This is a genomic window from Arthrobacter sp. UYCo732 (assembly GCF_040547265.1).
GTDB lineage: Bacteria > Actinomycetota > Actinomycetes > Actinomycetales > Micrococcaceae > Arthrobacter.
The window spans coordinates 171,977-228,934 of record NZ_JBEPPJ010000001.1 but is presented as its reverse complement, the minus strand read 5'-3'; the positions used below and the strand labels follow the sequence as shown (position 1 = coordinate 228,934).

The window sequence follows — 56,958 nt, the reverse complement described above, 5'->3', positions numbered from 1 at the left end:
GGCGATGGAGCCGGCAATCGCTCCGGAGCCCGTGCCCAGGTCCACAATCCGCGGATGGGCCATGCCCTTGACGTGGTCGATGACCAGTTGGACAACGGATTCCGTTTCGGGACGCGGGATAAACACTCCGGGCCCCACGGCGAGCTCGAGATACCTGAAGTGGGCCACGCCCGTGATGTGCTGCAGCGGGATCCGCTGTGCCCGTTCGGCCACAAGTTCGGCGTATCCCTCCGGCACGGGGGAATCACCCAGCATCATGGCCCGGAGCCGGCCGAGCCCCACCCCCAGCAGGTGGTCCGCCAACAGCTCGGCATCGACGCGGGGACTGGGGACGCCGGCGTCCCGAAGGACCGCGGTGGCCGCCCTGACGGCAGCAGCCAGGGACTCTTCCGGTCTTGGTGTCATGGCTGTGTTGTTTCCAGCAACAGGCTATTCGCCGATGGCGTCCAGGCGTGCCTGTTCGTCCATCTCGATGGCGGACTGGATGACCGGCTCCAGGTCGCCGTTCATGACCTGGTCCAGGTTGTACGCCTTATATCCGGTGCGGTGGTCGGCGATCCGGTTTTCCGGGTAGTTGTACGTGCGGATGCGCTCGGAACGGTCCATGGTACGGATCTGGGACTTACGCTGGGCCGAATTCTCGGCGTCGATGATCTCCTGCTGGTGCGCCAGGATGCGGGCGCGGAGTACGCGCATGCCTGCTTCGCGGTTCTGCAGCTGCGATTTCTCGTTCTGCATGGCCACCACAATGCCGGTGGGAAGGTGCGTGATGCGGACAGCGGAGTCAGTGGTGTTCACGGACTGGCCGCCGGGGCCGGAGGAGCGGTACACGTCGATCTTCAGGTCGTTCTGGTTGATGTCCAGCTCTTCGGGCTCGTCCACCTCGGGAAGAACCAGGACGCCGGCAGCGGAGGTATGGATCCGGCCCTGGGATTCGGTGACGGGCACCCGCTGCACACGGTGGACCCCACCTTCGAACTTGAGCCGCGCGTAGACGCCCTCGGCAGGATCGTTGGAGCTTCCCTTGACGGCCATCTGGACGTCTTTGTAACCGCCCAGGTCAGACTCGGTGGCCGAGATAAGCTCGGTCTTCCAGCCGCGTGATTCCGCGTACCGGGTGTACATCCGCAGGAGGTCGCCGGCGAACAGCGCAGCTTCGTCGCCGCCTTCGCCGCCCTTGACCTCCAGGATCACGTTGCGGGCATCGTCAGGGTCGCGCGGGATGAGCAGGCGCCGCAGCTTGGCTGAAGTAGCCTCCATGGCCGCCTCCAACTCAGGCACCTCGGCAGCGAACTCAGGGTCTTCGGCTGCCATCTCCTTGGCAGCCGAAAGGTCATCCCGAAGCCCTTCCCACTTGTGGTAGGCCTCAACAATGCCGTTAAGTTGGGCCGAGCGCCGCCCCAACTTCCGGGCCAGCCGCTGATCAGCATAAACAGCAGGATCCCCCAGCTGTGCCTGGATAGCATCATGCTCGTCAAGCAGGCCCTGTACGGACTCAAACATTTCAAAACCTCTTTCGACTCTCACAAGTCTAGTAATGCCGCGCGTTGGGTGGGACGAACGCAGGTCGGTCGGTTTTTTGCCGCCCCGGGAGTGGCTTCGGGCCTGCCGGAGCGTGGTGGCCCAGTCCGTCAGGAGGAGGCCGCCACGCGTAAGTGCTGGGGCGGCAAAAAACCGAACGACAAAGGGGTGGGGCCGACGAAACAACCGACGGCCCCACCCCTGGTTAATCTACTTGTCGTTATCCGACTTTGCACCAAGCGTCGTCTTCTGGACCTGCATCAGGAACTCAACGTTGCTCTGGGTCTCCCGGATCTTGTTGGTCAGCAGCTCAAGGCTCTGCTGCGTTTCGAGTCCGGAGAGGACGCGGCGCAGCTTCCACATGATCTTGACTTCCTCGGGGGAAAGCAGGTTCTCCTCACGGCGGGTGCCGGACGCGTTGACGTCCACCGCCGGGAAGATGCGCTTGTCAGCCAACTGGCGGGAGAGGCGGAGCTCCATGTTGCCGGTGCCCTTGAACTCTTCGAAGATGACCTCGTCCATCTTGGAACCGGTCTCCACGAGGGCCGTTGCCAGGATGGTGAGTGAGCCACCGTTTTCGATGTTGCGGGCTGCACCGAAGAAGCGCTTCGGCGGGTACAGCGCGGCGGAGTCCACACCACCGGACAGGATACGGCCGGAGGCCGGTGCTGCCAGGTTGTAGGCGCGGCCCAGTCGGGTCATGGAGTCGAGGAGAACCACTACGTCCATGCCCATCTCCACGAGGCGCTTGGCGCGTTCGATGGAGAGTTCGGCCACGGTGGTGTGGTCGTCTGCGGGACGGTCGAAGGTGGAGGCAATGACCTCGCCCTTGACGGTGCGCTGCATGTCCGTAACTTCTTCGGGACGTTCGTCAACGAGCACCATCATGAGGTGGACCTCAGGATTGTTGGTGGTGATGGCGTTGGCGATGGACTGCAGGATGAGCGTCTTGCCGGCCTTCGGCGGGGAGACGATCAGGCCGCGCTGGCCCTTGCCGATCGGGGCAACCAGGTCGATGACGCGGGGCCCGATCTTCTTGGGGTCGGTCTCCAGGCGCAGGCGCTCGGACGGGTAGAGCGGGACCAGCTTGGCGAATTCGACGCGGTCCTTGAGTTCTTCCGGCGTTTTTCCGTTGACGGAGGTGACGCGGACCAGGGCATTGAACTTCTGGCGGGCGGACTGCTGGCTGCGGTCTTCGCCTTCACGCGGTGCACGGATGGCGCCAACGACGGCGTCGCCCTTGCGCAGGTTGTACTTCTTGACCTGGGCGAGGGACACGTAGACATCGTTCGGGCCCGGCAGGTAACCGGAGGTGCGGATGAACGCGTAGTTCTCCAGGACGTCCAGGATGCCGGCAACCGGCAGCAGGACGTCGTCCTCGGTGACCTCGACGTCGTCGACGTCCGGTCCCTGGGCGCGTCCCCGACGGCGGTCGTTGCGGTCGCGGAAACGCTCGTTGCGGGAGTTGTCCCGGCTGTCCTGGCCGCCGGAGCGGTCATTGCGGTCGTTGCGGTCACGCCGGTTCCGGCGGTTCCGGCGGCTGCCGCCGTCGGAATCGTCGTTGTCGCGGGAATCGTCACGGCGGGTGCCTTCACGCTGGCCTGCGTCGCGGCTGCCGGCGTTGTCGCGGCCGCCATCGGCGTTCTCCCGGACATTCGTGTCGCGGGCGGTGCTGTCGCGGGCGGTGCTGTCACGGGTGCCGGAGTCACGGGCGTTGCTGTCACGGGTGCCGGAGTCACGGGCGTTGCTGTCACGGCCGCCGCGGGTGCGGCCGCTTTCGCGACGGTCGGCACGCTGGCCTTCGCCGGATTCAGCACTTTGGCCTTCGGTGCGCGGGGTTTCGGTGCGCTGGGTCTCGGCGCGGTCTGCCTGCCGTTGTTCAGCGGCAGGCTGCTCGGACGGCGCTTCGGTAGCCTCGCCGGCCTGCGGGGACATGGCTGCTGCTTCGCCGCGGCGGCGGTTGCGGGTCCGCGGCTGGCGGCGTTCGCCGGCACCTTCGGCTGCTTCGCCGGACCCGGCGGGGGCGGCTGCCGGAGCTTCAGCGGGAGCGGCAGCCGGGGCTTCGGTGGCTGCGGCGGGAGCCGCCACAACGCCGTCGCTGACAGCGCGCCGGCTGCGGCCACGGCCACGGGCGCGGGTTCCCTCGGCGGCAGGGGCCTCCGAGGTGTCTCCGGCAGCAGCAACCGGAGCAGCAGCAGCAGCTACGTGGTTGTCAGTGGCCTTGTCGGTAGCCTTGGCCGGGGCCTTGCTGGCCGATGTGCCTGAGCGGTGGGCGGAAATGGCGTTAACCAGGTCCCCCTTGCGCATGCGGGAACCACCGGAGATTCCCAGCTGGCTGGCAAGTGCCTGCAGCTGGGCGAGCTTCAGGCCGGCGAGGCCACTGCTCTTGGCGGGTGCGGCCGTTGACGATCCGGCTGCAGAAGTTGATGTGTCCACAGCTGAAGACAGCTCAGTGGTTTCGGTCACGAAGGATCCTTCCCCCTCGACGGCGTCCAGACTGGGAGCTGGACGCGATGATTTGATCTGGGCTGCAGTTCAGATCTGCAGCCGGGAGTTTCGGCCTTGCCGGTTGGATTTCGGCCAGCAGGGCCGGATACTGATTCACCTCACGCACCGATTAATGGCGGAACGCTGGGCTGTCGGTTCAGGGGCAGACACTTCTTGCTGCAGATTCCTGCGACAGACCAAGCAGGCGGCACCGGAAAATATTGCGCAGTAGGAGATCTATGAGCAACTGAATGAGCCGCAGATCAGATAGGCGGAATTAACGCCGGTGCATGTCCACCTTAGCACCTTCGACGTCCACTGCCAGCTTCAGCACGCGCCAGCCGATACCCGGCGTGTTGGCCGCCGTAAACGACTCAATCAGCGCAAGCACTTCAGTGGCTTCGGCTTCGCCGTTGGCGAGGACCAGCACGGTGGGTCCGGCACCGGAAACGACGGCTGCGTGACCTGCAATGCGCAGCGCCGTGATGAGCAAAGCGCTGGGTCGCATAGCTTCGGCCCGGTAGCTCTGGTGGAGGTAGTCCTCCGTTCCGGCGAGCAGGAATTCCGGCTTCCGGGTAAGCGCATGGATGAGCAGCGCTGCCCGGCCGGAGTTCATCGCAGCGGCGTGGTGGCCAACCGACGCGGGCAGCAGTGCCCGCGCGGCCTCGGTGGACAATTCAAAGTCAGGAACTGCCACAATGGGGATCACGGAACCAACCACTGTGGCGCACGTGCTCCTGTACTGGTCACTGTCCTGCCATGACAGCGCCAATCCGCCAAAAATCGCGGGTGCCACGTTGTCCGGATGGCCTTCCATCTCGCTGGTCAGTTGCAGGATCCAGTCGCGCCCTCGTTGTCCCGCGGCGGGCACCATGGCGTTGGCGGCGGACACTGCCGCCACCACGGCCGATGCCGACGACCCCAGGCCGCGGCCATGGGGATTCACATTTGTGGCCGTAATCCTGAGCCCGCCATGCCGGAAGCCAAGCCGGGAAAAGGCAGCTTCCATGGCCCTGACCACCAGGTGGCTGGGGTCGCGCGGAAGACTGTCCGCCCCCTCGCCGCTGAGCTCGAACAGCAGCTCATCGGTTTCGAGGCTTTCCACCGTCAAAGTGTCGTGCAGTGCCAGGGCAAGGCCGAGGCTGTCATATCCCGGACCAAGGTTGGCGCTGGTGGCCGGGACCCTGATGGTGACGCGCTGTCCTGCCTCGATGAGGGGAAGGAGAACGGCGGTGGGCGTGGTGGTTTCCAAGGCTACTTTTCTTCCAGTCCCAGTTCAGCTGCAACGGTGACGACGTCGTTGGAGACCTTGACGGGCTGCACTTCACTGCCGTCCTCGGTACGCAGGGCCCACTGGGGGTCCTTGAGGCCGTGGCCCGTGACGGTGATAACGATGGTTTTACCTGCCGGAACTTCCCCGGCGGCGTGCTTCTTGAGCAGTCCGGCCACACCCGCGGCGGAGCCTGGCTCGACGAAAACGCCTTCGCGGGCGGACAGCCAGCGGTGGGCCTCAAGGATCTGCTCGTCAGTCACGGCATCGATAAACCCGCCGGACTCATCACGGGCAGCGATGGCACCGTCCCAGGAAGCCGGGTTCCCGATCCGGATGGCCGTGGCGATCGTGTCAGGTTCGGTGATGGGGTGGCCCGCCACGAACGGGGCAGCACCGGCGGCCTGGAAGCCCCACATCTGCGGGGTCTTGGTGGAGACGGCGGGAAGGGTGCCGGCCGTTGCGGACTCGAACGGTGCCGAATACTCCTTGTAGCCCTTCCAGTACGCCGTGATGTTGCCCGCGTTCCCGACGGGCAGGACATGGATGTCCGGGGCATCGCCCAGCGCGTCCACAATCTCAAATGCGCCGGTCTTCTGGCCCTGGATACGGGCGGGGTTGACGGAGTTGACCAGGAACACCGGGTAGGACTCCCCCAACTTCCGGGCGATGTCCAGGCAGTTGTCGAAGTTGCCGTCCACCTGCAGCAGCGTGGCGCCGTGCGCGATGGCCTGGCTCAGCTTGCCCATGGAGATCTTGCCTTCAGGAACCAGCACGGCGCACTTCAAACCGGCGGCAGTAGCGTAGGCGGCAGCGGAGGCGGACGTATTGCCGGTGGAGGCGCAGACAACGGCCTTCGCCCCGGACGCCACGGCCGCCGTCATGGCCATGGTCATGCCGCGGTCCTTGAACGAGCCGGTGGGGTTCATCCCCTCGACCTTCAGGTACACGGTGGAACCCGTCAGTTCAGAGAGCTTCTGGGCGTGGACCAGCGGGGTGCCGCCCTCGCCCAGGGTGATCACCCTGGTGGATTCCGTCACGGGCAGACGGTCAGCGTATTCGCGGATAACGCCGCGCCATTGGTGAGCCACTTAGACTCCTTCTACCCGCAGAACGGATGTAACTGAATTGATGACGTCCAGGCCCTTCACGGCCTCGACGGTGGCTGCAAGGGCAGCCTCGGATGCACGGTGCGTGACGATCCGCAGTTCTGCTGACTCCCCCTTGGAGTCGGCGTCCCGGTGGATGGTCTGCCGCATGGTTTCGATGGACACGCCGTGCTCAGCGAAGAGCTGGGCGATGCGTGCCAGGACACCGGGCTGGTCCGCGACATCCAGTCCGATGTAGTAGCTCGTGGTTGCCGCGTCGATGGGAAGTGCGGGCACGTGACCGGTGGTGGTTTCGGTCCGCTGGGGTCCACCCAGCACCAGCCGGCGGGCCGCGGAGACGAGGTCACCCAGGACGGCAGACGCCGTCGGGGTGCCGCCGGCTCCCTGGCCGTAGAACATCAGTTCGCCGGCGTTTTCCGCCTCGATGAACACGGCGTTGAACGCGCCGCGGACGGCAGCAAGCGGGTGCTCACGGGGCAACAGCGTGGGGTGTACGCGCACCGAAACGCCTTCGACGCCGTCGGAATCGGTGAGCTTTTCGGCGATGGCGAGGAGTTTGATGACGAAGCCCGCGTCCTTGGCCGCCGCAATGTCCGCCGCGGTGACAGAGGTGATGCCCTCGCAGTGCACGTTTTCGAGGGCGAACCGGGTGTGGAAGGACAGCGTGGCCAGGATGGCGGCCTTGGCGGCAGCGTCGTGGCCTTCAACGTCGGCGGTGGGGTCAGCTTCCGCGTAGCCGAGGCGCTGGGCTTCGGCGAGGGCGTCGGCGAACTGGGCGCCGGTGGAATCCATCTGGTCCAGGATGAAATTGGTGGTGCCGTTGACAATGCCCAGCACCCGGGTGATGTGGTCGCCGGAGAGGCTGTCGCGGATGGGGCGCAGGATGGGGATGGCGCCGGCTACGGCTGCTTCGTAGGACAGCTGCACGCCGGCTTTGTCAGCCTCTTCGTAGAGGGTGGGCCCGTCCTGGGCGAGCAGCGCCTTGTTGCCGGTGACCACGCAGGCGCCGTTGCTCAGCGCTGACAGGATCAGCGTGCGGGCCGGCTCAATGCCGCCCATCAGCTCGATGACCAGGTCTGCATCCTTGACGAGGGTCTCGGCGTCGGTGGTGAAGAGTTCCTGCGGAAGCTCCACGTCCCGTTTGGAGTTCACGTTGCGCACGGCGATGCCGCTGAGCTGCAGGCGTGCACCGGTGCGGGCGGCCAGGGCGTCGGCGTCCTCAATGAGAATCCGCGCAACCTGGGCCCCAACGTTGCCACAGCCCAGGAGGGCTACTTTCAGGGTTCGCAATTCGGTCATTCAGACTCCCATGTCGCGGTTGAGCAGATCTTCTTCGGTTTCCCCGCGGACAATCAGCCGGGCAGATCCGTCGCGCACCGCGACAACGCCCGGCCGGGCCAGATAGTTGTAGTTGCTTGACAGGGCCCAGCAGTAGGCGCCGGTCCCCGGTACAGCAAGCAGATCACCGGCTGCCACGTCCTCGGGCAGATATACATCTCTAACAACTATGTCGCCGCTCTCGCAATGTTTGCCCACCACTCGGGACAGCCGAGGGGCAGCGTTGGAGGCGCGCGAGGCCAGAATCGCCGAATAATCCGCGTCGTAGAGCACCGGACGGGCGTTGTCGCTCATCCCGCCGTCAACTGACACATAGCGCCGGGGGTGCGTAACGTTTTCGTCCGCATTTTCGCTGGTTTCGCCGGTTCCGGCTGCCCCGGCTGAGGGTGCGTCGACGCGCACGGTCTTCAGCGTTCCCACCTCATACAGCGTGAAGGTGGTGCTGCCGACGATGGCACGCCCCGGTTCGATGGAGATCCGGGGAGACTTGATGCCCAGGTCCGCGCAGGTGGAACGCACGACGGCGGCCATAGCCTGTGCGATCTCCGCTGCTGGGCGCGGGGTGTCCACCGAGGTGTAGGCGATGCCGTAGCCGCCACCCAAATCCAGTTCCGGCATCACGATGGAGTACTTTTCCTGCATGGCAGCAAGGAAGCGCAGGAGCTTCTCGGCAGCCAGCGCGAAACCGTCCGGTTCGAAAATCTGGGAACCAATATGGCAGTGCAGTCCGAGCAGGTCGATGCTCGCGTGGCCCGTGGCCGCCGCTACGGCCTCTTCCGCTGCTGAAAGGCCGGCCTGTTCGGTGGTGTCCTCCGCCATGGACAGCCCGAACTTCTGGTCCTCGTGGGCGGTGGCGATGAACTCGTGGGTGTGGGCGTGCACCCCTGGGGTCAGCCGCAGCATGACCTTGGCCAGCTCGCCGCGGCTGGCGGCAATTTTGGCCACTCGCTCCAGCTCGTCCAGGCTGTCCACCACTATCCGGCCAAGTCCCATGTCCAGGGCCCGGTTGATCTCGGCGTCCGATTTGTTGTTGCCGTGCAGCGCCACGCGCGCGCCCTCGATGCCCGCGCGTGCTGCCACCGCCAGTTCACCGCCGGATGCGGTGTCCAAGCGCAGGCCTTCTTCCTCCACCCACTTCACCACCGCCGTGCACAAGAAGGACTTGCCGGCATAGTAGACGTCCACTCCCCCGCAGATGTCCTGGAAAGCAGCGTCGAAAGAGTCCTTGAACGCCCGGGCCCGGGCCCGGAAATCAGCCTCATCCATGACGAACAGCGGTGTGCCGAACTTTGCCTTGAGGTCGCTGACGGGGATGCCCCCGACGGCGAGCTCGCCGCCATCGTTACGCTGGACGCTTCCTGCCCACATAGGTTCGTGGAGGGCGTTGAGGTCGGCGGGCACCGCCAGCCACTCTGGTGCCAGGGGGGACCCGCTGTTTCCGGCCTGCACAGTCAGTGCGCTCACATCCGCTCCGGCGCGGAAACGCCAAGGAGGCCCAGCCCGTTGGCCAGCACCTGGCTGGTGGCATCGTTGAGCCATAAGCGGGTCCGGTTGACGTCGGTGACAGCTTCCTCGCCCTGCGGGGCAACGCGGCAGGCGTCGTACCAGCGGTGGTAGGCGCCGGCAATGACCTCGAGGTGGCGGGCCACGCGGTGCGGCTCGCGGAGCTCGGCGGCTTTGGCCACAATCGAGGGGTAGCTGCCGAGGTAGGAGAGCAGCTCGTTTTCCGTGGCGTGGTCCAGCAGCGAAGCGTCAAACGCGCTCCGGTCGACCCCTGCGGCCACAGCATTGCGGGCGGTGCCGCGGGAGCGTGCGTGGGCGTACTGGACGTAGAACACCGGGTTCTCGTTGCTGTGCTTCTTGAGCAGGTCAGGGTCAAGTGTGAGCGGGGAATCCGCCGGGAACCGGGCCAGGGAGTAGCGCACAGCGTCCTTGCCGAGCCAGGAGATGAGGTCCTTGAGCTCAATGATGTTGCCCGCACGTTTGGACAGCTTGGCACCGTTGACGGAGACCAGCTGGCCGATCAGCACCTCGATGTTAACCTCGGGATCATCGCCCGCGCACGCAGCGATGGCCTTGAGCCGGTTGATGTAGCCGTGGTGGTCCGCGCCCAGGAGGTAGATCTTTTCGGTGAAGCCGCGGTCCTTCTTGGACAGGTAGTAGGCAGCATCAGCGGCGAAGTAGGTGGGCTCGCCGTTGGCCCGGATCATGACGCGGTCCTTGTCATCGCCAAAGTCGGTGGTGCGCAGCCAGACCGCACCGCCGTCGTCGAATACGTGGCCCTGCTCCCGAAGGCGGGCAACGGCACTTTCGATCGCACCGGCGTCGTGCAGTTCCTGCTCCGAGAAGTAGACGTCAAACGCCACGCCGAAGTCAGCAAGCGTGTCCTGGATGTCCTTCATCTGGGCCTTGTAGGCGGCCGAGCGGATGACCGGAAGCGCGGCGATTTCGGTGAGTTCGCGGATGTCCGGATGTTCGGTGAGGACGTCATGGCCGAGGTCCGCGATGTACTGGCCCGGGTAGCCGCCGTCGGGCACGGGGCGGCCGTGGAGCCGGGAGTAGACGGAGTTCGCGAAGACGTTCATCTGCGAGCCGGCGTCGTTGATGTAGTACTCGGCGGTGACCTCTGCACCGGAGGCACGGAGCACGCGGGCTATGGCGTCGCCCAGGGCGGCCCACCGCGTGTGGCCGATGTGCAGCGGGCCGGTGGGGTTCGCCGAAACGAATTCCATGTTGACCACGTGGCCTGCGAGCGCGGTGTTGGTGCCGTATTCCACGCCAGACTCCACGATGGCCCTGGCCAGGGCACCTGCAGCGGCGGCATCCACGGTGATGTTCAGGAAGCCGGGGCCGGCGATGTCCACGGCCGAGACGCCGTCGATGGTCTTCAGCCGGGCGCTAAGGATCGTGGCGAATTCACGCGGGTTGGTGCCGGCCTGCTTGGCCAGCTGAAGGGCGATGTTGGTGGCCCAGTCGCCGTGATCCCGGTTCTTCGGTCGCTCCACGCGGACGTCTTCAGGAACAGCTGACGCGGACAGCCCGATTTCGCCGGCAGCGACGGCGGCTTTCAGGCAGGCGGATATGGCGAGGGAGAGTTCTTCGGGAGTCACCCCTCTAGCCTACCGGCGGCCGCCACGTGGACGAATTTGAGCTCCCCGCGTGACCGGCCGGGTCCTGATGGCGTACAGGCGTGAACGCGCACAGCGGTGATCGCGTACAGCGGTGATCGCGTACAGCGGACGTACGGCTGTTGCACAGGGTGAACCATTACGCTGAATCCGACGTTGAGTAAACCGTAAGCACCAGCCCACGAAACGAGCCCCGCTATGAGACCGTCAGTCCGCACGAGTGTTTTCGCCGGAATCGCGGGCCTGTCCCTCGTTGGGACGGTGGCTGGCTGCGCGCCGTCTGCCTCGCAGGGCGCCCCGGCCCCAGCCGCCGACACCAGCTCCACCGGGCCCACCACACCGTCGGGCAGCTCATCCTCGCTGGCCGGCAGCGGTTCCCTATATCAGGACGGAACGTACAGCGCCGATGGCACGTATGTCTCGCCGAACGGCACCGAAACCGTAGGCGTGGAACTGACGCTCGCCTCGGGAACAGTCACTGCCGTCAACATCACACAGCACCCCTCCAATCCGAACACCCGCAAGTTCCAGGGCGAATTTGCCGGCGGGATCGCGGCGCAAGTGGTGGGCAAGAGCATCGACGAGCTCACAGTGTCCAAGGTTGCGGGCTCCTCCCTCACCAGCGGCGGCTTCAACCAGGCGGTAGAAAAGATCAAGTCGGAGGCCCAGTAGGCCGTGCCGCAGGCTGACCGGGAGGCCTTCCGCTTCGACGGGATCGGTACCCGTTGGGAAATTTCCACACCCAGACCGCTCGCGGCCAGCCTCCGCGCCCGGCTGCTTGAGGTAGTTGAACAGTACGACGGCGTGTGGTCCCGTTTCCGGCCGGATTCCACTGTCAGTGCCCTGGGCCGTAAGCCGGGGCGGTATGAACTTCCTGCGGAAGCTGCGGCACTTGGCCGGCTGTACCGCTCGTTGTACGACATTACGGCGGGTGCCATGACTCCCCTGATCGGCGGCAGCCTCGACCGGCTTGGGTACGACGCTGCCTACTCGCTGCAGCCTTCAGGGTCGCCGGTGGCTCCACCCCGTTGGGAAGATGCCCTGGACTGGGACGGCGCCGTAGTGACCACTTCTGTGCCGTTTGTCCTCGACACCGGAGCCGCTGGGAAGGGCCAACTGGTGGATCTCCTTGCGGCCGAATTGCGGTCCGGCGGCGCAGACAGCTTCCTTATTGATGCCAGCGGGGACCTCTTCCACTGCGGGGGGGCCCCCGTCACTGTGGCCCTGGAGCACCCGTACGACCCCACGAAAGCAATCGGCACGGTATCAGTCTCCGACGGCGCCTTGTGCGCCAGCGCCTCCAACCGACGTGTGTGGGGCGACGGCCTGCATCACGTCCTGGACGGCACCACCGGGCGTCCGGTCACCACGGCCGTGGCAACCTGGACCATGGCGGCGAGCACCATGCTGGCCGACGCACTGGCAACGGCCCTGTTCTTCGTCCCCGGCGCAAAGCTGGAGCAGACATTCGATTTTTCCTGGCTGACCATGTTTTCAGACGGTAGTGCCGCGTATTCGGCCGGGTTTGAAGGGACACTGTTCACATGAGCCCCGTTGAAACTCCGAAGGCTGCTGTACCGGCAGGACTGCTGGACACCCTGCTGGGAAAGTACACTATGTACCGGCTGATCCTGCTGATCCTGGCCGCCCTGGCCGCGTTCAGCCTCCTCCTGAACGCGCTCGGCTGGCTGACGTTTGGCATCCCGCAGATGCTGACGCACCTGGCCCTCTGCCTTGGCCTGACGTATGCCTCCAACCGCGCGCTGGCTGCGCTGTTCCATGTGCGGCCGCATTCCGAATCGTCGCTGATCACTGGCCTGCTGCTGTATTTCCTGTTTTGGCCGTCATTCATGCCCATGGACGTGGCTGGCGTTGCGCTCGCCTGCGTACTGGCTTCTGCCTCCAAATATGCGCTCGCTTGGCGGGGCCGGCACCTCTTCAACCCTGCCGCGGCCGGCGCATTTGTGACCGGGCTGACCGGGCTGAATGTCGCCACGTGGTGGGCGGCCACCCCTGCGATGTTGTGGTTGCTCGTACCCGGCATCCTGCTGGTGCTGTACCGCACGCGGAAATTCCTGATGGCGGCCGTCTTCCTGGTGGTGTCCACGTCAATCGTGACTTCGGAACTCCTGCAGGCGGGGACGCCCCTCGGCGGCTCGCTGTGGCAGGCCCTGGCGCAGCGGCCGCTGCTCTTTTTCGTCGGCTTTATGCTGGCCGAGCCGCTGACCCTGCCGCCGCGCCGCTGGCAGCAGCTCGCGCTTGCTGCGGTTGTTGGGGTGGTGTTTGCCGTGCCGTACAACTTTGGCTTCATCGCGAACTCCCCCGAACTGGCCTTGCTCGTGGGGAACCTGCTGGCCTTCTTAGTGGGCCAGCGGGGTGGGGTAAATCTGACGTTCGCGGGCTCCCGGGCTTTGACGCCCAGCACGACTGAGTTCGCCTTCGAACCGTCCCGCCCAGTCCGGTTTGTGCCCGGACAATACATGGAGCTGGACCTGCCGCACGCCAATTCGGACGGAAACGGCCGACGACGGGTGTTCAGCCTGACCAGCGCTCCGGGTTCTGGGACGGTGAAGTTCGGCGTCCGGATGTCCGAACCCCTGTCCGCCGCAAAGAAAGCACTCCTTGCCCTGCAACCGGGTGACCGCGTGACAGGGACGTCCGTGGGCGGTGACTTTGTGCTCCCCCGCGATCCCCGGACCCCGGTACTGCTCATCGCCGCCGGCATCGGAATCACCCCGTACCTTGCGCATTTGGCCGCCGGCGCGGGCCGGGACCGGGACACCGTTCTTCTGCTGCTGGCGCGGAACGCGGAAGAAATTGCCTACGCGAGCGAGCTGGAGGCGTCCGGGGCACGGATCCTTGCCCGCGTCGCCGACGGTTCCGCCCCGCCGTCGTTCATGACTGACGCCGGGCCCACGGTTGCGGGTGACGGCAACGCATTTTCGGGTGGGACTGCCGCGTGCGCCCGGCTGGACGGGGCGACCCTGAAAGCTATAGTTCCGGACATTGGCGGCCGCACCGTCTACATCTCCGGGTCTCCTGCCAGCGTCGCTTCGCTGCGGCAGGCGGCGATGAACGCGGGCGCACGCAGCGTTCATATGGACTCATTTTCCGGCTACTGAGGTTTCTGCGCACTGATGGATCTGCATACCGGAGCGGCTCGCGGAGCCACGTTTTTCGTTGCAGGCCACCTTCCTGCTAAGCTCTAGGACGTCCCGCCAGCAACGGCAGGATCCCTGAATTGCCCTCGTAGCTCAGGGGATAGAGCGTCTGCCTCCGGAGCAGAAGGTCGTTGGTTCGATTCCAATCGAGGGCACAGAAGGAAACCCCCGCTGCTCGGGAAAGCAGCGGGGGTTTCTTGCGTCTTGGGTCCGGCCTACTGCGGGACCTACGGGACGGATGCCGCTCCGGGGCAACCTTGGCCCCTAGGGTTTTGGTTGCAGTCATCAGCGTAGTTGCGGGTGATGGACCGCCAGACGCTGATGGTTTGGGGCGGTGCGGTGAACTGCCCCTGGCCGGGGATGGGTAGTGGCGGCCCGGTGTTGACTGAGTAGGTCCCCTGGAAGGACGCAGTGAGCACCACTTGGAAATCGCCGGTTTCGGGGAAGGCGTGGCTCGTGCGCGTCTTTGCGCCCCAGCGCTCCTGCGGGAGGGGACCGCCCCTGGACTGTTGAGGTCCCAGGATGGTCCCGTCGCCATAATTCCACGTGTACTGGACCGGCGTGGCGACTACATGGACCTGCTGGCCGAACATCGTGATATCGAACTGCTGCTCGGCTGAGTCCGCGAAGAAGTTCGTTTCCGCACCGCGAAGAGTGTGCGGGCTGGGCTGGGCTACGACTGTCCCGGCATTGATGGGGAGATTTTCGAACTCCCGCTGAATGTCTGCTGCGATTCTCGGCAGCAGATCCTCGGGCTGAGCGTCGTAGAGGCACGTTGGGCCGGAGTGGATTGCCCAGACGGCACCCGGGACTCCGCGGGGCATTGAGTACCACATGACAGGAATGCCGTCATTCCCATCCGGCCGATTTCGGCAATCCAACTGCCTGCCAAGGCAAGGCGTATCGAAGTCACCGCCGCCCAGGTGGCACTGTAGTTCGTACTTGTAGATATTTGGGTCTGTAAAGTTTTGGCCCAGTGGGATAGGTACAAGCTCGCCCGACTCTCTATCAACGGTCCAGGCGTCCGTCGCCACGGTCAAGCCCTTTTCTTCGTACCCAAACACGATGGGCGGGTCATCGGCCCTCGCAATTGAAGAGCCGACGGAAATGAAAAGCAAAGTTAAGCAAAAACCATTAAGACCCCCAAGTGCTTTGCCCATTGCTACCTGATAAGTCCGAGGTCAGCAATAAGCCAGCCAGTTTCCCCGAAGGTGGCTCCTGCACGACTTCCGACGTTGGTTGCCGCAGCCGGGTCTTGATAAAGACTTCCGTCGGGCTTCCTTATCTCCATCGCCTGCTGAAGGACCTGAACCACTGCCGACGCGGACAATCCAGGATTGACTTCGGCGGTGATAGCGGGTGTCTCGATCTTTCCTCCGTTCACCCAGCGGCCGTCCCTCCACGCGGTCGTGATGCCCTCCCTCAGCCCGGAACAGAAAACGCAGTTTGGCCCGCTGATGGTCGCAAGATTCCTGGTGTCCCCAGTCTCGTATGCATAGCTAAGTGTTGAGTACCAGTAGGCAGTGAATGCCTCCAGGCCTTCCTTCGTCTCCGTCTTCGCCACCTCAGGCAGCATCGGCACCGGGACGTTCTCAGCGGGTCCACTCGCTGACGCTGGTTTGTAGGCCGCAGTTGCAGTGGGCGCCGGCGTAGGGCTGGGGACGACCGACTCGGTAGCCGCCGGGGATGGCGAGGCAGTTTGGTTCGGCTCCCCACCGGCGTTACATCCAGATAACGCCAGTGCTCCTACCACTGCGAAAGTGAGCGCGAGCGCCCGCCAACGTTGGGACATATAGAAGTTCTGCGAGGTCATGGGCCGCTATTCTCCCAATAGTTTCAAGACGGCAAGCTCCGGGCAATGCCTTAAGGGTAGACCAGATCACATTTCTACGATCAAAGTTATCCACAGATATCGGTACTACCATTGGCCGATTCAGTTGCATAACGAGTGCCTGGCGACAGCAGCCAAGAACAATACAAATGGGGTCCGTTCCCGAACGTTCACGCCCAATGGCGAAATACCGAGTAGCGACAACCCAACCGTTTCAACCCCAGACGCGCCGTCACGGCTACACGCGCTCGGGCACGCTCAATGCATGGCCACGGCTGCTGCGGGATTCCCAGTTGACATCGTGTCGGAAGGTCGCTTTCTGCGCGCTATCATTCCAAGGGCACCGGCGTGCTTTGGCGTGTTTGCCCCAGCAGGGTTGGCAAGCCTGGCCATTGCGGCGGCCAGGTGGGTGGTTCCCAGTCGGGTTGTTCGCTTTGGTAGTGCCGCCCGGCGGGTGAGATCCAGCCAGGTGGTTCGTTTTTGGTGGGTTCGGTGGGTTTCCAGGCGGTGGTGTGTCTGAGCCGGTGATGGCGGGGGCACGGCTGTCCGAGGTTAGCGATCCCGGTGGTCCCGCCGAGAGCCCAGGCCAGGACGTGGTCCGCTTCGTTGTCCAGGGAATGGTTGCTGCAGCCGGGGAACGGGCACTTTCCGTCCCGCAGGCGCAGCCACTGGCGTTGGGCTGTGGTGACCCGGTAGCTGGTCCGCCCAATCTCCAGCGGCGCCCCGTCGCGCGGGTCTATCAGGACGCGGTGGAAAGACTCGGCGCCGTTAGCGATCAGTTGCCGGGCCATCGACGGCGGGATCGGCCCGTACCCGTCGAGCATGGCCGGTTCCTCCGTTACGCCCAGGAGCGCCAAGACCGGGACGGTGACCAAAACCTGCGCCCTCGGCGACAGGACATCCGCAGTATCACCCGTGGAGGCGCAGGAGGAGTCGGCAACCGGCAACGCACCGCGGGCACCGTTGGCACGCCCAGTTGCACGAGGGTCACGGCTGGCCCCGACGATGCTGTCGCCAGCACTGCCGCCGGCGTTACTGCCGCCGGAGGTGCGGAGGAGCCAACTGGCGGCTGTGTCGGCCCGGAGTTGGGTGAGGGTCCGGGCCTCCTCGGGGCACTGCATGGCCCGGGCTGCTCTGGTCAGGCGGTCCCAGATCCCCGACGCGGTACCGGCCGGCAGGTACGCCGAGAGCCAGGCCATCCCGTCCCGGTCCGGGGCATACATCACCCGCCGATCGGCGGCGCACTTGATGTGGCGTTTTTCGATGCTCACCGGATGGTGCCGCTCCCGCCAGATCCGGGCTTTTTGCCGGAACAGTCCAGCGGCCATCTCACCGGCCGGGCAGCCGCGGGCCGGGTTCGGATCATCAGGGTCCAGGAAATGGGCCTCCAACGCCTGCGCCCCGCCCGGGCCCAGGCTGCCGGCCTCATCGACCATAATCCGGGCATGCGCCCATGAAATCGACCCCGCCTCCAGCGCGGACATCGTCAACGGCAAGGTGGTGGTCAGTTCGTAGGCTTCGGCCAGCAGATCGGCCGCGGCCGCCTCACGGATCGCCAGCACACACGCCACCTCAGCCACCACAGCCATCTCCTGGGCGGTCTCCTCCGGCAGCGACAACCCAGGAGGCGCCATGGCCCGGGCAGCGCGGGCGCACCGGGCAACCGTCCGGACTTTCCGGGCAGCTAACTTCGCTTCCTCACGCACGATCCCGGCCAGCGCGTCCAGGGACTCGTCGTAATCCCGGCGCAACAGATCCGCGTCACCGCCCAACGGGGCACTCAAAGATCCGGTGTCTTCCGAACCGTTGCGCGCCACGCCAGCCAACCCGGCACGGGAAGCATCATAAGCTTCCACCGTCTCCTCGGCCGCGCTGCTGTCCTGGATTCGAGCATCACAGGCGGCATCGGCTTTCGAGCTATTGCCGGCCAAACTGGGGGTGCCTTCCATACCCAAAGCATCCCAGCAGGGGCCGACATTGTGGGCCAACAAAATCGTCTATGTGCATAAATGGCCGCCAGCGGGACTGATACGCCGAACTACCCTTGTTCGAGCCCCGACCGCCCTAGGCTCGGAGTCGTGCCCCAAGCACGGAAGCCTCCGTTTATTCTTGATCGAGTGCGCCTTCGTCGGATTGTCGGTGACTCCTCGTAGTCTGTTTTTACGATCCGAGGGGGTACGTCATTCAGCCAATGGTCCAGCATCCGCCAGCCCAACGCCCACCGTCCCTGCTTCAATCAACCGGCCGCTGTTTCATCATTCCGCCTTACCTGCTCCGGCGATTGGCCCGCCAGGACGCGCCGCAGTTCTCGGCCGCCGCACGGGCGGCCAAGGAAGCACTGAGCCACGTGCGGTCGGTCCAGTCCGCCCGCACGTCGCCGGTGCCCGCCGCGCCGCCGGCACTGCGCGAGGCCCAGCCAGGCCTTCCCAACCGGAGCATCTACGACGCCGCGGGCTCCGAAAACGTACCCGGGAAACTGGTGCGCAAGGAAGGGTCACCCGAGTCCGGCGATCTGTCCACAGACGAGGCCTACAGCGGCCTGGGAAACACCCATCGCCTGTTTGTGGAAATCTTCGGCCGCAACTCCATCGACGGCGGAGGCCTCCCCCTCGACGCGACCGTTCACTTCGGAAAGCTTTACGACAATGCGTTCTGGGACGGCCGGCAGATGGTCTTCGGCGATGGCGATGGCGAAGTCTTCGAACGCTTCACGCGGTCTTTGAGCGTCATCGGGCACGAACTCACGCACGGCGTCACCCAGTATTCCGCCGGGCTGGCCTACCGGAACCAGGCAGGTGCTATCAACGAATCCGTGTCCGACGTCTTCGGTGCGCTCGTCGAGCAGTACGTGAAAAGGCAGTCCGTGACCGAAGCGAGTTGGCTGATCGGCGAAGGACTCTTCACGGCGCAGGTGGGAGGTTCCGCCCTGCGGTCCATGAAAGCGCCAGGCACCGCTTACAACGATGACGTGCTGGGTCAGGATCCCCAGCCGGACTCGATGGACTCGTACGTGCGTACCAGCGCGGACAACGGCGGCGTCCACATCAACTCCGGCATTCCCAACCGGGCCTTCTACCTCACGGCGGAGTCTTTGGGCGGCAACGCCTGGGGAGCGCCGGGCCAGATCTGGTACGACACGCTCACCGGCGGGTCACTGCCTGCCACGGCCACCTTCAGCGTTTTTGCCAGAGCGACGGCCGCATCCGCCGTCGAGCTTTTCGGGTCCGGTTCCGCCGAGCATGACGCCGTCCGCAAGGCGTGGGAAACTGTGAAGGTCAAGCTTTAAGCCAAGCCCGGCTGCCGAGAAGCCGGGCTGTAGGGAAGCCCAGGAACCAGGCCATGAAGATAAGCGTGGAGCGCACCGGCGGGATCGCCGCAATGACACGGCTGTGGACGGTGACAGCCGAGACGGAGCGCGCCAAGAGCGAGTGGCAGCCGATCGTCGAGGCCTGCCCGTGGGATGCAGTGCCCAAGACCTTACGCGCAGCAGCAGCCGAAGCGGCGGACAGCCAGCCGGACCGTTTTATTTACGCCATCCGGGCGGGCCAACGCCGCGCGGCCCTGCCGGAGCAAAGGGTTACCGGACCCTGGCGGGTGCTCGTGGACAGCACACGGGCAGCTTCTGAAGAATCCCGCTAAACAACGGCGTCCAGCTGGCCGCGGAATGCCCGGCGGGAGGACTGGGGGCTCGTGTCCAGTACCTTGGCAAAATGGTGCCGCAACAGCACCGGATGACCGAAACCGGATTCCCTTGCAACCTCGTCAATGTTCAGGTCCGTGGATTCGAGGAGCTCCTGCGCCCTAAGCACCCGTTGGGAGTTCAGCCAGGCCGCGGGAGTTGCCCCGGTTTCGGACCTGAACCGGCGTGCAAAGGTGCTGGCGGACATGTGCACCCGCGTGGCCATGTCACCGACGGTGTGATCCTGGTCAAGATGCTGCACCATCCAGCGGAGCAGCTCTTCCATCGGCGCCGAACCGCCGGCCGTTCAGCAGCCTCGCGCGGGCCAGTGCGAAGGCGCCGGAGCAGATGGACATCACCCAGGCTCCGCGGGCGTCTGCGGCGCGCAATGCCTCCAGAACGGACTCGGGGAGGTTCTCCTCCTGGGCGTCCTCCACTTCGTGCTCCACCCATACATCCATGAACAGCGGACATCCCGCGGGCCTGGCCGCCGTCTATTCGGCCCAGACGGAGCCGGCCGCCGAGGGCCGGAATCAGGCGTCGCCCCAGTAGACTGGCTGCAGCCATGACATTTCATATCTCCTATCCTGCCGAGCTGCCCGTTTCCGAGCGCCGCGAGGACCTGATGGCTGCCATTGCAGCGAATCAGGTGACCATCATCGCCGGCGAGACCGGCTCCGGCAAGACCACCCAGATCCCCAAAATGTGCCTGGAACTGGGCCTGGGCGACAACGGCCTGATCGGGCACACCCAGCCGCGGCGGCTCGCTGCCCGCACGGTCGCTGAGCGCATCGCGGAGGAACTCGGGGTGGAGATCGGCCAGGAAGTCGGCTTCCAGGTGCGGTTCACGGGCGAAGTCAGCCGCGCCACCAAGGTCAAACTGATGACCGACGGCATCCTCCTCGCCGAGATCCAGCGCGACAAACTGCTGCGTAAGTACAACGCCATCATCATTGACGAAGCACACGAGCGCAGCCTGAACATCGACTTCATCCTGGGCTACCTCAAACGCATCCTGCCGCAGCGGCCTGACCTGAAGATCATCATCACCTCAGCCACCATCGATCCGGAGCGCTTCGCCAAGCACTTCGGCTCTGAGGATGACCCCTCCCCCATCATCGAAGTCTCCGGGCGCACGTTCCCGGTGGAGATCCGGTACCGTCCGCTGTCCCAGCCTGCCGGCGGCGCCGATGACGAAGCGTCCGACGACGAACTCGAGGAGGACCGAGATCCCCTCGACGCCGTCTGCGACGCCGTGGACGAACTCGCCACCGAGGCACCCGGCGACATCCTGGTCTTCTTCTCCGGCGAGCGCGAGATCCGCGACGCCGCCGACGCGCTCAATGCCAGGATCCAGTCCAACCGGCGGCTGGCCGGCACCGAAGTCCTGCCGCTTTTTGCCCGGCTCAGCCTGCAGGAACAGCACAAGGTCTTCCACCCTGGCGGCAAACGCCGCATTATTCTCGCCACCAACGTGGCGGAGACGTCCCTGACCGTACCCGGCATTAAGTACGTCGTCGATACCGGCACCGCCCGCATCTCCCGGTACTCGCACCGGACCAAAGTCCAGCGCCTGCCCATCGAGCGCGTGTCCCAAGCGTCGGCGAACCAACGGTCCGGCCGGTGCGGCCGCGTGTCCGACGGCATCGCCATCCGGTTGTATTCGGAAGAGGACTTCGAATCCCGGCCGCTGTTCACGGATCCCGAAATCCTGCGCACCAACCTTGCTGCCGTCATCCTCCAGATGACCGCCATGGGTGTTGCCCGCGGGCCCAAGGACGTGGAGAATTTCCCGTTTGTGGAGCCCCCGGATTCGAGGGCGATCAACGACGGCGTGACGCTCCTGCGCGAGCTCGGCGCCTTGGGTGCCATCCGTCCCGGTGACGCAAAGAGCGGCGGGCTCACCGCCGTCGGGCAGCAGCTTGCCCAACTGCCGGTCGATCCGCGCCTGGGCCGGATGATTGTGGAAGCCGGCAAGCGCGGCTGCGTCCGCGAAGTAATGATCCTGGCCGCAGCGTTGACTATCCAGGACCCGCGCGAGCGTCCCACAGACAAGCAGCAGCTCGCCACCGAGAAACATGCCCGCTTCCGCGACGAGAACTCGGACTTCACCGGCTTCCTGAACCTGTGGAACTACATCCAGGAGAAGCAGCAGGAACTCTCGTCCACCCAGTTCCGCCGGCTGTGCCGGACCGAGTTCATCAACTACCTACGGGTGCGCGAGTGGCAGGACCTGTTCGCCCAGCTCCGCCAGCTGGCCCGCCCGCTGGGTATCAGCCTGGACAACAAACGCCTCGCAGATCCTGTGGGCAACCACGAGGGCGTCCACATCAGCCTGCTGTCGGGTCTGCTCAGCCACATCGGCATCCTTGACGAGCGCAAGCGCGAGTACGCCGGCGCACGCGGCAGCCGGTTCGCAATCTTCCCCGGTTCGGCACTCTTCAAAAAGTCCCCCACCTTCGTGATGGCTGCCGAACTGGTGGAAACAAGCCGGCTGTGGGCCAGGGTCGCCGCCAAGTTCGATCCCGTCTGGGCCGAACAAGTGGCGCCGGACCTGGTTAAACGCAGCTATAGCGAACCCCACTGGTCCACCAAAATGGGTGCGGTCATGGCGTATGAGAAGGTCACCCTGTACGGCGTGCCCATCATTCCCCAGCGCCGCGTCAACTACAGCCGCGTGGATCCTGTGCTGGCCCGTGAGCTGTTCATCCGGCATGCCTTGGTGGAGGGCGACTGGAAAACGCACCACAAGTTCTTCCACCGCAACCGCGCCCTGCTCCTGGAAGTGGAAGAGCTCGAGGCCAGGATGCGCCGCCGCGACCTGCTGGTGGACGACGAAACGCTGTTCGAGTTCTACGACGCACGGATCGGCCCCGACGTGGTGTCCGAGCGCCATTTCGACAAATGGTGGAAGGACGCCCGGCAGAAGAACCCGGACCTCCTGGACTACGACAAGTCGCTGCTGCTCAACGAAGAAGCCGACAACCTGGACGAGGCCGCGTACCCCAAGACGCTCCTTCACAAGGGCTTCGAGCTGCCGCTGACCTACGAGTTCCACCCTGTAGCGCCGGGCTCGCCGCCCAACCCGTCCGACGGCGTCACGGCCGAAGTGCCGGTGCTTTTCCTCAACCAGCTGGACGACAAGGCCTTCCGCTGGCTGATCCCCGGCCAGCGCGAGGAATTGGTGACTGCCCTCATCAAATCCCTGCCCAAACAGATCCGCAAGAACTTTGTCCCGGCCCCGGACGTGGCCCGCCAGGCCGTGGCCGCACTTGAGGCGGACTTTGACCCTGCGAGCGATGAGCTGGAAGCATCGCTTGAACTGGCCCTGCGCCGAATCCGCGGCCAGGTCATCCCGCCGGGGTCCTGGAACTGGGACACCGTTCCCTCCCACCTGCGGGTGAGCTTCAAAGTGGTGGACAGCAAGGGCCAGGTGCTGGACGAGGGCAAGGACTTGGCTGCTCTGCAGGAGCTGCTGGCCCCCGCCACGCGCCGCGCCATTGCGGAATCTCTGGGGGCGACGCCCGGGACCACCGCGCCGCCGTCACGTGGAAAATCCGCGTCAGCCGGAAAGGCCGGCGGTACCGGACCCGCTGTATCGGCAGGCGGAAACTCTTCCGGCGCTGGCGCCGGCACGGGCTTCAGGGAACAGGGCGGCCTGACCGAATGGACCTTCGGGACAGTCCAGCAGCAGGTGAGCAACGTGGTCAACGGCCATACAGTCACCGGCTACCCAGCACTGGTGGACGAAGGAACGTCCGTTGCATTGCGCGTGTTCCAGACGTCGTCGGAACAGCAGGCGGCCATGCGGGGCGGCGTGATCCGGCTGCTGGCATTGCGCGTTCCTTCGCCGGACCGCTACGTACTTGAGCACCTCAACAACACCGAAAAGCTCACGTTCAGCCAGAACCCGCACGGTTCGGTGTCAGCCCTGATCGCCGACTGCGCCCTCGCCGCAGTGGACAAGCTGACCCCGCCGGACGTCCCGTGGGACCGCGAGTCCTTTGACGCACTCTACGAGCAGGTCCGCGCGGAACTGATCGACACTGTGTTCAGCGTGACGGCCGTGGTGGAACGCATCCTGGCCAGCACCCGGCGGATCGAAAAGCAGCTCAAAGGAACAACCAGCCTGGCCTTGATCAGCGCGCTCAACGACGTCAAAAGCCAGCTCGAACAGCTGGTGTTCCCCGGATTCGTTGCCCGCACCGGCTTCGCCCAGCTGAGCCAGCTCCCCCGGTACCTGGCCGCCGTCGAGAAACGCCTCGAAAGGCTTCCCGGCAACGTCCAGCGGGATGCCCTGAACATGGCCGCCGTCCAGCGCCTGGAAGACGACTACGACGACGCCGTGTCGGCCCTGTTGCCCGGGCGGCGGGTGGGTGCCGAACTGACCCAGGTGCACTGGATGATCGCAGAGCTCCGGGTGAGCCTCTTCGCGGTCGAATTGGGAACCGCCTACTCTGTCTCCGAAAAACGGATCAGGGCCGTCCTGAACAAAGCACTCGCGCCGGCCTAGCCCTTCGAGTCAACGGTCAGGCAGGCCGGCGCGAGCGCAAGGCCTAGCTCTCGGGCACGAACTCCGCGTAGCCCGCGGCCCGGAGCCCTGCGCGGAGCTTTTCCGCGTTGGCGTCCAGAACTGCCGGGTCCGGGTTGTGGTCCGCTGAGGCAAAGTCGAAGTCAGCCATGCTCCGGGACGGCCACACGTGGACGTGCAGGTGGTTGATCTCATAGCCGGCCACGATCAGGCCCGCCCGCTCGGCTGGGAAGATCGCCAGCTGGACGGCACCGATCCGGCGGGCCACTTCCATCACCTTCGCGAGGGTTTCCGGGGAAGCGTCCGTCCAGCGGTCCACCTCTTCGGTGGGGACAACCAGGGTGTGCCCATCGGCCAGCGGACCCGTGGTCAGGAAGGCCGCAACATCGGCCTCCCGCCAGACGAAGCGTCCGGGGATCTCGCCGTTGATGATCTTGGTGAACAGGGTGCTCATGCGTCTGCCTCCTCGGCCGGGGCCTGCAGCGTGCTGGTGTCCAGCACAAACCGGTATTTGACGTCGCCTGCCACCATTCGGTCGTAGGCCTCATTCAGCTGGTCGGCGCGCACCAGTTCGATGTCCGCCACCACCCCATGCTCGGCACAGAAGTCGAGCATCTCCTGCGTTTCGGCGATGCCGCCGATCAGCGAACCTGCATACGCGATCCGCCGCCTGATCAGGGCCCCCGGATTCACCGGAGGCATGGCCTCGGAAGGCAGGCCCAGCTGGAACAGCGCACCGTCCAAGCGCAGGGTGCGGAACAAGGGGTTGAGATCGTGGGGAGCCGCCACGGTGTCGATGATGAGGTCGATGGTGCGGTTCGCGGCGGCCATGGCGTCCTCGTCGCGGGACAGGATCACTTCGTCAGCTCCGAGCTCCAGCGCGGCCGGCACCTTGCCTTCAGAAGTAGTGAAGACCTTAACCACGGCCCCCATGGCCTTGGCCAGTTTTACGGCCATATGCCCGAGACCGCCGAGGCCCACCACGCCCACCACGTCGCCTGGCTCCACGTCGAAGTGGCGCAAGGGAGAGAACGTGGTGACGCCGGCGCAGAGCAACGGTGCGACGGCGGCCGGGTCAAGGTTGGCAGGCACGCGGACCACGTAGCGGCGGTCCACTACCATGGCAGACGAGTAGCCGCCCTGCGTGATGGCATCGCCGTTACGCGGATCCTTGGCGCCGTAGGTCCCGGTCAGCCCGTTTTCGCAGTACTGTTCCAGGCCGTCCAGGCAGCTGTCGCATTCGCGGCAGGAATCGACCATGCAACCGACGCCCACACGGTCGCCCGGCGCGAAGTCATCCACGGCGGAACCGACGCGGCTGACCGTTCCCACGATTTCGTGCCCGGGGACCAGGGGGTAATTCTGGTTCCCCCATTCACCGCGTGTGGCGTGCACATCCGAGTGGCACAGGCCGCAGAATTCGACGGCGATCTCAACGTCATCCGCTTTGGGGGCACGGCGGGCCAGCGTCAGGGGCACAAGACCACTGTCTTCGGAGACTGCACCATACGCGGCCGACATCAGTCCGGCGTCCTGATCGGATGCAGGGGTATCGGCGGGCAAAACCGGGCGGGCAAGGGGCGGCGGTACGGGGCGTCCTGGGGTCATACCTGCGACGCTACCCTCGCAGGCCGCGGCATTTCCACTCGGGGCCGGTCAGCCCGGACGTCAGGGCAGGGCCGTCATTGCCCCGCTGGCGTACCGGGTGTGCTTCCAGTTGCCACGGGAAGATCAGGATTGTTCGACCATTCCGAGAACGAGCCCGGGTAAAGCGCGGCCCGGAATCCTGCGATTTCGAGGGCAGCCACCTGGTGCGCCGCGGTCACACCCGAGCCGCAGTACACGGCAACAGGAACATCGTCCCGGATGCCCAGGTTTTCGAACCGGCGCCGCAACTCGGATGCCGGCAGGAAACGCCCGGCGCCGTCCACGTTCTCCGTCGTCGGGGCACTCAGGGCGCCCGGAATGTGCCCGGCACGCGGATCTACGGGTTCGAACTCGCCCCGGTATCGCTCGCCGGCCCGGGCATCCAGGAGGATGCCCGTTTTTGGCCAGTCCGCTGCAGTGGCTGCCGGAATAGCCCGCATGCCGCCCTCGAAAAGGGAAACGTTCCCCGGCACCGCCTCCACTGCTCCGGATTCCAGCGGGAGTCCGGCGCCCTGCCAGGCGGCCAGGCCGCCGTCGAGCAGGTAAACGTCCGGGAACCCGGCGTTGCGGAGCATCCACCAGACGCGGGCAGCGGCCATGTTACCGCTGTTGTCGTAGGCCACCACAACGTCGCCGTTGTTGATTCCCCAGCGTCGAGCGGCTGCCTGGAATTCCGACACCGGTGGAAGCGGGTGGCGTCCCCGCGCCGGCGCTGCAGGCGAAGCAAGCTCGGTGGCAAGGTCCACAAAGACTGCACCGGGGATATGCGCTTCAAGGTAATGTTCCCGGCCATGCGGGTCACCCAAAGCCCAGCGGACATCCAGCACCACGGTGCGCTGGCCGGCCTCGAAACGCGCCGCCAAAGCCGGGACAGCCATTAGTGGACCCATTGTTCTCCTTGGCAAATTGTGCTGGTGAGGTTTAGTCGCTGGACCAACTCTAGCTAGAGTTGGTCCGGTGAAGAACGCGAGCGCGGACCGGGCATGGGCCGACGAGGCCATCAGGAAAGTCAACGCAGAAAACAACCGGTCCGCTGATACCCATCTGTACTCGGTACCGCTCCCGCGGCACTGGGGCGTCCAGCTTTACCTGAAGGACGAATCCACGCACCGTTCGGGGAGCCTCAAGCACCGGCTGGCCCGTTCGCTGTTCCTCTTCGGCCTGGTCAACGGCTGGATCCACGAAGGTACCACCCTCGTGGAGGCATCCAGCGGCAGCACTGCGGTCTCCGAGGCATACTTCGCGCAGCTTTTGGGACTGCCGTTTGTCGCCGTCATGACCAGCACAACGAGCCGGGAGAAGATCGCCCTGATCGAACGGTTCGGCGGCTCGTGCCTGTTGGTTGACCATGCGTCCGAGGTTTACGCCGCGGCAGCAGACGTTGCTGCCACATCCAAGGGCCACTACATGGACCAGTTCACGTACGCGGAGCGGGCCACGGACTGGCGCGGCAACAACAACATCGCGGAGTCCATCTTTGGGCAGTTGGAGCTGGAGGAAGGCCCCGTCCCCCGCTGGATCGTGGTGGGTGCGGGGACCGGCGGAACCAGCGCGACCATCGGCCGTTACCTGCGCTACCGCGGCCATGACACCCGCCTCGCGGTAGTCGACCCGGAGAATTCCGCGTTTTACCCCGGTTGGCTGAACGGTACGGGTGAAACCACCGGCCTGCCCTCACGGATTGAAGGCATCGGCCGCCCGCGGATGGAGCCGAGCTTTGTGCCCGGCGTCATCGACCACATGATCCAGGTTCCCGATGCCGCCTCCATCGCAGCCATGCGGCACCTGCACACCTTCGCCGGCCTGCACGCCGGACCGTCCACCGGCACCAACCTGTGGGGTGTCTGGCAACTGGTGGCGGAAATGGTCGCCGAAGGACAGCGCGGCAGCATTGTGTCGTTGATGTGCGACGGCGGCGACCGCTACGCGGGCAACTACTACAATCCGGCGTGGCTTGCAGCCCAGGGCCTGGACCCCGAGCCGCATGAGGACGTCATCCGACGGTTTTTCGAGACCGGCATCTGGACCGCGTAGCCGTTCAGACCTCCACAGATTCACGCGGGGCAAGATGCGTGAACGTAGTGCCGTACTTGCCACCCAGCCGGGCAACATGGCCTTCCACCATCTTCAGGCCCGTTTCGTTCAGCAGGCCGTCATGGATCTGGAATGCGCGCGGTGCGCGGACCCCGATCACGAAGTCCACCACTTCGCCGGCTTTGTTCCACGGTGCGTGGATCGGAACCAGAAGCGTCTGGACGCTGGGGCCGTCCGGGATGATGAAGGAATCCCCCGGGTGGTAGACGTTCCCTTCCACCAGGTAGCCAATGTTGGCCACCATGGGAATCTGCGGGTGGATCAGCGCGTGCTGGCCGCCGAAGCTTTGCACGTTGAAGCCGGCAGCGTCAAACATGGAACCGGGTTCAACGGCGTTGATCCGGTCAGCTGCCTGCGGCGCTTCCTGCCGCAGTGCGGCAGCCACGCCGGCCGGAGCGAACACGGCCAGGCCGGCTGCCGTTCCGAGCGCCCGGGTTATGGCTGGGACGTCCACGTGATCAGGGTGCTCATGGGTGATGAGCACGGCATGCGCGCCGTCCAGGGCTTCGGCTGTCTCCGAGAACGTTCCCGGATCAAGTACCAGGACCTTTCCATCCTTTTCGAGCCGGACACAGGCATGGGTGTATTTTGTCAGCTTCATAGCGCCAGCCTAGGTTCCGGCTCCTGGAGTTCCAAGGGGTGATGATGGCCGGACTGTGCCGACTGGTAATCTTGATGTTTGCCACCGTCCCTTAGGGAAGCGAGTTTCTCCATGCCGTTCGGCACCAAAGCTGACGCGACGCCGTCGAACGCTCCATACGGTGCCGGTGCGGGGGCCGGAGCCAACCCGGCCAAGGAGCAGCGCGTCACCAAGCAGCGCGTGGCCGTCAGCACCGCCCTGGACGAGCTGGACGACTTCGTCAGCACCCAGGAGCTGTACCGCATCCTGCAGAACAAGGGCGTCTCGGTGTCCCTGGCAACGGCTTACCGGATCCTGCAGTCCCTCGCCGACGACGGCCTGGTGGACGTGCTGCGCAACGGCGAGGGCGAAGCGGTCTACCGGCGCTGCGCCGTGACCGGGCACCATCACCACCTGCTCTGCCGCAACTGCGGCAAGGCCGTAGAGGTTGAAGCCCCGGCAGTGGAAACGTGGGCTGCCAGGACCGCCGCCGAACACGGCTTTACCGAGGTGGCGCACACCGTGGAGATTTTCGGCCTCTGCCCCGACTGCACTGTCCTCCGGGCCGCCGGCAAACTCTGAGGGCCCAGGACCGCTGCATCAGCGCGCCTGCAGCAACCGCCCGTTGATGCCTTTCCGGTCCCGGGCGCCGCCGATAATGCGGCACACCACGTAGATCAGGAATGACAGGGTGGTGACATAGGGGCTGATCGGGATGCGTCCGCCCAGGGCAAGCAGGATTCCGCCCACGGTGGCCGTGACGGCAAAGATGACGCTGAGGATCACCAGGGCTACGGGCGAAGACGTCACCCGCAGGGCCGCCGCCGCCGGCGTGATGAGCAAGGCCAGCACCAGCAGCGCGCCCACCACTTGGATGGACAGCGCCACGCTCACACCCAGCAGCACCATAAATACGATTCCGAGGGTTCGGACGGGCACACCGCGGGCCTCGGCCAGTTCCGGATCCACGCTGGCGAAGTTCAGCGGCCGCCAAATGAGCACCAGCGCAGCGACCACCACCACGGCTGCGCCGGCGAGGACCTGCAGCTGGACAGTGTCCACGGAGACGATCTGTCCCGTCAGGAGGCCGAATTTGTTGGCGGCGCGGCCCTGATAGAGGGAGAGGAACAGGATGCCCAGGCCCAGGCCGAAGGGCATGATCACCCCGATGATCGAGTTTTTGTCCCGCGCTCTGACCCCCATCAGGCCCAGGAGCAGTGCCGCCGCCACCGAGCCGATCAGGGAGCCAAACACAATATCGGCGCCGATCAGCAGCGCGAAGGCGGCGCCGGCGAAGGAGAGTTCGGAGATGCCATGGACGGCGAAGGCCAAATCCCGCTTCATCACGAAGGTGCCCATCAGGCCGCCGAGCAGTCCCAGGATGGCGCCTGCCCAGATGGAGTTCTGGACAAGTGCCAGGAGTTCGCCGTAGTTTTCGAAACTGAAGATCGCAGCGATGATGCTGTCCGCATCCATCAGGCCACCTCCCCCGCCGTTGCGTGGACATCGTCGTGGTGGTGGGTGGTGGCGTCAGGCAGGCCGACGACGACGATGCGCCCGTTCGCGTGGATGACTTCCACGTGGCTGCCATAGAGTTCCGAGAGGACCTCCGTGGTCATGACTTCCTCCGGTGTTCCCACCATGAAGCGGCCGCCGGCCAGGTACAGCACCCGGTCAACGTAATCGATGACCGGGTTGATTTCATGGGTGACAAACACCACGGCACTGTTCTGCTCGTGGCATTGGTTGTTAATCAGGGAGCTGACGGCCTGCTGGTGGTGCAGGTCCAGGGACAACAGGGGTTCGTCGCACAGGAGGACCTGGGGGTCGGTGGCCAGCGCCTGGGCGACGCGAAGGCGCTGCTGCTCGCCCCCGGAGAGCTGTCCTACCGGAACCTTGGCGTAGTCGGTTGCTCCCACAAGCTCGAGGAGTTCGTCAATCCTGCGGTTGACCCGGGACATGCCCAGCCGCAGGCCCCACCGGTGGCCGTCCACCCCGAGCCCCACCAGGTCGCGGGCCCGCATGGGTGTGTCCGGGGCTAACGACTTCTGCTGGGGGATGTAGCCGATCAGGCTGCTCCCCCGTTCCACCGGCCGGTCACCGAGGGTGGCGCTGCCGGACTGCAGGTTCTGCAGGCCCAGCAGTACTTTAAGGAAACTGGTCTTGCCGCTGCCGTTGGGGCCCAGGACGGCGAAGAACTCGCCGGGCCTGATGTCCAGGTCGAGATCCTCCCAGAGCGTGCGTTTGCCGAACTGCAGGGACGCCCCGCGGAGGCTCACCACCGGTTTCACCTATTTGTCTCCAAAACTTTGCTGACGTTGTCCACATTGTCCGTCATCCACTGCAGGTACGTCTTGCCTTCGGGCAGGGTTTCGCTGAAATCGATCACAGGAACGCCCGCCGCCTCGGCTGCCTTCTTCAGCGCCTCCGTCTGCGGTCCCGCGGTCTGGTCGTTGTAGGCCAGGAACCTGATGTCCGGTGATCCTGCCATTTCGGTGGCGGCCTTCAGGACGGAAGGCGGCACATCCGAGCCTTCCTCAATCGCGGCGGTGTAGTCCTCCGGTGTCCGGTTCTCCAGCCCTGCCGCCTCGAGGAGGTAGACCGGAACGGGTTCCGTCACAGCGACCGGCCCGCCGGCCCCCTTGGTTTTCAGTGCAGCGAGCCTGGCGGTCAGGCCTTCCACCCCGGATTTGAAGGTGGCGGCGTTGGCGGTGAAACGGGCGGCTGATCCGGGTTGCAGTTCGCCAAGTTTGGCCGCGAGGGAATCGGCGAGTTTGCTCATGGCATCCAGGTTGTACCAGACGTGCTCATTGAACGCAGCGTGCTGGTGATCGTGGGTGTCTTCACGGGCGGCTGGGGCCGTCCCGGCGTGTTCCTGCTCCGGCGCAAGGCCTGCTACGTCCACGACCGTGAGAATATTGCCGTGCCCGATGTTGCTGTCATCGGCCATCTTGTGCAGGAAGGCGTCGTAGCCGCCGCCGTTCTCGATCACCAGGTCCGCTTTGGAGACCGCCAGCCGGTCCTGCGCGGTGGCCTCATAGGAATGCGGATCCTGGCTGGTCTTGGTGATGATGGCGGTGACGTTGACCTGGTCGCCGCCGATCACTCCGGCGATGTCACCGTAGACGTTGGTGGAGGCCACAACGTCGATGGCCCCGGATGACGCTTCCGTGCCGGACCGGACGGACGGCCCGCCACCAGGACTGCACGCGGTCAGCAGGAGGCTGAAGCCCGCGAGGGCCGCAAGGGACGTTCGGATGGCAGCGGAGTGGCGCACGGAAACCTCAGATCAGGACGGGGAGACTCTTTGACTCTTCACAAAGTCTACTCCTAAATAGGAATGATTCCTATTTAGAAAAGCCTGGCCGGAACGTTTGATCCGGCCCGGCTCGTCGTCACGCCAGGCTAGGTGCCGTTGGGCTGGCCGAGCCGCCTGATGCCGGTGGCCTGCGTAGCGTCCCTGATCTCTCCTACGAGCTGTTCGATCACGTCTTCCAGGAACAGGACGCCGTGGGTCTGGCCGTCCGCGCCGATGACGCGGGCCAGGTGTGACCCCGTGCGCTGCATGACCGACATGGCCGTTTCAACCTCGTCGCCCAGGGCCAGGTTGGCCAGGGAACGGATCCTGCTCTCGGCAATGGGGTGCTGGTAGTCCTCGTCGGGAATGGAGAGCACATCCTTCACGTGCAGATAGCCGGAGAGTATGCCGTCCCCGTCCACCATCGGGAACCTCGAGAAGCCCGTCCTGCTGACAGCCTTTTCGAACTCCACCGGCGTGGTGGCTTCCTTCAGCATGACCAGTTTCTCCACGGGCACCATGATGTCGGACGCCTTATATTCGGAAAACTCCAGGGCACCGGCGATCAGGCCGGCGTCGTCATCCACCAGTCCGTGACGGGTGGATTCCTGCACGATCGATTGGACTTGTTCAAGCGTGAAGGACGAGTTCACTTCATCCTTGGGTTCAATCCGCAGGAGTTTGAGGATGTGGTTGGCGGACCAATTCAGCGCAAAGATGACCGGGTTCACCAGCCGGGCCACAAACATCAGCGGCGGCGCGAGCAGCAGGGCAGCTTTATCCGCTGCCGACACCGAGATGTTCTTTGGGACCATCTCACCGAACGTCACATGGAGGAAGGTCACCACCATCAGGGCGATGGCAAACGCCGCCACGTCGGCAACCTCCACCGGCAGCCCCACTGCCTCCAGCGGAGCAGCCATCAGATGGTGGATGGCCGGCTCGGCGACCTGCAGGATCAGCAGCGAACACACTGTGATGCCCAGCTGTGCACAGGCCAGCATCAGCGAAACATTTTCCATGGCGCGCAAAGTGGTCTGCGCGCGTTTGGAACCGGCGTCGGCGAGGGGTTCGATCTGGCTCCGCCGCGCTGACATGACCGCAAACTCGGCGCCGACAAAAAACGCGTTGCCCAGCAGGAGCACAGCCAGCCAGGCTATTCCTGCCCAGTCACTCATGGCGCACTCCTGTCATCCGCAACGGCCTCAGGCTCAGGAGCAGCCGGGTGGAAGCAGATCCGCTCGATCCTTCGGCCGTCCATGCGGGTCACGCTCAGGATGCCGCCGCCCACAGGGACGGTGTCCCCGACGACGGCAATGCGGCCCAGTTCACTCATGACATAGCCGCCCACAGTTTCGTATGCAGCCTCATCCGGGACGGTGAGTCCCGGGATCTGTTCGGACAGTTCGTCGGGCCGCAGCAGCCCGGGGAAGTACCAGTCCCCGGAGGCGCTCTGGAGCAGTCCCGGACGGACCTTGTCGTGTTCGTCGGACACTTCACCCACGATTTCCTCCACAAGGTCCTCGAGGGTGGCGATGCCGGCGGTTCCGCCGTATTCATCGAGAACGACGGCGAGCTGCAGGTTCCCTTCCCGCAGTTCGGCCAGGAGCGCATCAAGGTGGATGGTTTCGGGCACCCTGAGGACATCGGTCATGATGGCACCGGCCTCCAGGTTGGCGCGCCGGTCCCAGGGCACGGCCACTGCCTTCTTGACGTGGACCAGTCCCTTGATGTCATCGGCGGAGTCGCCGATGACCGGGAACCGGGAGTAACCGGTGCGCCGTGCGGCGTCCAGGATGTCCGAGACCGGCTGGTCGGCGTCGATGGTTTCCACCCGGATACGGGGGGTCATAACGTCGGCGGCCGTCCGGGCCGAGAAGTTCAGGGTCCGCGACACGAAGTTCGCCGTCCCGGCGTCGAGCGTTCCCATGGCGGCGGAACGCCGCACCAGGGAGGCCAGCTCGGCAGGCGTCCGGGCGCGCGAGATCTCTTCCTTGGCCTCGAGGCCAAAAACGTTCAGCACCTTGTTGGAAAAGCCGTTCAACAACACGATGGCGGGCTTGAAGATCGCCGTAAAAATGAGCTGCGGCCGCGCCAGCGCCTTACCCACCGGGAAGGACAGCGCGATGGCCATGTTTTTCGGTACCAGTTCGCCCAGCAGCATGGACAGGAGCGTCGCCAGTACCATGGCAATCACCAGTGAAACGGATACCGCCGCCACATCGGGAATTCCGACGGCGGCCAGCGGGCCTTCAAGAAGGCGCCCCACGGACGGTTCCATGACGTAGCCGGTCAGGAGCGTGGTGAGGGTGATACCGAGCTGGCAGCTGGAAAGCTGGGTTGAGAGGGATTTCAGGCACTTGAGCAGCGGCACGGCCCCGGTGTCGCCGTTGTCGATGGCGTTCTGGACCGTGGCCTGGTCAAGGGCAATCAGGGAAAACTCGACGGCGACAAAAAAGCCGGTGCCGGCGATCAGCAGGAAACCTGCCGCGAGGAGCAACCACTCCATTCAGCATCCCGCCTGGAAGCCGGGGGAAACGGAGTGAGTCCGGGGGAAACGGCCCGGCGGAGGATGGTCGGCCGAAACCGACGCTGTTTCCATAGGGGCTCCGCCGGAGTGAACCGAGGGAGAGTGATGGGCGCGTGTTCGGGGTTTGCCGGCTCTGCGGGGAGACTGCGCGAAACTGTTTTTCATGCTCCGCTGACAGCCCCCAGGCCGGCACCTAGATTTACTGTCCATAAGAAGGTCAGTCTACAGGAGCGGATTGCGCCTTCCGCATGCCCCCGGGGCCGCCACATTTCGTGATCTCGACGTCATTCCATGATTTGGGTCACCGTTATTGGCAGTTAACACAGAATGCTCATTAGACTGGCAAAGGTCCGGGTTCAGGACGCAGAGACTGGTTCGATTGTTGTGCTGAGGCACCTTGGCGGCCAGAGATAAACCAAACTCATGGAAGAGGCGTATTTCAAGTGCCAGAGCAGCCTAGCCACCGTCTACCAGAGGAATTTGGCGGAAATGAGTGGCTCGTTGACGAACTGTACGAGCAGTACCAAAAGGACAGGAACACTGTGGACACCAAGTGGTGGCCGCTGTTCGAATCCTTCGACTCGGGCAGCGAATCGTCTTCCAACGGGAGCACGTCAGCCGCCGCAGCCAACCCCGCCACACGTGAAATGCCTGCCGTAGCTCCGGCTGCGGCGCCTGCTGCAACTGCCCCGGCACCGTCGCCGGCCGCACAGCCTTCAGCACCGGCAGCCGCTCCGGCAGCGGCTCCGGCAGCGGCAAAGAAAGCCCCCGCAACGGTCGCCCGCGATGGCGCGAAAAAGACCGAGCCCGGCACCAGCGCCCCGCCGATTCCCGCGCAGCTGCCCAAGAACGTCAAGGCACCCACAGCCCCCGAGGAAGACGTGGTCTCCGTCCTGCGGGGTCCGGCCAAGGCCATTGCCACCAACATGGTCACCAGCCTTGAGGTCCCCACCGCCACGAGTGTCCGTGCCATCCCGGCCAAGCTGCTGATTGACAACCGCGTTGTCATCAACTCCAACCTGGCCCGCGCCCGCGGCGGCAAGGTCTCCTTCACCCACCTGATCGGCTACGCCGTCATCCGGGCGCTCTCGCAGTTCCCGTCCATGAACGTCTACTACGACGAAGTGGACGGCAAGCCTGTTGCTGTCCAGCCGGCACACGTCAACTTCGGCATCGCCATTGACATGCCCAAGCCGGACGGCACCCGCCTGCTGATGGTGCCGAACATCAAGAAGGCGGAGACCCTCAACTTCTCCGAGTTCTGGCACACCTACGAGGACCTGATCAAGCGCGCCCGCGCCGGCAAGCTGACCGCTGATGACCACTCGGGCACCACCGTGTCCCTGACCAACCCCGGCGGCATCGGCACCGTCCACTCCGTGCCGCGCCTGTCCAAGGGCCAGGCTGCCATCATCGGCGTCGGCGCGCTGGACTACCCGGCCGAGTTCCAGGGCGCGAGCGAAAAGATCATCGCGCAGAACGCGATCAGCAAGGTCCTCACGCTGACCTCCACCTACGACCACCGCGTCATCCAGGGTGCCGGCAGCGGCGAGTTCCTGAAGCTGGTACACCAGCTGCTCCTCGGCGCCCAGAACTTCTACGACGAAATCTTCGAGTCGCTGCGCATCCCGTACGAGCCCGTGCGCTGGAGCCTCGACCTGCAGGTTGACCCCGCTGACGAAATCAACAAGGTCGCCCGGATCCAGCAACTGATCCACTCCTACCGCGTACGCGGCCACCTGATGGCGGACACAGATCCCCTCGAGTACGTCCAGCGCAAGCACCCGGACCTCGACGTCCTGACCTACGGGCTCACCCTCTGGGATCTCGACCGCGAATGGCCCACCGGCGGTTTCGGCGGCGCCCCCATGCTCAAGTTCCGCGACATCCTCGGCGTACTCCGCGACGCCTACTGCCGCACCACGGGCATCGAGTACATGCACATCCAGGAGCCTGAAGAGCGCAGATGGTTCCAGGACCAGCTGGAGCACGAGTACTCGAAGCCCAGCCGCGAAGAGCAGCTGCGCATCGTGTCCAGGCTCAACGCAGCAGAAGCGTTCGAAACCTTCCTGCAGACCAAGTTCGTCGGCCAGAAGCGCTTCTCCCTCGAAGGCGGCGAATCCCTGATTCCGCTGCTGGACGCCATCATTTCCGACGCCGCTGACGATGGCTTGGACGAGGTCGCGATCGGTATGGCCCACCGTGGCCGCCTGAACGTGCTGACCAATATCGCCGGCAAGACCTATGCCCAGGTGTTCCGCGAATTCGAAGGCACCCAGGATCCCCGCTCCGTGCAGGGTTCCGGCGACGTGAAGTACCACCTTGGTACGGAAGGCACGTTCACCTCCGAGAACGGCAACGAGACCAAGGTTTACCTGGCGGCCAACCCGTCCCACCTCGAGGCGGTGGACTCCGTCCTCGAGGGCATCGTCCGCGCCAAGCAGGACCGCCTGGACCAGGGCATGGCTTTCCCGGTCCTGCCCATCATGGTCCACGGCGACGCTGCCTTCGCCGGCCAGGGCGTGGTTGCCGAAACGCTGAACCTGTCCCAGCTCCGCGGCTACCGCACCGGCGGCACCATCCACGTGGTGGTCAACAACCAGGTGGGCTTCACCACCGCCCCGTCGTCGTCGCGCTCGTCCACGTACTCCACGGACGTCGCCAAGATGATCCAGGCACCGGTGTTCCACGTGAACGGTGACGATCCGGAGGCCGTGGTCCGCATTGGCCAGCTCGCCTACGAGTTCCGCCAGCGCTTCCACAAGGACGTTGTGATCGACATGGTGTGCTACCGCCGCCGTGGCCACAATGAGGGCGACGACCCCTCGATGACCCAGCCAATGATGTATAACCTGATCGAAGCCAAGCGCTCCGTCCGCAAGCTGTACACCGAGGCGCTCATCGGCCGTGGCGACATCACCGAGGAAGAAGCAGAGCAACTGCTCCGCGACTACCAGGAGCGGCTGGAGCGGGTCTTCGCCGAAACGCACGCAGCCCAGACATCCCCGATCCCGATTATCACGGCTGATTCTGCCGCCGTCTCGGACATCGAGCGTCCCATCGCCCAGCAGGCCGATTTCGGCACGAACGCCCCGGCATCCACCGCCATCTCGGTGGAAACGCTGGCACGGATCGGCCAGGCACACGTCGAAATCCCCGAGGGTTTCACCGTCCACGGCAAACTCAAGCAGCTGCTTGAGAAGCGTGAGCAGATGTCGCGCGAAGGCGGCATCGACTGGGGCTTCGGCGAGATCGCGGCCTTCGGTTCGCTGATCATGGAAGGCGTGCCTGTCCGGCTTGCCGGCCAGGACTCACGCCGCGGCACGTTTGTGCAGCGCCACGCCGTGTTCCACGACCGCGCCAATGGCAGCGAATGGCTGCCCCTGGGCAACCTTTCGGACGACCAGGCCAAGCTGTGGATCTACGACTCCCTGCTGTCCGAATACGCGGCCATGGGCTTCGAATACGGCTACTCGGTGGAACGCCCGGATGCACTCGTGCTGTGGGAAGCGCAGTTCGGCGACTTCGTCAACGGCGCGCAGACCATCATCGATGAGTTCATCTCCTCGGCCGAACAGAAGTGGGGCCAGCGCTCCTCCCTGGTCCTGATGCTCCCGCACGGCTACGAAGGACAGGGCCCGGACCACTCCTCGGCCCGGATCGAACGCTTCCTGCTGATGTGCGCCGAAGAGAACATGATCGTCGCCAACCCCACCACGGCGGCATCGCACTTCCACCTGCTGCGCCGCCAGGCCTACAGCCGGCCGCGGAAGCCGCTGATCATCTTTACGCCGAAGCAGCTGCTGCGCCTCAAGGCTGCCGCGTCGTCCGTGGAGGACTTCACCACCGGCGGCTTCCGCCCCGTCATCAGTGACCATGAGCAGCTGGCGGCAGACGCCGTCGAACGCGTACTGCTGGTTTCCGGCCGCCTCTACTACGACCTTCTGTCCACGCGGCAGAAGACCGATGACAAGACCACCGCGATTGTCCGCGTGGAGCAGCTGTACCCGTTGCCCCACGAGGAGATCGCTGCGGAACTGGCCAAGTACCCGAACGCCGAGGTTGTTTGGGCACAGGACGAGCCCGCCAACCAGGGTCCATGGCCGTTTATGGGCCTGCACCTCCCGGAGGCGCTGGACCGGCGCGTCCGACTGGTGTCGCGTCTGGCCTCGGCCTCCACGGCCGCCGGCTCCATGAAGCGGCACGCTGTCGAGCAGGATACGCTCTTGAAGCAGGCATTTGCACGGAAGTAACAGCAGTGGCTGCCCGGCCGGACGTCGAAATACCAGACTCCGGCCGGGCAGTTCTGTTTAATGGGATGGACCATAGCCACGCCGATTGGCAACAGTCGGCACGGACGTTAAGAGGGACTTGTGGAAGACAGGAAGCTGCGGCTCGCAGCTGTTGGAGATGAACTGCTGGCCGGGCTGGGCGATCCCAGGGCGCTCGGCTGGCTGGGCCGCGTACTGGCCCGCACTCCGCAGGACGGCGTGGCCATGGAAAGCTATGCCCTCCCTTGTCCCCAGGAAGGAACGGAGGGGCTCGCCGCCCGCTGGCTGGAAGAGGCCGGGCGCCGCTTCGGCGCCCACCACGAGAACCGCCTGGTGATCGGCCTTTCGGGCCGGGACATCGAATTTGGCCTCTCCACGGCGCGGAGCCGCCTGAACCTGGCCAACATCCTCGATACCGCGTCACAAAACCGGATCGAGGTGTTCGTGGTGGGGCCGCCTCCCACGCTGGACCCTGCCCAGAACCGCCGCCTCGCCGAGTTGAACACCGCCTTCGCGGACGTCACCACACGGCGCAAGCACCTGTACGTGGACACCTTCTCCCCGCTCCTGAACCACGAACAGTGGCGCCAGGACCTCGCCGCAAACAGCGGTACCCCCGGGCAAGCGGGTTATGGGCTGATGGCCTGGCTGGTCCTGCACCGCGGCTGGTTCCAGTGGCTGAAGATGGACGCGCCCGAGTAGCTCCGGCCACACCCTCTCTCACTTACTGCAGGTTATTACCGGACGCTCTCTCACTGTCTTGAAGACAGCTGGAGAGCGTCCCTGGAAAACCCGCAACAAGTGAGAGAGCGTTGGGGGTGGGAAGCGATCCGCTTTACTCCACTCGCGATATATCTTGACCTGCCGAGCAGCGCGTTGTATCTTGGGATATCAGTCACGATATATCGCGGCCTTGGAGGGCTCATGGCAGAGAACAGCTGGACCGTCACAGGCCCGCAAGTCATTGACGTTGACGATGTCAAATCGCTGAAGCTCGGCATGGTCCGCGGGAGGTTTGACGTCGTCGCGCACGCCGGCTCCGTTGCCCGTGTGGAGATCAACGACGTCCAGGGTGATCCGGTCGCAGTTTCCCTGACAGAGGGCAGGCTTGAGGTCCGCCATCAGCTCCATGGCCCGCAGGGCTGGTTCAAGAACCTAATGGGGACCGTCAACCACAACAGCAACAATTCGGCAGTCATCAGCATCGCCGTGCCCGCAGGCGTCGAGGTGGAGGCCGGCACCGTAAGCGGAGATGGCCTGGTCTCCGGCGTCAGCGGCCGTACCCGGCTCAACACCGTATCTGGCTCCGTGATGGCTGACGGGACGTGCGGGCAGCTGCACGTCAACACCGTCAGCGGCGAAGTCATCGCCCGGAACCACGACGGCGTCCTCACCGCCAAGAGCGTCTCCGGCGAGGTCACGGCGTCCGGCCGGTTCAGCAACATCCGCGCCAACACCGTCAGCGGTGACATGAGTTTCGATCTGCTCAGCTTCACGAATGACTTCGGTGCGAATTCCGTCTCGGGTGATGTCACCATCAGGCTGCCGCACGACGTCGGCGTGGACATCGTGGTCAAGTCCGCCAGCGGCGTTGTGGTGATCGATGACCATCAGTACTCACAGCCCGGCGGCAAGGTGGAAACCATTGCCGGCCCCGACAGCAAGCTGATGCTGGTCCGCACCAACTCGGTGTCCGGCAAAACGTCCATCTTCCACGGCCAGCCCGCCCGGAACGAGCAAGCACAAGATCCGGAAGCAGGGCACTAATGCCCCCAGTGTTCGCCCATGGTGCACTGCGGCTCTACCTCCTGGCGCTGCTGGAGTCCGGGCCCAAGCATGGCTATGAGCTGATCAAGGCACTCAGCGAGCGGTTCGGCGGCACCTACTCCCCCAGCGCCGGCACCATCTACCCCCGCCTCGGGAAACTTGAGGAGGCGGGGCTCGTTGCCACCGAGTCAGCCGGCCGCCGCACCAACTACCGCATCACTGCAGCAGGGCTCGCGGAACTGAACAAGCGCCGGGACGAACTCGCCGGCGTCGAGAATGACATTTCCGCCTCGGTCCGCCGGCTGGCGGACAACCTGCGTGCGGACATCCGCGCCAACATGCGGGGCCTGCGGGCAGACCTGGCCGCCACGGCCGAAGCGGCACGCTCCACGGCCCGCGCCGCCGACTTCAGGAAGGCGGCCACCCGGCAGTCCTCCGAGGGGATCCGCGAACTCAAGGAGGCCGAGATGCTGCTCCAGGCATTCCGGGACGATCTCCGCGTTGAGCTGCGCCTCCAAGCCAGCCGTCAGCCGCTCAGCCCCGTTACTTTGGAGACGGTGAGGGCAGTCCTGGACCAGGCGCGCATTTCCATCCGTAACTCGCTGCCGGGCTGAACGGCCGGGCGCCGTCGTTCAGGGGGACGCGTTTCGCGGCGTGTCCCATGGTGTGGGAGACTTGAGGGCAGCTCTTTTGAGTACCAACATTTAAGGAGGCCAGCTATGAGCAAGCGTGCACGTAAACGTCGTGACCGTAAGCGTGGCGGCGCGAACCACGGGAAGCGCCCCAACGCCTAAGCCAATGCTTGGAGTAACGGTTTAGGCGAAGGACCCCGGAAGCCACCTGGTTTCCGGGGTCCTTCGTCTATGCCTGCAATTCTGTATCAGGCAGCCACCATGTGCGGGCGTCCAACCAGTTCAGGCGTCCACGGGCCGGATCGAGTGGATCCGGTCGAGGATCGCGTTCTTCAGGTTGTCCGGCGCGGCCTCGGTGCAGGAGCGCTTGACCATGTTGCGGATCACGCACTCCAGGTCGTATTGCTCGGTGCATTCAGGACAGTCGTCAAGGTGTCGCTTGATTTCCGTGATGTCCTCGCGGGTCAATGCTCCGTCGAGATACTCGTAGATGCGTTGCATCCGGGCGTCATCGCAGTCGCCCAATCCTTGGCAGTCGCTCATTTCCTGTTCTCCTGTTTTGTGCTTGCGGCCGTGTCCTGTGATTCGACGGCGCCTTTGAATCCTCGTTCGGCGGCATAGTCCGCCAGCAGGTCCCGCAACATTTTCCGGCCGCGGTGAAGCCGGGACATCACGGTACCGATGGGCGTGTTCATGATGTCGGAAATTTCCTTGTACGCGTAGCCCTCGACGTCGGCAAAATAGACCGCCAGCCGGAACTCCTCCGGAATGGACTGAAGAGCGCGCTTGACGTCAGAGTCAGGCAGGTGGTCCAGTGCCTCCGCTTCGGCGGACCGCAGGCCGCGGGAGGTGTGCGATTCCGCCCGGGCCAGCTGCCAGTCCTCGATAGTGTCCGAGTTAGACTGCAGCGGCTCGCGCTGCCGCTTGCGGTAAAGATTTATGTAAGTGTTGGTCAGGATCCGGTACAGCCAGGCCTTGAGGTTGGTGCCGGGTTTGTACTGGTGGAACGCGGAAAACGCCTTGGTGTAGGCCTCCTGCACCAGGTCCTCTGCGTCGGCGGGATTCCTGGCCATACGCATGGCAGCCGAGTACAGCTGGTCCACGTACTGCATGGCGTCGCGCTCGAAGCGGATGCGCCGTTCTTCGGCTGACTCTGTGGCGATGTCCACGGGCTGCTCCGACGAACCAGGTCCAACGGCTTCAAGCGCCGTTGTTTCGGGTGCCGGCGTTTCAGGCACAGTCGAAGCCGCATCAGGCTTGGCGTCGCCAGCGGAATTGTCGTTAGGTCGCGAGGCTTCATACATGGCCGCAACGGCCGGATCCACGGTACTCATTGCGCTCAAGTCTACTGTGACGGCTTTGGCACGCGGCGTTCCGTACTCTGGGGGATCGGATTCCAGGGCCTGCAGTGCCACGGGGCCGGAAGTCTCCGGGCCGTCCTTCAGAAACCTCAAGGGCAACTCCACTCTCTCTCAAGCTGACACGAGGCAGGCCAGCGCTGTCCCGGCAACCAGTGGTCCGGCCATGATTAGAGCCGACAGGTGTTCGTCGGACCCGCAATCCATAACCGCTGGCGGCGGGCAAATATTCCGCAAAAGTGCAAGACTAGAACGGACTCCGCCGCATTCGGTGCGGTTCGTCCAGCCAGGAGGAAATCCATGTCCTTTGTCCGTACTCTCGCCCGGCCCATGCTGGCATCCAGTTTCGTTATCGCCGGACTGGACAAGCTGAAGAACGCCGATGACACCGCGCAACAGCTCTCTCCCCTCCTGCGGAAGGCCGCGGCGTCCCTGCCGTTCCAGGCTGACGAGAAAATGCTGGCTCGGGTGATCGGCGGAACGCAGGTGGGTGCAGGCGTCCTGTTCGGCCTGGGTAAGTTCAGCCGCCTCGCGGCAACACTGCTCACCGCCATTTCGCTTCTGAACACGTTTGTGGAGTGGCGCAGCGCGGATATAAGCACCAAGGCTGGCCGCGAGGCGCGCCGCAACCAGCTCCTCAAGAACGTCTCCCTGAGCGGCGGCGCCCTGCTGGCATCGATGGACACGGCCGGCAAGCCCGGCCTCGCCTGGCGTGCCGAGCACATCGCTGCCGACGCCCGGAAGTCTGCTGCGGGTGCCCGGAAGACCACCGGAAAGCAGTTCCACAAGGCGGACAAGGCCGTACGCCGCGCCGTGGAACACGCAACGGGGGCGTAAGGACGGATGACCGGTTCCACCCCGACTGATTATCCCGGTTCCGCCGATACCGTCCCGTACTGGCCCGCGCCGTTTGCGAGCCGGCCGATCAACGCCACCGTCACCGTGCCGGGTTCAAAGTCCCTGACCAACAGGTTCCTTGTCCTGGCCGCACTGGCTGACGGACCATCGCGGCTGCGGGCCCCCCTGCATTCCCGCGACTCCGCCCTCATGATTGACGCCCTCCGCCAGTTGGGCGCCACCATTACAGAGGTGCCCGGCGACGGCGCGTTTGGACCGGACCTGGAGGTCACGCCCCTGAGCCAGGAGGCGCCGTCGTCACGGACGCACATTGATTGCGGCCTGGCCGGAACGGTGATGCGGTTTGTCCCGCCGCTTGCGGCCCTGCGGACGGGCGCCAGTGTTTTCGACGGCGACCCCCACGCCCGGAAGCGCCCCATGGGCACCATCATCGAGGCGCTGCAGGCGCTCGGCGTGGCCCTGACAGCGGACGACGGCGCGGCCCCCTCCGCGCTGCCGTTCACCGTTGAAGGAACCGGGGAAGTCCGCGGCGGCCACCTGGTGATCGACGCCAGCGCGTCGTCACAGTTTGTTTCGGCCCTCCTGCTGGTGGGCGCGCGGTTCACGGACGGCCTCCATCTGGAGCACGCGGGCGGACCGGTGCCCAGCCTTGACCACATCAACATGACGGTGGCGGTACTCCGCGGCGTCGGGGTGTCGGTGGACGATTCCGTGCCCAACAACTGGGTGGTGGCACCAGGCCCTATCCGCGCGTTTGACCAGCGCATCGAACAGGACCTCTCCAACGCCGGCCCCTTCCTGGCTGCGGCCCTGGCCTCCGCCGGAACGGTGAGGATCCCGAACTGGCCGGCCGGAACCACCCAGGTGGGCGATCTCTGGCGGACCATCCTGGTGGATATGGGCGCGAAGGTCAGCCTGGCTGATGGCGTCCTGACCGTCACGGGCGGCCCGGAGATCAAGGGAGCCGTGTTTGACGAAACCAGCGAGCTCGCCCCCACACTGGCGGCTCTGTGTGCCCTGGCCAGCGGTCCGTCGCAGCTGACCGGCATCGCCCACCTTCGCGGCCACGAGACGGACAGGCTGGCAGCGCTGGTCACCGAAATCAACCTGCTTGGCGGCGATGCCGAGGAAACCAGCGATGGGCTGGTGATCCGCCCGGCCAAGCTGCACGCCGGCGTCGTCCACACCTACGCGGACCACCGAATGGCCACGGCCGGGGCAATCCTCGGCCTGGCCGTGCCGGGAATCGAGGTGCAGGACATCGCCACCACCGCCAAGACCATGCCGGAGTTCCCACAGATGTGGGCGGACATGCTCGCGCAGGGCACAGCAGCCGGCGACGGCACGGAAGGTTCCAGCGGTGGCCCGCAGCACTGACTCCTGGGACGAGTCCGACGTCCGGATCCGCCCCAGCAAAAAAGGCTCACGGCCGCGCACCAAGGACCGCCCCAGCCACGACGACGCCGTCACGGGCCGCATCATCACCGTGGACCGCGGCCGGTACACCGCCGTCGTGGGTGAGGACTCGGGCGACGAGCGGATCATCATCGCCGCACGGGCCCGTGAACTGCGCCGCTCCCCTGTGGTGGCCGGTGACTTCGTCTCGCTGGTGGGGGACGTTTCCGGCGAGCCCGACACCCTGGCCCGCCTGGTCCGGATCCAGGACCGACGCACTTTGTTGCGCCGCAGCGCCGATGACACGGATCCGATCGAGCGTGCCGTGGTGGCCAACGCCGACCAGCTGGTGGTGGTGGTGGCCGCCGCGAACCCGGAGCCGCGCACCGGCTTCATCGACCGCGCTCTGGTGGCCGCATACGACGCCGGCATTGAGCCGCTGCTGCTCGTCACCAAGGCGGATGTCAAGGATCCCGCAGAACTGCTGTCCAACTATGAGCACCTGGACTTTCCGGTGATCATCAGCCGGACGGCCGACTCCGCCGCCTCCGGCATCGACGCGCGTTCCGATGACGGCCTCTCGGCCCGCCTGGACGGCGACGCCGTTTCAATGCTACGTGCCTACCTCGACGGCAAAGTCACCGTGATGCTGGGCCATTCGGGCGTGGGCAAGTCCACTATGGTGAACGCTCTCACCGGCGCCGAACGGGCCACGGGCGGCGTGAACGCGGTGACGGGCCGCGGCCGCCACACGTCGTCGTCGGCCCTTGCCTTGAAGCTGGCAGGCGCCCCGGCCGGCAGCTGGATCATCGACACCCCCGGCATCCGCTCGTTCGGCCTGGCGCACGTGGACCCGGACCGGATCCTGCGGTCGTTCCCGGACCTGGAGCCTGGCACGGATGCGTGCGAGCGTGGCTGCAAACACAACGCGGCCGCGGTCAAGTGCGGGCTGGACTCGTGGGTGGCCGAAGGGCAGGCCGGTCCCACCGGCCCGGCCCGGCTTGCTTCGCTGCGGCGCCTGCTGGGCAGCGACCCGCGGCTGGAAGGCCAGGAATCCAAGGAACTGGGCAGCGTGGGCTAGAGGACCGGCGCCCGACGTCCCCGACCCTGAGCCCGTTAGACGGTAGTTTGGAACCATGATCCAACCCGCTTCGAGCTACAACGATGACCTGCGCCTGGCCCACGTGCTGGCAGATTCCGTGGATGACCAGACCATGAGCCGCTTCAAGGCGCTGGACCTGCACATCGAGACCAAGCCTGACCTGACGCCGGTCACTGATGCGGACAAGTCGGCTGAAGAGGCCATCCGCGGCCAGCTGTCCCGCTCGCGCCCCCGGGACGCCGTACTCGGTGAGGAATTCGGCAGCTCCGGCCACGGCTCCCGCCGCTGGATCATTGATCCGATCGACGGCACCAAGAATTTTGTCCGCGGCGTCCCCGTCTGGGCCACGCTAATCGCGCTCGTGGACGAGGGCGAACCTGTGGTGGGCGTGGTCAGCGCACCCGCGCTGGGCAAACGCTGGTGGGCAGCAAAGGGCGCCGGCGCTTACATGGGCAGGTCCCTTGCCGCAGCAACCCGGCTCCGTGTCTCGAATGTGTCCAACCTCGCGGATGCCTCGCTGTCTTATTCAAGCCTGGGCGGCTGGAAGGAACGCGGCAACCTGGATGACTTCCTGGGCTTGACCGAGGACGTCTGGCGGACGCGCGCGTACGGCGATTTCTGGTCCTACTGCATGGTGGCCGAAGGCTCCGTTGACATCGCCTGCGAGCCGGAGCTGAACCTGTACGACATGGCGGCCCTGGTCCCCATCGTGGTGGAGGCCGGCGGCCGGTTCACCTCATTGGAGGGCCAGGACGGGCCATTCGGCGGCAATGCGCTGGCCACCAACTCGATCCTGCACTCCGAGGTCCTCAAACGCCTCAATCCCGGCCTGGACGATCTGCTGTAGGCGCACTTTACCGAATTATCGACGGCGGGCGCCTCCTGAAGGGGGCGTCCGCCGCCTTATGTTCGCAAGAATCGCCTTCTGGGTAAATGAACGTAATAAACGACTTAACATTCAGCCGGGCTTTTCTCCGGCCGCAGCGATGAAATAGGCTCCTTAACAGGTCACGAGTGCCAGCGCTAAACCCCGGTTTGCTGGCCGGCAACCCTCCATTCGCGGTGGGGTGCCCCGGGTGACGACCAGGCCGGTCCGGAACGGACCCGGCAAGCGCGGATTCCCGGGACCGGGAATCCTTTTTGAGTGAGGTCCCCGTGACTACTGCCACCGTCTCCCCCGCCATCCAGAACACCGTCGCCACCGGTCTTTCCAGCGAACCAGGCGCCCTTGCGGGACGCCCGCTGTCCGCCGTCACCGGTGCGGAAATCCAGGCTCCGCTGATCCAGGGCGGTCACGTCAGGTACGCAAACCTGGACTACGGCGCGTCCGCCCCCGCACTCTCCATTGTGTCCGCCTACCTCAACGAGATCCTGCCGTTCTATGCCAGCGTCCACCGCGGTGCCGGCTATGCGTCGCAGATCAGCACGTCCGTTTACGAGAACGCCCGGAACATCGTCCGGGACTTCGTAGGCGGCCGCCACGACGACTCCGTCGTCTTCACGCGGAACACCACTGACTCGCTGAACCTCCTCGCGGGTTGCCTCCCGCAAACGGACGGGCGGCCCACCGGTGACGTTCTCTACCTGGACATCGAGCACCACGCCAACCTGCTTCCGTGGCAGGGCGTCCCGCACCGCAGTGTGGTCGCCGCCGACACGGTTGCCGGGACCATCGAGGTCCTCCGTGCCGAACTTGAGCAGGGCAACGTCAGCCTGCTCGCGGTCACCGGCGCCTCCAACGTCACCGGCGAGATCCTCCCGATTAGGGCACTGGCCGCCCTCGCCCACGAATACGGGGCGCGGATCGTGGTGGACGCCGCGCAGCTGGCGCCGCACCGTCGCATCAACATCAGCGCGGACGACGTCGACTACCTCGCCTTCTCCGGCCACAAGCTCTACGCCCCGTTTGGTGCCGGGGTCCTGGTGGGACGCACCGACTGGCTCGACTCCGGTACGCCGCATCTGGCAGGCGGCGGCGCCGTCCGGGAGGCAAAGCTCGACGGCGTCAGCTGGGCTACCGGACCCGCCCGCCACGAGGGCGGCTCCCCCAACGTGTTGGGGGCCGCCACGCTGGCCCGCGCCACGCAGGTCATCGCGTCGCTGGACCAGGACCGCTGGCACGCCCATGAGGCAGCCATCCGGTCATTCCTGGTGGACGGGCTCGGGAAGATCGACGGCGTCACCGTCCACCAGATCTTCTCGGACACAGACCCTGGCACCGGCACCATCGGCGTCGTGAATTTCTCAGTGGCCGGTTACGACGCCGGATTGGTGGCCGCGTATCTCTCGGCCGAGCACGGCGTTGGCCTGCGGGACGGCCGCTTCTGCGCGCACCCGCTGCTGAAGCGCCTCGGCCTCCCGTCGGGATCCCTGCGGGCCAGCTTCGGCGTCGGCTCCCGGTTGGAGGACGCCCAGCGGCTCCTGGCCGGCCTCGAACAGCTCCGCAGCACGGGCCTGGGCTGGGACTATGTGGTGGATTCCGGCCGCTGGGTTCCGGCCAACGACACGCGCACGTACCCGCACTGGGCACCGAACACCCCCGGCACGGCCGGAGCCGCTCCCTGCCTCGATGACTGAGGGCGCTGACGACTAAGGCCGGGACTGACCGGCTGACTGACGATGCGCGGCCATGCGGTAAATTCGAAGGATACGCATGGGCACAGTTGAAGGAGGCCGCACGTGGCACGGGGTGGCCCCAAGCTCGAGCACGGACGCCGTCTGGAGCTCGGGCAGAGCTTCCAGGACGGCGGCGAACACTATCAAAAGGTGCGCCCCGGCTACCCTGATGATTCCGCCGACTGGCTGGTCCCGGCCGGCGCCCGTGAGGCTGTCGATGTGGGCGCCGGTACCGGCAAATTTGCCGCGCTCCTGTTGGAGCGGGGCCTGGCTGTCACCGCCGTGGACCCGTCCGCAGACATGCTGGAACAGCTGCGGGCCCACTATCCGGCGGTAGCGGCAACCCAGGGGACCGCCGAGGCCACCGGCCTGCCTGACTCTACGTTCGACGTCGTCAGCGTTGCCCAGGCGTGGCACTGGTGCGATCCGGTGCCGGCCAGCACCGAACTGGCGCGGATCCTCCGGCCCGGCGGAACGCTGGGACTGATTTGGAACCAGCTGGACACGTCACTTCCCTGGGTGCACAGGTTGTCTCGCATTATGCACGCCGGAGACGTCTACAAACCTGGCTTCCGGCCGGCGGTTGGGCCGGAGTTCGAGGGCCTCGAGAGCCACGTGACCCGCTGGGATGACAGCCTCAGCACGGCGGACATTATGGAGCTGACGAAGTCGCGCAGCTACTACCTGCGTGCCAACGAAGCCACCCGGAGCAAGGTCCTGGCGAACCTCGACTGGTACCTGCACGAACATTTGGGGCACAACGCCGACGACGACATCGCCCTGCCGTACCTGACCCTGACGTGGCGGGCCGTCAAGGCGTGACGGCCACGGACCACCGGGTAGGCTTGGACCCGTGAAGTCCAGCGCCCCCTCTTCCTCCATCGAGGACTACGTCAAGGTCATCTACGGCTTCACGGAGTGGCAGGACAAGCCCATCACCTCCTCGCAACTGGCCCAGCGCCTGGGCGTGGCCAACTCCTCGGTCTCGGAGATGGTCCGCAAGCTCAAGGACCAGGGCCTGGTGGACCACAAACCGTACAGCGCCATCACCCTCACCGCGGCAGGTATCCGGCTGGCGCTGTCCATGGTCCGCCGCCACCGCCTCATCGAGACCTACCTCGTCCAGGAACTCGGCTACAGCTGGGATGAAGTCCACGACGAAGCCGAGCTTCTTGAGCATGCGGTGTCGGACACGTTTATCGAGCGTATGGCAGCAAAACTGGGCAACCCCGAACGCGACCCCCACGGGGATCCAATCCCGACGGCGGATGGGGAAGTCCTGATGCCGGAGGCGCACCTGCTTGGCCAACTCGACCCCGGCCACACGGGCCGGATCACCCGGATCAGCGACGAGAACCCGGACCTGCTCCGATACCTTTCGGCAGAGGAAATCGACCTCGACGCCAATGTGGAGGTCATGGGCCGCAAGCCCTTCGGCGGGGCTCTGGTGGTGCGGATCAGCAATGCCGGCACGACGCGGGAGTTCGACCTGGCCGACGCAGTCACGGCTGCGCTGTGGGTCCACACCGACCGCCCCCACGCCGGCTGCACGCTCGGTGACCGCTGAATGAAGCACGCTGCCGAATGACCAGGTACGGCATGCCTGACTGGCGCGCCTGGCTGGCCGTAGCGGCTGGCGGGCTCGCCGGAACGGAACTTCGTTATGGCCTGGGGCTCGCCTTTCCGGAACATGCCGGCGCAATCCCCTGGACCACGCTGGGCATCAACGTGGCCGGGAGCTTCGTCCTGGCGGCCCTCACAACAGTGTGGATCGCGCGCCCGCATACCGCCTTCTGGCTCCGGGCAGGGCTTGGACCGGGGCTGTTGGGTTCTTTCACCACCTTCTCGGCCGTGGTTTTCTCGATGGACCAACTGGCGCGGGCCGGTGAGCATCCCCTGTGGCTTGGCTATCTGGGGCTGTCCCTGCTGCTCGGGCTGGGCGCTGCGGCCGGTGGGTGGCGGACGGGGCGGCTCGTGGCCGACCTGGTGGCTTCGTGAGGGGGTTTGGTCCTGTGATGGGTGCAGTCCTGGTGGGCGTCTTCGGTATGGGGGGCGCCCTGTTGCGGTTCGCCGTCGACAGCTGGTTTGCGCACCGTACGGGGCAGCCAGGACCGAGCGCTGTCGGTGGCACCAGCGGTACCGGCAGCGGCGGCCGCGCCAGTACGCCGCGGCACTGGCCGTGGGCCACGCTGGTGGTCAACGTCGCGGGTTGCCTGATCATCGGGCTGTCCATCGGGATCACCGGAAAACTCGGTTTGACGCCTGAGTGGCAGACCGCCGTCGCAACTGGCCTTGCCGGCGGGCTGACCACCTTCAGTTCCTGGACTACTGCCACGGTCCGGCTCCTGAGCGAGTCGCGGCTCGGCGCTGCAGCCCTTAATGTCGGCGCCAACCTGATTGCAGGTTTCGCCGGTGCGGCGGTGGGCATCGCCCTGGCATCCTGAGCCTGCCACCCGCACGGAGCGTAAGGTCCGGCCCGGCCGGGTTTGGTGCCGTCCCGTATCGTTGACTCTGATGATTAGCAGACGTGACGCGGCAATTGCCCTTGATGTACCGATGGAAATGGCCCAGCGCCATGGCATCCCCAAGCGCCTGAGCGAGGCGGAACTGGGCGAGATTCTTGACAACCCGCCGGCCTGGCTGGTCCAGTCGCGGGCCAACCGCACAGGCAAGCGCCCGGTGTGGGTCCACCTCGAATGCGCCGTCTGCGGTTATGAGGAAGCGGCCCGGCCCAAGAAATGGTGGCCGGACTTCACCTACGTCGTCTGCGAGCATCACGCCCCCGATGAGGTGCCGCGCACTCAGGCGGGGTTCATCAGGAGCGAGTTCGACGGCGTCGGGACCCGCTTTGTGGGCATCGCGGACGTCCCCGCACCTGCCTGATTCCGGGCATATCATTCGGCGCAAATCAGGGGTACTTTACGAAGAGGGACGTAGTCCGTCCCCCGTCGTAAGGAGCACGCCATGCCGGATAAATCACCGCACCAGCAGCTGAACAAGAAGCCAGTTAAAACCATCAAGGAAAAACGCGCGGAAAAGAAGGCCAAGAGCCCCCTGGAAGGCGCACCGGATCCGGTGGCGCATCTGAAGAAGCGCCGGTAGCGGTTACCCGTTCCCTGCCATCTCTTCCGGTACGGCCACAAGTTCCAGTTCCTTGCCGTCCCTCAGCACCCTGATGTCCAGCGGCTGCCCGATCGCGTCAGCGAAGAGCAGCTTCTGCAGGCTTTCGGCGTTGCTGACGGGGCGGCTTCCGGCTGTCAGGATGAGGTCACCCGCCTGCAGGCCCGCGCGGTCCGCCGGCGAGGCGGCCAGCACTTCCACTACCCTCAGTCCGTCCCGCTGTCCCGTCCTGATCACCACGCCGGCGCCGAGCCTGATCGGTGTGCTGACAACGCCGAGGTAGGCCCGCCTGACGCGGCCGTCCTTGAGCAGTGCCGAGATGATGCGCCGCGTGGTGGCATTGATAGGGACCGCCAGGCCCAGCCCGGCGCCGGCCACTGCGGTGTTAATCCCCACAATCCGGCTGTGCGAATCGGCCAGAGCGCCGCCTGAACTGCCGGCGTTGAGCGCCGCATCGGTCTGGATAACGTCCTCGATCACCCGCCGGTTACCGCCCGACCACACGGGAATGGCCCGGCCCAAGCCGCTGACCACGCCTGCGGTGACTGAGCCCGCCAGTCCCAGGGGGTTCCCGACAGCGATGACCAGTTGGCCCACACGCAGCGTTTCAGCGTCGCCGAACTGTGCTGGGGCCACCTTTGGTGCCCGTCCGCGGATCACCGCGAGATCGGACAACGGGTCCACGCCCACCAACTCAAGATCAGTCCGGCTGCCGTCGGCAAAGGCTGCATGTCCTTGGTGTGTGCCTGCCACCACGTGGGAATTTGTGAGCAGATAACCGTCTTCGGTGAAAAGCACCGCAGAGCCGGCGCCCACCCGGAACCGGCCGTTCCGCCGGTTCCCGGTCATTTCGATGGCCGCAACGTGCGGGGTGACTGTCTCAGCCACCCGCATCACTGTCTTTGAATACGAATCCAGCGCACCGTCGTCGTACTCTTGTGCACGGGGCTCGCGGGCCGGGTCCATGGCGCACCTCCTGGCTGCCTTAGTTGACTCCGGCAGGAGATTTCGGTACCGCCGGGTCCTATTGGCGATAACCACGGCGTAGCGGAAGGTAGTCCCGCGCAGGCTACGCCGTCGGTGAACAGCACCGCACGACGGCGGCGGGCCGGGTGGGGCGCCGACGCTTGGGGCGCATGTCGCGGGGGCTGTTAACGCCAAAAGACCCGGACACAAGGTCCGGGTCTTTTGGCAATGTCTTGCGACATTCAAAATGTGGAGATGGGGGGAATTGAACCCCCGTCCGATGTCGTTTTGTCAGGGCTTCTCCGGGCGCAGTTTGCGTCGGATTTTCTCGGCCCCGGCCATGCTGCAAACAGCTGGCCGATCCGGGCCCAGTCATCTAAGAGTCCCGCTCACCCCGATGACGGGGGTAAGCAGCAGTGGCTATCTAAATGACGTCAGGTTCCGGGGCAATAGCAACCTCGGGCTGACGGACTGTCTTACTGCTTAGGCAGCAAGAGCAAAGTCATCGCGTTTTGAATTGGCGATTATTTTTTTGCAGACAGCGTTTACGAGATAATTCTGCATCCTCGGCCCGCTTCACCTGTCGCGACTAACATCGTCGAAACCGATCATCCCCGTATTTTGTTATCAAACCGGCTGAGCGTTGCAAGCGCTAACCCCGCCGGACTACTTATCATAACGCATGCCCGGCGAAAATCATTCCTCCCGGGGCTCTAGCGTCGGCGGTTACGTTCCCGCATCACGCGCTGCGCTTCGCGGGTGTCCTGCTGCTCACGCAGGGTCTGGCGCTTATCGTATTCACGCTTACCGCGGGCCACGCCGATCTCCACTTTGGCGCGGCCGTCCACGAAGTACAGCTGCAGTGGAACGATGGTGAAACCCGATTCCCTGATCTTGTGGGAGATCTTGGTGAGCTCCTCCCGGTGCAGCAGCAACTTGCGCCGGCGCCGGGCGGCGTGGTTGGTCCAGCTGCCCTGGTTGTACTCCGGGATGTGAATGCCCTCCATCCACAACTCGTCGTTGTAGAACGTGCAGAACCCGTCCACCATGGACGCGTGCCCCTCACGCAGGGACTTCACCTCGGTGCCCATCAGCGCAATGCCGGCCTCGTAGGTGTCCAGCACGAGGTAGTCATGCCGGGCCTTGCGGTTGGTGGCCACCACTTTACGGCCACTTTCTTTGGGCACGGGGGAACTCCTCAGTTCTTGGATCTTGGTTGGCTCCGGCCGGTCCGGCGCGGAGTCATACCAGTGTACGGCAGGAGCGGACGCGCGTTACAGCAGCCGCATCGGGTCAACGGCAACGCCGTTGAGCCAGGTTTCAAAGTGTGCGTGGCAGCCCGTTGAGTTGCCGGTGTTGCCCGAGTACGCAATGAGCTGGCCCTGCGACACCTGCTGGCCGTTGGAGACCACCACGCTGCTGTTGTGATAGACGATCGTGGTCAGGGAGTTGCCCTGGACCACGCCATGGGATAGTTTCACCCGCCAGCCGCCGCCGTCCGCGGAACTCCAGCCTGAGGCGAAAACCTCGCCGGCCGCCGCCGCATAAACGGGAGTGCCGCAGGCTGCGCCGAAGTCGATGCCGGTGTGGACGTAGCCGCCCTGCCCATAGAAATCGATGGTGCCGGGCGGGGTTGAGCGCCAGCCGAAGCCGGACGTGATGGGCACGTCACCCGAGAACGGGTGCCGCAGGCCAAAGGCCGACGGCGATCCGGTCACCGGTGCGTAGGGTGCCTGCGGCGGCGGAGCCTGGCCCTGCGCGGCGGCCCGGGCGGCGGCAGCGGCAGCGGCAGCAGCGGCGATGCGGCGTTGTTCGGCTTCCCAGGCTTCCCGGAGCCGGCGGTCGCGTTCGGCGATCTCGTTGGCCACGGCACTCTGGCTGGCCTCTACCGCAGCCATTTGGCTCTGAATACCGGGTTTGGCTGCCTGCAGTTCGGCGTCGAGGCGGGTGGTGTCGGCGATCAGCTGGTCAACCTGTGACTTCTTCGCAGCAGCCTCGTCGCGGGCGGCCTTCTCCTTTTCCAAGGCGGCGTCGGCCTTGGCCTTGAGGTCCTTGATCTCCGCTTCGACGGCTTCAAGCCGGGCCTGGGAGTTCACGTTGGTGGCGCTCTGCTGGGACAGCTTGTCCATGGCGGCGTTCTGGCTGCGCATGGCCTGATCAGCGAGGTCCATGGTCTGGGTGAGGCTGCCGCCATTGTTTGCGCCGAAGAACAGCGTCAGGTTCGAGGGTACGCCGCCGGACTTGTACGCCTGGGTGGCGATCTGGCCGATCAGCTTCTTAGTGTCGGAGATCTTCTGCTTATCGGCCGCAAGCTGCTGGGTGATTTTGGCTTTATTCTGCTGCGCAAGGTCAACCCGTGCAGTCAGGGCCTCGACTTCCTTGACGGCACCGGCCACGCGCCCCTGGGCCTCCAAGAGCGCCTGCTGGGCTCCGGGCAACCGCCCCTGGTAGATCACCAGGTCACCGGCTGCCTTCGCGATGCGGGAATCCACGAACTCCAGCGACTGCTGCACACGTGCGGCCTCGGCTTCGAGGGCGGCATGCTTGTCATCCAGCTCGTCGGCGTAAGCCGCCGGGGCTGACGCGCCCAGGCTCGCAGCGAGGATAAGGACCATGACGCCGCTGATCAGGCCGTTGCGGCGGCGTGCCGGTGACAGGCCTGTGTTTGCCGGGCGTTCGGCCCGGTGGCGGGGCGCAGTTCGGTGCAATACGTTCATGAGGATTCCTTGGTCGGTTTGCACAGCCTAAACCTTCAAGTATCTGCGCAAGGTCAAGAGAGACGAAATTCCAGCCAAAGATCCGCCAAGGATCAGCAAGGCTGGCGCAAGAATGAGCGTCTGCCCGGGCGAGATAAACGCCGTGTCCGGATACTGCTTGGAGAGGTACTCGCCGAGGAAGAAGTGCGCTACGGCCCACAGCGTCCCGGAGGCCAGGGCCGCCCCGATGACGGCAGCAATCACGCCCTCGAGGATGAACGGCAGCTGGATCACCATCTTGGATGCGCCCACCAGGCGCATGATTCCGGTTTCGCGGCGCCGGCTGAAGGCCGACAGGCGGATGGTGGTGGCGATCAGGAGGATGGCGCAGACAATCATGACACCGGCGATGCTGACAGCCACAAGCGATGCCGCGTTCATGGCCGAGAACAGCCGTTCCAGGAGCTGGCGCTGGTCAATGACCGTTTCGACGCCGGGCTGCGAGGAGAACGTCTCGCTGATGATCTGGTACTTTTGCGGATCCTTCATGTTGATCCGGAAGGAAGCGGGAAGCTGGTCCGGCGTCACTGAATCGACGATCGGAGAGTTGGAGAACTGGTCCTTGAAGTGCTTGTACGCCTCTTCCTTGGACTCGAACTGGAAGTCGTTGACGTACTGGGCCACGGCGGGTGATTCCAGCAGGGTCTGCAGGTTGTCCTGCTGCTCCGGGGTGACCGGCCCTGTGGCGCAACCGGCCGCCGTCGAACCGTCACTGCAGAGGAAGATGGCCACCTGCACTTTGTCGTACCAGTAGCCTTTCATCTGGTTGATTTGAAGCTGCAGCATGCCGGCGGCACCTACGAACGTCAGGGAGACGAAGGTGACCAGGATGACTGAGACCACCATGGAGACGTTGCGGCGCAGGCCGCTGCCGATCTCGCCGAGGATGAACGCGAGCCTCATCGCTGCCCCTCCCCTGCGCCGGGCTGGCGGTCTCCCGGAATGGGCGGCTCCTCGTCCCGGCCGCTGGCGTCCCGCAGCCGGCGTGACTGGCCCACCACCGGAATCATGGAGGTGTACAGTGCCTTGGCTTCATCGCGGATGACGACGCCGTTCTTGAGCTCAACCACGCGTTTGCGCATCTCGTTGACGATGTCGTCGTCGTGCGTGGCCATAACCACCGTGGTGCCGTTCTGGTTGATCTTGTCCAGCACGCCCATGATGCCCATCGACGTGGTGGGGTCAAGGTTGCCGGTGGGTTCGTCGGCGAGGAGGATCCCGGGCCGGTTGACCACGGCGCGGGCAATGGCCACACGCTGCTGCTCGCCGCCGGACAGTTCGTGCGGAAGGCGGTTTTCCTTGCCTTCGAGGCCCACTGTCTTGAGGACCTCGGGCACGGTATCGCGGATGACGCTGCGGCTCTTGCCAATGACTTGCATGGCGAAGGCAACGTTGGCGAACACGTTCTTCTGCGGAAGGAGCCGGAAGTCCTGGAAGACCACACCGATTCCGCGGCGCAGCCTGGGCACGCGCCAGCTGGAGATCTTGGCGACGTTTTGGCCGGCCACGTAGACGGCGCCCGAGGAGGCGCGGTCTTCCTTGAGAACCAAACGGAGGAAGGTGGATTTTCCGGATCCGGAGGCGCCCACGAGGAAGGCGAATTCACCACGGTCAATCTCAAGGCTGATATCGTCCAGCGCAGGCCGGGCGGTCTGGTCGTAGACCTTGGTGACATTTTCGAATCGGATCATGGCCCTAATTACCCTGCAGGGCACTACTGATGCAGCCCAGATCTGCAGCCGGCGCACGGGCATTCGTTTAGGGGAAATTAGGGCCCCGGCTCCTCGACTATACGCAGTCTTTTGGCCGGTTTTCGGGGGCTTCAGGGGTGTGTCGCGGGATCGGGCCTACGCGGTGGGCCCCCCCGGGTGTTA

The 56,958-nt window shown here is 65.2% G+C and carries 52 protein-coding genes, 1 tRNA gene, 1 other RNA gene, 1 pseudogene and 1 riboswitch (2 of these 56 only partly in view); of the genes and pseudogenes, 25 read left to right on the top strand and 30 right to left on the bottom strand.

All coding sequences use genetic code 11. The annotated features are described in order from the left end of the window. From prmC to argS, 8 genes are all read right to left on the bottom strand, one after another. Positions 1–405, bottom strand: the start of a protein-coding gene (gene prmC / locus ABIB45_RS01010) for a peptide chain release factor N(5)-glutamine methyltransferase (protein WP_354214022.1). Its footprint begins 465 nt before the window's first position; the window shows 405 of its 870 coding nt (coding positions 1–405); the start codon lies at positions 403–405; the stop codon falls past the left edge of the window. A gap of 24 nt (positions 406–429) precedes the next feature. After that, positions 430–1,503 (bottom strand): peptide chain release factor 1, encoded by a 1,074-nt coding sequence (gene prfA / locus ABIB45_RS01005; protein ID WP_354214021.1) that lies wholly within the window; start codon positions 1,501–1,503, stop codon positions 430–432. A 228-nt stretch (positions 1,504–1,731) separates the two neighbouring features. Continuing rightward, positions 1,732–3,987, bottom strand: coding sequence for a transcription termination factor Rho (rho, locus tag ABIB45_RS01000; RefSeq protein ID WP_354214020.1), 2,256 nt, complete (start codon positions 3,985–3,987; stop codon positions 1,732–1,734). Positions 3,988–4,285: 298 nt separating this feature from the next. After that, the gene (thrB, locus tag ABIB45_RS00995) at positions 4,286–5,260 is read right to left on the bottom strand and encodes a homoserine kinase (RefSeq protein WP_354214019.1); all 975 of its coding nucleotides are present in this window, start codon (positions 5,258–5,260) and stop codon (positions 4,286–4,288) included. A gap of 2 nt (positions 5,261–5,262) precedes the next feature. Continuing rightward, positions 5,263–6,369, bottom strand: a complete 1,107-nt coding sequence (gene thrC / locus ABIB45_RS00990; RefSeq protein WP_354214018.1) for a threonine synthase — start codon at positions 6,367–6,369, stop codon at positions 5,263–5,265. Next, a complete protein-coding gene (locus ABIB45_RS00985) occupies positions 6,370–7,686 on the bottom strand; it encodes a homoserine dehydrogenase (protein ID WP_354214017.1) in 1,317 nt (438 codons plus the stop codon). It abuts the gene before it with no gap. Beyond that, entirely contained in the window at positions 7,687–9,180 is a 1,494-nt protein-coding gene (gene lysA, locus ABIB45_RS00980) for a diaminopimelate decarboxylase (RefSeq protein ID WP_354214408.1), read from the bottom strand. 5 nt (positions 9,181–9,185) lie between these two features. After that, positions 9,186–10,835, bottom strand: a complete 1,650-nt coding sequence (gene argS / locus ABIB45_RS00975; protein ID WP_354214016.1) for an arginine--tRNA ligase — start codon at positions 10,833–10,835, stop codon at positions 9,186–9,188. Between the two features lie 216 nt (positions 10,836–11,051). Here argS and ABIB45_RS00970 point away from each other — a divergent pair, with 216 nt between their 5' ends. From ABIB45_RS00970 to ABIB45_RS00955, 4 genes are all read left to right on the top strand, one after another. Beyond that, positions 11,052–11,525 (top strand): FMN-binding protein, encoded by a 474-nt coding sequence (locus ABIB45_RS00970; protein WP_354214015.1) that lies wholly within the window; start codon positions 11,052–11,054, stop codon positions 11,523–11,525. Between the two features lie 3 nt (positions 11,526–11,528). After that, positions 11,529–12,401 (top strand): FAD:protein FMN transferase, encoded by an 873-nt coding sequence (locus tag ABIB45_RS00965; RefSeq protein ID WP_354214013.1) that lies wholly within the window; start codon positions 11,529–11,531, stop codon positions 12,399–12,401. Next, positions 12,398–13,975 carry an FAD-dependent oxidoreductase gene (locus tag ABIB45_RS00960; RefSeq protein WP_354214012.1) on the top strand — a complete coding sequence of 526 codons (1,578 nt, stop codon included), beginning with the start codon at positions 12,398–12,400 and terminating at the stop codon, positions 13,973–13,975. The genes ABIB45_RS00965 and ABIB45_RS00960 overlap by 4 nt, the downstream gene beginning before the upstream one ends. Positions 13,976–14,096: 121 nt before the next feature. After that, positions 14,097–14,169: transfer RNA gene (locus ABIB45_RS00955), tRNA-Arg, on the top strand. 72 nt (positions 14,170–14,241) lie between these two features. On the opposite strand, the gene ABIB45_RS00950 is transcribed toward ABIB45_RS00955, so the two are convergent. The 3 genes from ABIB45_RS00950 to ABIB45_RS00940 all read right to left on the bottom strand — a co-directional run bounded on the left by ABIB45_RS00950 (position 14,242) and on the right by ABIB45_RS00940 (position 17,794). After that, positions 14,242–14,838, bottom strand: coding sequence for a PKD domain-containing protein (locus tag ABIB45_RS00950; RefSeq protein WP_354214011.1), 597 nt, complete (start codon positions 14,836–14,838; stop codon positions 14,242–14,244). A gap of 338 nt (positions 14,839–15,176) precedes the next feature. Then, on the bottom strand, positions 15,177–15,806 hold the full coding sequence (locus ABIB45_RS00945) for a DUF6318 family protein (protein WP_354214407.1): 630 nt from the start codon (positions 15,804–15,806) through the stop codon (positions 15,177–15,179). 368 nt (positions 15,807–16,174) lie between these two features. Then, positions 16,175–17,794: an HNH endonuclease signature motif containing protein gene (locus tag ABIB45_RS00940; protein WP_354214010.1), complete on the bottom strand. Its 1,620-nt coding sequence runs from the start codon at positions 17,792–17,794 to the stop codon at positions 16,175–16,177. A gap of 242 nt (positions 17,795–18,036) precedes the next feature. Between ABIB45_RS00940 and ABIB45_RS00935 the strand changes: the two genes are divergently transcribed. Together ABIB45_RS00935 and ABIB45_RS00930 are read left to right on the top strand one after the other, a co-directional pair. Next, the gene (locus ABIB45_RS00935) at positions 18,037–19,131 is read left to right on the top strand and encodes a M4 family metallopeptidase (protein WP_354214009.1); all 1,095 of its coding nucleotides are present in this window, start codon (positions 18,037–18,039) and stop codon (positions 19,129–19,131) included. Positions 19,132–19,184: 53 nt separating this feature from the next. Continuing rightward, positions 19,185–19,484 carry a protealysin inhibitor emfourin gene (locus ABIB45_RS00930; RefSeq protein WP_354214008.1) on the top strand — a complete coding sequence of 100 codons (300 nt, stop codon included), beginning with the start codon at positions 19,185–19,187 and terminating at the stop codon, positions 19,482–19,484. Here the strand turns inward: ABIB45_RS00930 and ABIB45_RS00925 are convergent. Then, a pseudogene (locus ABIB45_RS00925) lies at positions 19,481–19,949 on the bottom strand (helix-turn-helix domain-containing protein); the annotation flags it as partial. The gene ABIB45_RS00930 and the pseudogene ABIB45_RS00925 overlap by 4 nt on opposite strands. Before the next feature lie 140 nt (positions 19,950–20,089). Here ABIB45_RS00925 and hrpA point away from each other — a divergent pair. Next, positions 20,090–24,037, top strand: coding sequence for an ATP-dependent RNA helicase HrpA (gene hrpA, locus ABIB45_RS00920; RefSeq protein ID WP_354214007.1), 3,948 nt, complete (start codon positions 20,090–20,092; stop codon positions 24,035–24,037). A 43-nt stretch (positions 24,038–24,080) separates the two neighbouring features. On the opposite strand, the gene ABIB45_RS00915 is transcribed toward hrpA, so the two are convergent. The 3 genes from ABIB45_RS00915 to ABIB45_RS00905 form a co-directional block, all read right to left on the bottom strand. Beyond that, entirely contained in the window at positions 24,081–24,509 is a 429-nt protein-coding gene (locus ABIB45_RS00915; RefSeq protein WP_354214006.1) for an HIT family protein, read from the bottom strand. Then, positions 24,506–25,663, bottom strand: coding sequence for an NAD(P)-dependent alcohol dehydrogenase (locus tag ABIB45_RS00910; RefSeq protein ID WP_354214005.1), 1,158 nt, complete (start codon positions 25,661–25,663; stop codon positions 24,506–24,508). The genes ABIB45_RS00915 and ABIB45_RS00910 overlap by 4 nt, the downstream gene beginning before the upstream one ends. 74 nt (positions 25,664–25,737) lie before the next feature. Continuing rightward, complete coding sequence (locus tag ABIB45_RS00905; protein ID WP_354214004.1) at positions 25,738–26,592, bottom strand: sulfurtransferase; 855 nt, start codon at positions 26,590–26,592, stop codon at positions 25,738–25,740. A gap of 67 nt (positions 26,593–26,659) precedes the next feature. Between ABIB45_RS00905 and ABIB45_RS00900 the strand changes: the two genes are divergently transcribed. Beyond that, positions 26,660–27,736: a PLP-dependent cysteine synthase family protein gene (locus ABIB45_RS00900; RefSeq protein ID WP_354214003.1), complete on the top strand. Its 1,077-nt coding sequence runs from the start codon at positions 26,660–26,662 to the stop codon at positions 27,734–27,736. Positions 27,737–27,740: 4 nt separating this feature from the next. Here ABIB45_RS00900 and ABIB45_RS00895 read toward each other — a convergent pair whose 3' ends face one another. Then, the gene (locus ABIB45_RS00895) at positions 27,741–28,397 is read right to left on the bottom strand and encodes an MBL fold metallo-hydrolase (protein ID WP_354214002.1); all 657 of its coding nucleotides are present in this window, start codon (positions 28,395–28,397) and stop codon (positions 27,741–27,743) included. 111 nt (positions 28,398–28,508) lie between these two features. On the opposite strand from ABIB45_RS00895, the gene ABIB45_RS00890 reads away from it, so the two are divergent. Beyond that, positions 28,509–28,997, top strand: coding sequence for a Fur family transcriptional regulator (locus tag ABIB45_RS00890; protein ID WP_354214001.1), 489 nt, complete (start codon positions 28,509–28,511; stop codon positions 28,995–28,997). Positions 28,998–29,015: 18 nt separating this feature from the next. On the opposite strand, the gene ABIB45_RS00885 is transcribed toward ABIB45_RS00890, so the two are convergent. From ABIB45_RS00885 to ABIB45_RS00865, 5 genes are all read right to left on the bottom strand, one after another. Then, complete coding sequence (locus ABIB45_RS00885) at positions 29,016–29,891, bottom strand: metal ABC transporter permease (protein ID WP_354214000.1); 876 nt, start codon at positions 29,889–29,891, stop codon at positions 29,016–29,018. Then, entirely contained in the window at positions 29,891–30,706 is an 816-nt protein-coding gene (locus tag ABIB45_RS00880; RefSeq protein WP_354213999.1) for a metal ABC transporter ATP-binding protein, read from the bottom strand. The genes ABIB45_RS00885 and ABIB45_RS00880 overlap by 1 nt, the downstream gene beginning before the upstream one ends. After that, positions 30,703–31,692, bottom strand: coding sequence for a metal ABC transporter solute-binding protein, Zn/Mn family (locus ABIB45_RS00875; RefSeq protein WP_354213998.1), 990 nt, complete (start codon positions 31,690–31,692; stop codon positions 30,703–30,705). Before ABIB45_RS00875 ends, ABIB45_RS00880 begins: the two co-directional genes overlap by 4 nt. Before the next feature lie 128 nt (positions 31,693–31,820). Continuing rightward, positions 31,821–32,891, bottom strand: coding sequence for a hemolysin family protein (locus ABIB45_RS00870; protein WP_354213997.1), 1,071 nt, complete (start codon positions 32,889–32,891; stop codon positions 31,821–31,823). Next, on the bottom strand, positions 32,888–34,222 hold the full coding sequence (locus tag ABIB45_RS00865) for a hemolysin family protein (protein WP_354213996.1): 1,335 nt from the start codon (positions 34,220–34,222) through the stop codon (positions 32,888–32,890). The genes ABIB45_RS00870 and ABIB45_RS00865 overlap by 4 nt, the downstream gene beginning before the upstream one ends. Before the next feature lie 464 nt (positions 34,223–34,686). Between ABIB45_RS00865 and ABIB45_RS00860 the strand changes: the two genes are divergently transcribed. The 5 genes from ABIB45_RS00860 to ABIB45_RS22505 all read left to right on the top strand — a co-directional run bounded on the left by ABIB45_RS00860 (position 34,687) and on the right by ABIB45_RS22505 (position 41,075). Beyond that, complete coding sequence (locus ABIB45_RS00860; protein WP_354213995.1) at positions 34,687–38,496, top strand: multifunctional oxoglutarate decarboxylase/oxoglutarate dehydrogenase thiamine pyrophosphate-binding subunit/dihydrolipoyllysine-residue succinyltransferase subunit; 3,810 nt, start codon at positions 34,687–34,689, stop codon at positions 38,494–38,496. Positions 38,497–38,616: 120 nt separating this feature from the next. Then, a complete protein-coding gene (locus ABIB45_RS00855; protein WP_354213994.1) occupies positions 38,617–39,216 on the top strand; it encodes a GDSL-type esterase/lipase family protein in 600 nt (199 codons plus the stop codon). A gap of 222 nt (positions 39,217–39,438) precedes the next feature. Continuing rightward, a complete protein-coding gene (locus ABIB45_RS00850) occupies positions 39,439–40,281 on the top strand; it encodes a DUF4097 family beta strand repeat-containing protein (protein WP_354213993.1) in 843 nt (280 codons plus the stop codon). After that, entirely contained in the window at positions 40,281–40,895 is a 615-nt protein-coding gene (locus ABIB45_RS00845) for a PadR family transcriptional regulator (RefSeq protein WP_354213992.1), read from the top strand. Before ABIB45_RS00850 ends, ABIB45_RS00845 begins: the two co-directional genes overlap by 1 nt. A 105-nt stretch (positions 40,896–41,000) precedes the next feature. Beyond that, positions 41,001–41,075 (top strand): 50S ribosomal protein bL37, encoded by a 75-nt coding sequence (locus tag ABIB45_RS22505; protein ID WP_104061284.1) that lies wholly within the window; start codon positions 41,001–41,003, stop codon positions 41,073–41,075. 120 nt (positions 41,076–41,195) lie between these two features. On the opposite strand, the gene rsrA is transcribed toward ABIB45_RS22505, so the two are convergent. Together rsrA and ABIB45_RS00835 are read right to left on the bottom strand one after the other, a co-directional pair. Then, on the bottom strand, positions 41,196–41,456 hold the full coding sequence (rsrA, locus tag ABIB45_RS00840; protein WP_354213991.1) for a mycothiol system anti-sigma-R factor: 261 nt from the start codon (positions 41,454–41,456) through the stop codon (positions 41,196–41,198). After that, a complete protein-coding gene (locus ABIB45_RS00835; protein WP_354214406.1) occupies positions 41,453–42,328 on the bottom strand; it encodes a sigma-70 family RNA polymerase sigma factor in 876 nt (291 codons plus the stop codon). The genes rsrA and ABIB45_RS00835 overlap by 4 nt, the downstream gene beginning before the upstream one ends. Positions 42,329–42,571: 243 nt before the next feature. Here ABIB45_RS00835 and ABIB45_RS00830 point away from each other — a divergent pair, with 243 nt between their 5' ends. The 11 genes from ABIB45_RS00830 (at position 42,572) to ABIB45_RS00780 (ending at position 51,344) form a co-directional block, all read left to right on the top strand. After that, positions 42,572–43,108 (top strand): DoxX family protein, encoded by a 537-nt coding sequence (locus ABIB45_RS00830; RefSeq protein ID WP_354213990.1) that lies wholly within the window; start codon positions 42,572–42,574, stop codon positions 43,106–43,108. 6 nt (positions 43,109–43,114) lie between these two features. Further along, on the top strand, positions 43,115–44,506 hold the full coding sequence (gene aroA, locus ABIB45_RS00825; RefSeq protein ID WP_354213989.1) for a 3-phosphoshikimate 1-carboxyvinyltransferase: 1,392 nt from the start codon (positions 43,115–43,117) through the stop codon (positions 44,504–44,506). Then, complete coding sequence (rsgA, locus tag ABIB45_RS00820; protein WP_354213987.1) at positions 44,490–45,605, top strand: ribosome small subunit-dependent GTPase A; 1,116 nt, start codon at positions 44,490–44,492, stop codon at positions 45,603–45,605. The genes aroA and rsgA overlap by 17 nt, the downstream gene beginning before the upstream one ends. Positions 45,606–45,660: 55 nt before the next feature. Beyond that, complete coding sequence (hisN, locus tag ABIB45_RS00815; protein WP_354213986.1) at positions 45,661–46,473, top strand: histidinol-phosphatase; 813 nt, start codon at positions 45,661–45,663, stop codon at positions 46,471–46,473. Between the two features lie 159 nt (positions 46,474–46,632). Further along, positions 46,633–46,746, top strand: a riboswitch (SAM riboswitch). Positions 46,747–46,781: 35 nt separating this feature from the next. Next, entirely contained in the window at positions 46,782–48,203 is a 1,422-nt protein-coding gene (locus ABIB45_RS00810) for an aminotransferase class V-fold PLP-dependent enzyme (RefSeq protein ID WP_502909080.1), read from the top strand. Positions 48,204–48,305: 102 nt separating this feature from the next. Then, entirely contained in the window at positions 48,306–49,064 is a 759-nt protein-coding gene (locus tag ABIB45_RS00805; protein ID WP_354213985.1) for a class I SAM-dependent methyltransferase, read from the top strand. A gap of 31 nt (positions 49,065–49,095) precedes the next feature. Further along, positions 49,096–49,809, top strand: coding sequence for a metal-dependent transcriptional regulator (locus ABIB45_RS00800; protein ID WP_354213984.1), 714 nt, complete (start codon positions 49,096–49,098; stop codon positions 49,807–49,809). Positions 49,810–49,841: 32 nt separating this feature from the next. Next, entirely contained in the window at positions 49,842–50,240 is a 399-nt protein-coding gene (locus tag ABIB45_RS00795) for a fluoride efflux transporter FluC (protein ID WP_354213983.1), read from the top strand. 17 nt (positions 50,241–50,257) lie between these two features. Beyond that, complete coding sequence (locus ABIB45_RS00790) at positions 50,258–50,686, top strand: fluoride efflux transporter FluC (RefSeq protein ID WP_354213982.1); 429 nt, start codon at positions 50,258–50,260, stop codon at positions 50,684–50,686. 70 nt (positions 50,687–50,756) lie between these two features. Next, positions 50,757–51,125: a hypothetical protein gene (locus ABIB45_RS00785; RefSeq protein ID WP_354213981.1), complete on the top strand. Its 369-nt coding sequence runs from the start codon at positions 50,757–50,759 to the stop codon at positions 51,123–51,125. Positions 51,126–51,206: 81 nt separating this feature from the next. Beyond that, positions 51,207–51,344, top strand: coding sequence for a hypothetical protein (locus tag ABIB45_RS00780; RefSeq protein ID WP_354213980.1), 138 nt, complete (start codon positions 51,207–51,209; stop codon positions 51,342–51,344). A 3-nt stretch (positions 51,345–51,347) separates the two neighbouring features. On the opposite strand, the gene ABIB45_RS00775 is transcribed toward ABIB45_RS00780, so the two are convergent. The 7 genes from ABIB45_RS00775 to prfB form a co-directional block, all read right to left on the bottom strand. Continuing rightward, positions 51,348–52,328: a S1C family serine protease gene (locus ABIB45_RS00775; protein ID WP_354213979.1), complete on the bottom strand. Its 981-nt coding sequence runs from the start codon at positions 52,326–52,328 to the stop codon at positions 51,348–51,350. A gap of 247 nt (positions 52,329–52,575) precedes the next feature. After that, positions 52,576–52,944, bottom strand: a transfer-messenger RNA (tmRNA) gene (ssrA, locus tag ABIB45_RS00770). A gap of 97 nt (positions 52,945–53,041) precedes the next feature. Then, positions 53,042–53,515 carry an SsrA-binding protein SmpB gene (gene smpB, locus ABIB45_RS00765; protein ID WP_354213978.1) on the bottom strand — a complete coding sequence of 158 codons (474 nt, stop codon included), beginning with the start codon at positions 53,513–53,515 and terminating at the stop codon, positions 53,042–53,044. Between the two features lie 87 nt (positions 53,516–53,602). Further along, complete coding sequence (locus tag ABIB45_RS00760) at positions 53,603–55,045, bottom strand: peptidoglycan DD-metalloendopeptidase family protein (RefSeq protein ID WP_354213977.1); 1,443 nt, start codon at positions 55,043–55,045, stop codon at positions 53,603–53,605. A 27-nt stretch (positions 55,046–55,072) separates the two neighbouring features. After that, a complete protein-coding gene (gene ftsX, locus ABIB45_RS00755; RefSeq protein WP_354213975.1) occupies positions 55,073–55,987 on the bottom strand; it encodes a permease-like cell division protein FtsX in 915 nt (304 codons plus the stop codon). Continuing rightward, positions 55,984–56,775, bottom strand: a complete 792-nt coding sequence (gene ftsE, locus ABIB45_RS00750) for a cell division ATP-binding protein FtsE (protein ID WP_354213974.1) — start codon at positions 56,773–56,775, stop codon at positions 55,984–55,986. Before ftsE ends, ftsX begins: the two co-directional genes overlap by 4 nt. A 180-nt stretch (positions 56,776–56,955) precedes the next feature. Next, positions 56,956–56,958 carry the end of a peptide chain release factor 2 gene (gene prfB / locus ABIB45_RS00745; protein WP_354213973.1) on the bottom strand. It continues 1,113 nt past the right edge of the window, so 3 of the gene's 1,116 nt are visible here — the last part of the coding sequence; its start codon lies beyond the right edge, outside the window; it ends in the stop codon at positions 56,956–56,958.

Coding starts and splice junctions, on each gene's coding strand:
- prfA (WP_354214021.1), bottom strand. CDS start 1,503: ATGTTTGAGTCCGTACAGGGCCTGCTTGACGAGCATGATGCTATCCAG.
- ABIB45_RS00985 (WP_354214017.1), bottom strand. CDS start 7,686: ATGACCGAATTGCGAACCCTGAAAGTAGCCCTCCTGGGCTGTGGCAAC.
- ABIB45_RS00970 (WP_354214015.1), top strand. CDS start 11,052: ATGAGACCGTCAGTCCGCACGAGTGTTTTCGCCGGAATCGCGGGCCTG.
- ABIB45_RS00960 (WP_354214012.1), top strand. CDS start 12,398: ATGAGCCCCGTTGAAACTCCGAAGGCTGCTGTACCGGCAGGACTGCTG.
- ABIB45_RS00950 (WP_354214011.1), bottom strand. CDS start 14,838: ATGCCCCGCGGAGTCCCGGGTGCCGTCTGGGCAATCCACTCCGGCCCA.
- ABIB45_RS00945 (WP_354214407.1), bottom strand. CDS start 15,806: ATGTCCCAACGTTGGCGGGCGCTCGCGCTCACTTTCGCAGTGGTAGGA.
- ABIB45_RS00940 (WP_354214010.1), bottom strand. CDS start 17,794: ATGGAAGGCACCCCCAGTTTGGCCGGCAATAGCTCGAAAGCCGATGCC.
- ABIB45_RS00935 (WP_354214009.1), top strand. CDS start 18,037: ATGGTCCAGCATCCGCCAGCCCAACGCCCACCGTCCCTGCTTCAATCA.
- ABIB45_RS00930 (WP_354214008.1), top strand. CDS start 19,185: ATGAAGATAAGCGTGGAGCGCACCGGCGGGATCGCCGCAATGACACGG.
- hrpA (WP_354214007.1), top strand. CDS start 20,090: ATGACATTTCATATCTCCTATCCTGCCGAGCTGCCCGTTTCCGAGCGC.
- ABIB45_RS00915 (WP_354214006.1), bottom strand. CDS start 24,509: ATGAGCACCCTGTTCACCAAGATCATCAACGGCGAGATCCCCGGACGC.
- ABIB45_RS00910 (WP_354214005.1), bottom strand. CDS start 25,663: ATGACCCCAGGACGCCCCGTACCGCCGCCCCTTGCCCGCCCGGTTTTG.
- ABIB45_RS00905 (WP_354214004.1), bottom strand. CDS start 26,592: ATGGGTCCACTAATGGCTGTCCCGGCTTTGGCGGCGCGTTTCGAGGCC.
- ABIB45_RS00895 (WP_354214002.1), bottom strand. CDS start 28,397: ATGAAGCTGACAAAATACACCCATGCCTGTGTCCGGCTCGAAAAGGAT.
- ABIB45_RS00890 (WP_354214001.1), top strand. CDS start 28,509: ATGCCGTTCGGCACCAAAGCTGACGCGACGCCGTCGAACGCTCCATAC.
- ABIB45_RS00885 (WP_354214000.1), bottom strand. CDS start 29,891: ATGGATGCGGACAGCATCATCGCTGCGATCTTCAGTTTCGAAAACTAC.
- ABIB45_RS00870 (WP_354213997.1), bottom strand. CDS start 32,891: ATGAGTGACTGGGCAGGAATAGCCTGGCTGGCTGTGCTCCTGCTGGGC.
- ABIB45_RS00865 (WP_354213996.1), bottom strand. CDS start 34,222: ATGGAGTGGTTGCTCCTCGCGGCAGGTTTCCTGCTGATCGCCGGCACC.
- ABIB45_RS00850 (WP_354213993.1), top strand. CDS start 39,439: ATGGCAGAGAACAGCTGGACCGTCACAGGCCCGCAAGTCATTGACGTT.
- ABIB45_RS00845 (WP_354213992.1), top strand. CDS start 40,281: ATGCCCCCAGTGTTCGCCCATGGTGCACTGCGGCTCTACCTCCTGGCG.
- rsrA (WP_354213991.1), bottom strand. CDS start 41,456: ATGAGCGACTGCCAAGGATTGGGCGACTGCGATGACGCCCGGATGCAA.
- ABIB45_RS00830 (WP_354213990.1), top strand. CDS start 42,572: ATGTCCTTTGTCCGTACTCTCGCCCGGCCCATGCTGGCATCCAGTTTC.
- aroA (WP_354213989.1), top strand. CDS start 43,115: ATGACCGGTTCCACCCCGACTGATTATCCCGGTTCCGCCGATACCGTC.
- hisN (WP_354213986.1), top strand. CDS start 45,661: ATGATCCAACCCGCTTCGAGCTACAACGATGACCTGCGCCTGGCCCAC.
- ABIB45_RS00795 (WP_354213983.1), top strand. CDS start 49,842: ATGCCTGACTGGCGCGCCTGGCTGGCCGTAGCGGCTGGCGGGCTCGCC.
- ABIB45_RS00790 (WP_354213982.1), top strand. CDS start 50,258: ATGGGTGCAGTCCTGGTGGGCGTCTTCGGTATGGGGGGCGCCCTGTTG.
- ABIB45_RS00785 (WP_354213981.1), top strand. CDS start 50,757: ATGATTAGCAGACGTGACGCGGCAATTGCCCTTGATGTACCGATGGAA.
- ABIB45_RS00780 (WP_354213980.1), top strand. CDS start 51,207: ATGCCGGATAAATCACCGCACCAGCAGCTGAACAAGAAGCCAGTTAAA.
- ABIB45_RS00775 (WP_354213979.1), bottom strand. CDS start 52,328: ATGGACCCGGCCCGCGAGCCCCGTGCACAAGAGTACGACGACGGTGCG.
- ABIB45_RS00760 (WP_354213977.1), bottom strand. CDS start 55,045: ATGAACGTATTGCACCGAACTGCGCCCCGCCACCGGGCCGAACGCCCG.
- ftsX (WP_354213975.1), bottom strand. CDS start 55,987: ATGAGGCTCGCGTTCATCCTCGGCGAGATCGGCAGCGGCCTGCGCCGC.
- ftsE (WP_354213974.1), bottom strand. CDS start 56,775: ATGATCCGATTCGAAAATGTCACCAAGGTCTACGACCAGACCGCCCGG.